The 57,671-nt window shown below is 39.6% G+C and carries 60 protein-coding genes, 2 other RNA genes, 1 pseudogene and 2 riboswitches (2 of these 65 running past the window's edge); of the genes and pseudogenes, 39 read left to right on the plus strand and 24 right to left on the minus strand.

The window, feature by feature from the left end; genetic code table 11:
• Together L1999_RS12105 and L1999_RS12110 are read right to left on the minus strand one after the other, a co-directional pair.
• Positions 1-36: the 5' end (the start) of an AbrB family transcriptional regulator gene (locus L1999_RS12105; RefSeq protein WP_235743767.1), read on the minus strand. The gene continues 1,071 nt to the left of window position 1, outside the view; only the first 36 of its 1,107 coding nucleotides appear in the window; its start codon is at positions 34-36; the stop codon falls past the left edge of the window.
• A 230-nt stretch (positions 37-266) separates the two neighbouring features.
• Positions 267-560, minus strand: coding sequence for a DUF2642 domain-containing protein (locus L1999_RS12110; RefSeq protein ID WP_235743768.1), 294 nt, complete (start codon positions 558-560; stop codon positions 267-269).
• Positions 561-742: 182 nt separating this feature from the next.
• A riboswitch (SAM riboswitch) is annotated at positions 743-843 on the plus strand.
• A 98-nt stretch (positions 844-941) separates the two neighbouring features.
• Between L1999_RS12110 and L1999_RS12115 the strand changes: the two genes are divergently transcribed.
• From L1999_RS12115 to cysI, 9 genes are all read left to right on the plus strand, one after another.
• Positions 942-1,070: a YezD family protein gene (locus L1999_RS12115; RefSeq protein ID WP_275677694.1), complete on the plus strand. Its 129-nt coding sequence runs from the start codon at positions 942-944 to the stop codon at positions 1,068-1,070.
• A 75-nt stretch (positions 1,071-1,145) separates the two neighbouring features.
• Positions 1,146-1,862: a phosphoadenylyl-sulfate reductase gene (locus L1999_RS12120; RefSeq protein ID WP_235743770.1), complete on the plus strand. Its 717-nt coding sequence runs from the start codon at positions 1,146-1,148 to the stop codon at positions 1,860-1,862.
• A 148-nt stretch (positions 1,863-2,010) separates the two neighbouring features.
• Positions 2,011-3,078 carry a sulfate permease gene (locus L1999_RS12125; RefSeq protein WP_235743771.1) on the plus strand — a complete coding sequence of 356 codons (1,068 nt, stop codon included), beginning with the start codon at positions 2,011-2,013 and terminating at the stop codon, positions 3,076-3,078.
• A 64-nt stretch (positions 3,079-3,142) separates the two neighbouring features.
• Positions 3,143-4,294, plus strand: a complete 1,152-nt coding sequence (gene sat, locus L1999_RS12130) for a sulfate adenylyltransferase (protein WP_235743772.1) — start codon at positions 3,143-3,145, stop codon at positions 4,292-4,294.
• A gap of 15 nt (positions 4,295-4,309) precedes the next feature.
• Positions 4,310-4,909: an adenylyl-sulfate kinase gene (gene cysC, locus L1999_RS12135; protein WP_235743773.1), complete on the plus strand. Its 600-nt coding sequence runs from the start codon at positions 4,310-4,312 to the stop codon at positions 4,907-4,909.
• A gap of 23 nt (positions 4,910-4,932) precedes the next feature.
• Positions 4,933-5,712, plus strand: a complete 780-nt coding sequence (cobA, locus tag L1999_RS12140) for a uroporphyrinogen-III C-methyltransferase (protein ID WP_235743774.1) — start codon at positions 4,933-4,935, stop codon at positions 5,710-5,712.
• A gap of 18 nt (positions 5,713-5,730) precedes the next feature.
• Complete coding sequence (locus tag L1999_RS12145) at positions 5,731-6,459, plus strand: sirohydrochlorin chelatase (RefSeq protein WP_235743775.1); 729 nt, start codon at positions 5,731-5,733, stop codon at positions 6,457-6,459.
• A gap of 530 nt (positions 6,460-6,989) precedes the next feature.
• Positions 6,990-8,789: an assimilatory sulfite reductase (NADPH) flavoprotein subunit gene (locus L1999_RS12150; RefSeq protein WP_235743776.1), complete on the plus strand. Its 1,800-nt coding sequence runs from the start codon at positions 6,990-6,992 to the stop codon at positions 8,787-8,789.
• A 28-nt stretch (positions 8,790-8,817) separates the two neighbouring features.
• A complete protein-coding gene (cysI, locus tag L1999_RS12155; protein WP_235743777.1) occupies positions 8,818-10,536 on the plus strand; it encodes an assimilatory sulfite reductase (NADPH) hemoprotein subunit in 1,719 nt (572 codons plus the stop codon).
• A gap of 222 nt (positions 10,537-10,758) precedes the next feature.
• On the opposite strand, the gene L1999_RS12160 is transcribed toward cysI, so the two are convergent.
• Positions 10,759-11,505: a 4Fe-4S binding protein gene (locus L1999_RS12160; RefSeq protein ID WP_235743778.1), complete on the minus strand. Its 747-nt coding sequence runs from the start codon at positions 11,503-11,505 to the stop codon at positions 10,759-10,761.
• A gap of 61 nt (positions 11,506-11,566) precedes the next feature.
• On the minus strand, positions 11,567-12,043 hold the full coding sequence (locus L1999_RS12165; RefSeq protein ID WP_235743779.1) for a hypothetical protein: 477 nt from the start codon (positions 12,041-12,043) through the stop codon (positions 11,567-11,569).
• 318 nt (positions 12,044-12,361) lie between these two features.
• On the opposite strand from L1999_RS12165, the gene L1999_RS12170 reads away from it, so the two are divergent.
• Positions 12,362-13,177 carry a rhamnogalacturonan acetylesterase gene (locus L1999_RS12170; RefSeq protein WP_430540013.1) on the plus strand — a complete coding sequence of 272 codons (816 nt, stop codon included), beginning with the start codon at positions 12,362-12,364 and terminating at the stop codon, positions 13,175-13,177.
• A 262-nt stretch (positions 13,178-13,439) separates the two neighbouring features.
• On the opposite strand, the gene L1999_RS12175 is transcribed toward L1999_RS12170, so the two are convergent.
• Positions 13,440-14,435: an NADPH:quinone oxidoreductase family protein gene (locus L1999_RS12175; protein ID WP_235743780.1), complete on the minus strand. Its 996-nt coding sequence runs from the start codon at positions 14,433-14,435 to the stop codon at positions 13,440-13,442.
• Between the two features lie 353 nt (positions 14,436-14,788).
• On the opposite strand from L1999_RS12175, the gene L1999_RS12180 reads away from it, so the two are divergent.
• Entirely contained in the window at positions 14,789-15,352 is a 564-nt protein-coding gene (locus L1999_RS12180) for a DUF2062 domain-containing protein (protein WP_235743781.1), read from the plus strand.
• A 58-nt stretch (positions 15,353-15,410) separates the two neighbouring features.
• On the opposite strand, the gene L1999_RS12185 is transcribed toward L1999_RS12180, so the two are convergent.
• Together L1999_RS12185 and L1999_RS12190 are read right to left on the minus strand one after the other, a co-directional pair.
• Complete coding sequence (locus tag L1999_RS12185) at positions 15,411-16,229, minus strand: GDSL-type esterase/lipase family protein (protein WP_235743782.1); 819 nt, start codon at positions 16,227-16,229, stop codon at positions 15,411-15,413.
• A 390-nt stretch (positions 16,230-16,619) separates the two neighbouring features.
• Positions 16,620-17,537 carry an MBL fold metallo-hydrolase gene (locus L1999_RS12190; RefSeq protein WP_235743783.1) on the minus strand — a complete coding sequence of 306 codons (918 nt, stop codon included), beginning with the start codon at positions 17,535-17,537 and terminating at the stop codon, positions 16,620-16,622.
• 259 nt (positions 17,538-17,796) lie between these two features.
• Between L1999_RS12190 and L1999_RS12195 the strand changes: the two genes are divergently transcribed.
• The 5 genes from L1999_RS12195 to L1999_RS12215 all read left to right on the plus strand — a co-directional run bounded on the left by L1999_RS12195 (position 17,797) and on the right by L1999_RS12215 (position 21,841).
• Positions 17,797-17,979 carry a Fur-regulated basic protein FbpA gene (locus L1999_RS12195; RefSeq protein WP_235743784.1) on the plus strand — a complete coding sequence of 61 codons (183 nt, stop codon included), beginning with the start codon at positions 17,797-17,799 and terminating at the stop codon, positions 17,977-17,979.
• 195 nt (positions 17,980-18,174) lie between these two features.
• Entirely contained in the window at positions 18,175-19,605 is a 1,431-nt protein-coding gene (locus L1999_RS12200; RefSeq protein WP_235743785.1) for an amino acid permease, read from the plus strand.
• Between the two features lie 174 nt (positions 19,606-19,779).
• Positions 19,780-20,247: an SRPBCC family protein gene (locus tag L1999_RS12205; RefSeq protein WP_235743786.1), complete on the plus strand. Its 468-nt coding sequence runs from the start codon at positions 19,780-19,782 to the stop codon at positions 20,245-20,247.
• A 115-nt stretch (positions 20,248-20,362) separates the two neighbouring features.
• Positions 20,363-20,812, plus strand: coding sequence for a hypothetical protein (locus L1999_RS12210; RefSeq protein ID WP_235743787.1), 450 nt, complete (start codon positions 20,363-20,365; stop codon positions 20,810-20,812).
• A 24-nt stretch (positions 20,813-20,836) separates the two neighbouring features.
• Positions 20,837-21,841 carry a DUF3231 family protein gene (locus tag L1999_RS12215; RefSeq protein ID WP_235743788.1) on the plus strand — a complete coding sequence of 335 codons (1,005 nt, stop codon included), beginning with the start codon at positions 20,837-20,839 and terminating at the stop codon, positions 21,839-21,841.
• 64 nt (positions 21,842-21,905) lie between these two features.
• On the opposite strand, the gene L1999_RS12220 is transcribed toward L1999_RS12215, so the two are convergent.
• The gene (locus tag L1999_RS12220) at positions 21,906-22,787 is read right to left on the minus strand and encodes a YhcN/YlaJ family sporulation lipoprotein (protein WP_235743789.1); all 882 of its coding nucleotides are present in this window, start codon (positions 22,785-22,787) and stop codon (positions 21,906-21,908) included.
• A gap of 194 nt (positions 22,788-22,981) precedes the next feature.
• Between L1999_RS12220 and L1999_RS12225 the strand changes: the two genes are divergently transcribed.
• Positions 22,982-24,007 (plus strand): threonine aldolase family protein, encoded by a 1,026-nt coding sequence (locus L1999_RS12225; protein WP_235743790.1) that lies wholly within the window; start codon positions 22,982-22,984, stop codon positions 24,005-24,007.
• Between the two features lie 305 nt (positions 24,008-24,312).
• Here L1999_RS12225 and L1999_RS12230 read toward each other — a convergent pair whose 3' ends face one another.
• From L1999_RS12230 to L1999_RS12245, 4 genes are all read right to left on the minus strand, one after another.
• Complete coding sequence (locus L1999_RS12230; RefSeq protein ID WP_235743791.1) at positions 24,313-24,471, minus strand: hypothetical protein; 159 nt, start codon at positions 24,469-24,471, stop codon at positions 24,313-24,315.
• 69 nt (positions 24,472-24,540) lie between these two features.
• Positions 24,541-24,762, minus strand: a complete 222-nt coding sequence (locus tag L1999_RS12235) for a hypothetical protein (protein ID WP_235743792.1) — start codon at positions 24,760-24,762, stop codon at positions 24,541-24,543.
• Positions 24,763-24,899: 137 nt separating this feature from the next.
• Positions 24,900-25,154, minus strand: a complete 255-nt coding sequence (locus tag L1999_RS12240; RefSeq protein WP_235743793.1) for a hypothetical protein — start codon at positions 25,152-25,154, stop codon at positions 24,900-24,902.
• Between the two features lie 47 nt (positions 25,155-25,201).
• On the minus strand, positions 25,202-25,477 hold the full coding sequence (locus tag L1999_RS12245) for an ArsR/SmtB family transcription factor (RefSeq protein WP_235743794.1): 276 nt from the start codon (positions 25,475-25,477) through the stop codon (positions 25,202-25,204).
• A gap of 175 nt (positions 25,478-25,652) precedes the next feature.
• On the opposite strand from L1999_RS12245, the gene L1999_RS12250 reads away from it, so the two are divergent.
• The 6 genes from L1999_RS12250 to L1999_RS12275 all read left to right on the plus strand — a co-directional run bounded on the left by L1999_RS12250 (position 25,653) and on the right by L1999_RS12275 (position 30,925).
• Positions 25,653-25,970, plus strand: a complete 318-nt coding sequence (locus L1999_RS12250) for an antibiotic biosynthesis monooxygenase family protein (RefSeq protein WP_235743795.1) — start codon at positions 25,653-25,655, stop codon at positions 25,968-25,970.
• Between the two features lie 316 nt (positions 25,971-26,286).
• Complete coding sequence (locus L1999_RS12255) at positions 26,287-26,520, plus strand: hypothetical protein (RefSeq protein ID WP_235743796.1); 234 nt, start codon at positions 26,287-26,289, stop codon at positions 26,518-26,520.
• A gap of 245 nt (positions 26,521-26,765) precedes the next feature.
• The gene (locus tag L1999_RS12260) at positions 26,766-27,533 is read left to right on the plus strand and encodes a TSUP family transporter (protein ID WP_235743797.1); all 768 of its coding nucleotides are present in this window, start codon (positions 26,766-26,768) and stop codon (positions 27,531-27,533) included.
• A gap of 21 nt (positions 27,534-27,554) precedes the next feature.
• Positions 27,555-28,166 (plus strand): NUDIX hydrolase, encoded by a 612-nt coding sequence (locus L1999_RS12265; protein ID WP_235743798.1) that lies wholly within the window; start codon positions 27,555-27,557, stop codon positions 28,164-28,166.
• Positions 28,167-28,619: 453 nt separating this feature from the next.
• A complete protein-coding gene (locus L1999_RS12270; protein WP_430540033.1) occupies positions 28,620-29,429 on the plus strand; it encodes an LCP family protein in 810 nt (269 codons plus the stop codon).
• Positions 29,430-29,563: 134 nt separating this feature from the next.
• Entirely contained in the window at positions 29,564-30,925 is a 1,362-nt protein-coding gene (locus L1999_RS12275) for an IS1182 family transposase (RefSeq protein ID WP_235739642.1), read from the plus strand.
• A gap of 152 nt (positions 30,926-31,077) precedes the next feature.
• On the opposite strand, the gene L1999_RS12280 is transcribed toward L1999_RS12275, so the two are convergent.
• Positions 31,078-31,896: a cobalamin-binding protein gene (locus L1999_RS12280; RefSeq protein WP_235743800.1), complete on the minus strand. Its 819-nt coding sequence runs from the start codon at positions 31,894-31,896 to the stop codon at positions 31,078-31,080.
• Positions 31,897-32,242: 346 nt separating this feature from the next.
• On the opposite strand from L1999_RS12280, the gene L1999_RS12285 reads away from it, so the two are divergent.
• The 5 genes from L1999_RS12285 (at position 32,243) to L1999_RS12305 (ending at position 36,878) form a co-directional block, all read left to right on the plus strand.
• On the plus strand, positions 32,243-32,515 hold the full coding sequence (locus L1999_RS12285) for a hypothetical protein (RefSeq protein ID WP_235743801.1): 273 nt from the start codon (positions 32,243-32,245) through the stop codon (positions 32,513-32,515).
• A 218-nt stretch (positions 32,516-32,733) separates the two neighbouring features.
• Positions 32,734-34,311, plus strand: a complete 1,578-nt coding sequence (locus L1999_RS12290; RefSeq protein WP_235743802.1) for a phytoene desaturase family protein — start codon at positions 32,734-32,736, stop codon at positions 34,309-34,311.
• A 218-nt stretch (positions 34,312-34,529) separates the two neighbouring features.
• Positions 34,530-35,015, plus strand: coding sequence for a C40 family peptidase (locus L1999_RS12295; RefSeq protein ID WP_235743803.1), 486 nt, complete (start codon positions 34,530-34,532; stop codon positions 35,013-35,015).
• Between the two features lie 126 nt (positions 35,016-35,141).
• Entirely contained in the window at positions 35,142-36,503 is a 1,362-nt protein-coding gene (locus L1999_RS12300; protein ID WP_235739642.1) for an IS1182 family transposase, read from the plus strand.
• A 237-nt stretch (positions 36,504-36,740) separates the two neighbouring features.
• Positions 36,741-36,878: a hypothetical protein gene (locus L1999_RS12305; protein ID WP_235743804.1), complete on the plus strand. Its 138-nt coding sequence runs from the start codon at positions 36,741-36,743 to the stop codon at positions 36,876-36,878.
• A 74-nt stretch (positions 36,879-36,952) separates the two neighbouring features.
• Here the strand turns inward: L1999_RS12305 and L1999_RS12310 are convergent, their stop codons facing one another.
• Positions 36,953-37,105, minus strand: coding sequence for a lmo0937 family membrane protein (locus tag L1999_RS12310; RefSeq protein ID WP_235743805.1), 153 nt, complete (start codon positions 37,103-37,105; stop codon positions 36,953-36,955).
• Positions 37,106-37,269: 164 nt separating this feature from the next.
• On the opposite strand from L1999_RS12310, the gene L1999_RS12315 reads away from it, so the two are divergent.
• On the plus strand, positions 37,270-38,112 hold the full coding sequence (locus L1999_RS12315; protein WP_235743806.1) for an aldo/keto reductase: 843 nt from the start codon (positions 37,270-37,272) through the stop codon (positions 38,110-38,112).
• 72 nt (positions 38,113-38,184) lie between these two features.
• On the opposite strand, the gene thiC is transcribed toward L1999_RS12315, so the two are convergent.
• The 4 genes from thiC to L1999_RS12335 form a co-directional block, all read right to left on the minus strand.
• Entirely contained in the window at positions 38,185-39,969 is a 1,785-nt protein-coding gene (gene thiC / locus L1999_RS12320; RefSeq protein ID WP_235743807.1) for a phosphomethylpyrimidine synthase ThiC, read from the minus strand.
• A gap of 132 nt (positions 39,970-40,101) precedes the next feature.
• Positions 40,102-40,216, minus strand: a riboswitch (TPP riboswitch).
• An 81-nt stretch (positions 40,217-40,297) separates the two neighbouring features.
• Complete coding sequence (locus tag L1999_RS12325; RefSeq protein WP_235743808.1) at positions 40,298-41,416, minus strand: Ger(x)C family spore germination protein; 1,119 nt, start codon at positions 41,414-41,416, stop codon at positions 40,298-40,300.
• A 3-nt stretch (positions 41,417-41,419) separates the two neighbouring features.
• On the minus strand, positions 41,420-42,889 hold the full coding sequence (locus L1999_RS12330; RefSeq protein ID WP_235743809.1) for a spore germination protein: 1,470 nt from the start codon (positions 42,887-42,889) through the stop codon (positions 41,420-41,422).
• Positions 42,879-43,955 (minus strand): endospore germination permease, encoded by a 1,077-nt coding sequence (locus tag L1999_RS12335; RefSeq protein ID WP_235743810.1) that lies wholly within the window; start codon positions 43,953-43,955, stop codon positions 42,879-42,881. Before L1999_RS12335 ends, L1999_RS12330 begins: the two co-directional genes overlap by 11 nt.
• Before the next feature lie 339 nt (positions 43,956-44,294).
• On the opposite strand from L1999_RS12335, the gene L1999_RS12340 reads away from it, so the two are divergent.
• From L1999_RS12340 to L1999_RS29590, 3 genes are all read left to right on the plus strand, one after another.
• Entirely contained in the window at positions 44,295-44,741 is a 447-nt protein-coding gene (locus L1999_RS12340; protein WP_235743811.1) for a MarR family winged helix-turn-helix transcriptional regulator, read from the plus strand.
• Between the two features lie 253 nt (positions 44,742-44,994).
• Positions 44,995-46,026 carry an NADH:flavin oxidoreductase/NADH oxidase gene (locus L1999_RS12345; protein ID WP_235743812.1) on the plus strand — a complete coding sequence of 344 codons (1,032 nt, stop codon included), beginning with the start codon at positions 44,995-44,997 and terminating at the stop codon, positions 46,024-46,026.
• A 205-nt stretch (positions 46,027-46,231) separates the two neighbouring features.
• Positions 46,232-46,360 carry a hypothetical protein gene (locus L1999_RS29590; RefSeq protein ID WP_275677591.1) on the plus strand — a complete coding sequence of 43 codons (129 nt, stop codon included), beginning with the start codon at positions 46,232-46,234 and terminating at the stop codon, positions 46,358-46,360.
• 120 nt (positions 46,361-46,480) lie between these two features.
• Here the strand turns inward: L1999_RS29590 and ffs are convergent.
• An RNA gene (ffs, locus tag L1999_RS12350) (signal recognition particle sRNA large type) lies at positions 46,481-46,746 on the minus strand.
• Between the two features lie 154 nt (positions 46,747-46,900).
• Here ffs and L1999_RS12355 point away from each other — a divergent pair.
• A complete protein-coding gene (locus tag L1999_RS12355; RefSeq protein ID WP_235743813.1) occupies positions 46,901-47,440 on the plus strand; it encodes a hypothetical protein in 540 nt (179 codons plus the stop codon).
• An 83-nt stretch (positions 47,441-47,523) separates the two neighbouring features.
• Positions 47,524-47,814 carry a hypothetical protein gene (locus tag L1999_RS12360; RefSeq protein WP_235743814.1) on the plus strand — a complete coding sequence of 97 codons (291 nt, stop codon included), beginning with the start codon at positions 47,524-47,526 and terminating at the stop codon, positions 47,812-47,814.
• Between the two features lie 174 nt (positions 47,815-47,988).
• Here L1999_RS12360 and rnpB read toward each other — a convergent pair.
• An RNA gene (gene rnpB / locus L1999_RS12365) (RNase P RNA component class B) lies at positions 47,989-48,376 on the minus strand.
• Between the two features lie 399 nt (positions 48,377-48,775).
• On the opposite strand from rnpB, the gene L1999_RS12370 reads away from it, so the two are divergent.
• Entirely contained in the window at positions 48,776-49,084 is a 309-nt protein-coding gene (locus tag L1999_RS12370) for a hypothetical protein (protein ID WP_235743815.1), read from the plus strand.
• 139 nt (positions 49,085-49,223) lie between these two features.
• Here the strand turns inward: L1999_RS12370 and L1999_RS12375 are convergent, their stop codons facing one another.
• A complete protein-coding gene (locus tag L1999_RS12375) occupies positions 49,224-50,585 on the minus strand; it encodes an IS1182 family transposase (RefSeq protein WP_235739642.1) in 1,362 nt (453 codons plus the stop codon).
• 260 nt (positions 50,586-50,845) lie between these two features.
• On the opposite strand from L1999_RS12375, the gene L1999_RS12380 reads away from it, so the two are divergent.
• Positions 50,846-52,447: a glucose PTS transporter subunit IIA gene (locus L1999_RS12380; protein WP_235743816.1), complete on the plus strand. Its 1,602-nt coding sequence runs from the start codon at positions 50,846-50,848 to the stop codon at positions 52,445-52,447.
• Positions 52,448-52,521: 74 nt separating this feature from the next.
• Here the strand turns inward: L1999_RS12380 and acpP are convergent, their stop codons facing one another.
• On the minus strand, positions 52,522-52,749 hold the full coding sequence (gene acpP / locus L1999_RS12385) for an acyl carrier protein (protein WP_235743817.1): 228 nt from the start codon (positions 52,747-52,749) through the stop codon (positions 52,522-52,524).
• Between the two features lie 286 nt (positions 52,750-53,035).
• On the opposite strand from acpP, the gene L1999_RS12390 reads away from it, so the two are divergent.
• Positions 53,036-53,206: a hypothetical protein gene (locus L1999_RS12390; RefSeq protein ID WP_235743818.1), complete on the plus strand. Its 171-nt coding sequence runs from the start codon at positions 53,036-53,038 to the stop codon at positions 53,204-53,206.
• A gap of 200 nt (positions 53,207-53,406) precedes the next feature.
• Here the strand turns inward: L1999_RS12390 and L1999_RS12395 are convergent.
• Together L1999_RS12395 and L1999_RS12400 are read right to left on the minus strand one after the other, a co-directional pair.
• Positions 53,407-54,626 (minus strand): annotated as a pseudogene (locus L1999_RS12395) (IS110 family transposase).
• A gap of 277 nt (positions 54,627-54,903) precedes the next feature.
• Positions 54,904-55,350: a CBO0543 family protein gene (locus L1999_RS12400; protein ID WP_235743819.1), complete on the minus strand. Its 447-nt coding sequence runs from the start codon at positions 55,348-55,350 to the stop codon at positions 54,904-54,906.
• 327 nt (positions 55,351-55,677) lie between these two features.
• Between L1999_RS12400 and L1999_RS12405 the strand changes: the two genes are divergently transcribed.
• Entirely contained in the window at positions 55,678-55,830 is a 153-nt protein-coding gene (locus L1999_RS12405) for a hypothetical protein (protein ID WP_235743820.1), read from the plus strand.
• A 234-nt stretch (positions 55,831-56,064) separates the two neighbouring features.
• Positions 56,065-57,671: the 5' portion of a copper resistance CopC/CopD family protein gene (locus L1999_RS12410; RefSeq protein ID WP_235743821.1), read on the plus strand. Its footprint extends 73 nt past the window's final position; only the first 1,607 of its 1,680 coding nucleotides appear in the window; its start codon is at positions 56,065-56,067; the stop codon falls past the right edge of the window.

A 57,671-nucleotide genomic window follows, 5' to 3' on the forward strand; every position in this document is an offset into this window, starting at 1 on the left:
TATTTTATTGTCTAAATTCTTTAGTGAATGATTCAAACAAAACCCTTCTGTCTATTAGTTTTTAACCGAGTCCTTCTTATGAGGGGTTAGATCCCCATTCATTTCATTATTTTAGCACGATGATGTGTAAAAGGGTAATAAGAGACATTATGGAGGTAAGGGCCCATCCTTATGTATATAGCTTTCAGCAATTCCATCTCAGTAACGGGATGATTTTGTTGCAAAAAAAGAGAAAGCATTGGATTGCTTTCTCTTGGTGAGTAGTCTTAATGACTACTGCTACTACTGCTGCTTTCACGATGTTCTGATGACTCCTCGACTTCCCCAGGTCCAAATCCAAAAGGTCCTCTAGGTATAAAATTTTCCACTCGGAAAATCGCCACGATCGTTTCGATTCTAATCGCCAAAACTCGGTTGCGGCCCCTGCCTCTCGATTCCAATACAATCACATCTCTGCCAACCTCAAGAAGCCTGCCAGTAAAATTCCCTTGCAGAGTTACGACTTCGACTTCCTTTTTTAACAATTCATGGGCAATTTGATGAAAATTCAATTCCGTCACATTCCTCATCCTCCTTCACATTACAGTAAATGCAAACAATCAGAAAAGGGCATTGGTTTAACAAAATTTTTTTGCCAAAAGTTCATCCTAAAAAGATGACAATGAAGAATTTTTTAAATTTTATATTTTCTTATTTACATAAATCCTATTGGTATGGTAGGATTAATCACATCAATCAATTATTCTTATCTAGAGAGGCTTAGGGACTGGCCCGATGAAGCCCGGCAACCTGCCAAGCAAGGTGCCAATTCCAGCAAAATGTTATCATTTTGGTAGATAAGGTGTTTACTGGACTTTCGTGAGCGCCTTTCCTAAAGTGGGGAAGGTGTTTTTTGTAAAAAGGAGGCGAATAAGCTGAACGCTATTGAAAGACAAGAACTTATCACGCATTTAGAGAATATGCTGGTTTCTTTACAATTTGGCTCGATTACTCTAGTTGTTCAGGATGGCAAGATTGTACAAATAGAGAAAAATGAAAAGGTTCGTCTTAATCAAAATAAAAACTGCTGACCAGGCATCTGGAGGCTGTCTCAACGTCAGCCGCCCAGGAAGACGTTTTTTTATGAAAAAAAGGAGGCATGTAGCATGACAGCTGCAATAACCTATCAAAATTGGCAACAAATTTCCGACACCTTTCCTTTTGAGGATGAAACAAAAGGGGCACTTTCCGTATTAAAGTGGGCATACAACACGTACGCCGATCAAGACATCGTCTATGCATCCAGCTTCGGAGCGGAAGCGATTGTGTTAATTGACCTGATTCAGCAAGTAAAACCAGATGCCCATATCGTGTTCTTAGACACCGGGCTGCATTTTCCTGAAACTTACGACGTCATCGACAAAATCGAAGCTCGTTTCCCAACATTAAGAATTGAGCGGAAACAACCGAAAGTAAGTCTAGATGAACAAGCCGCAGAATATGGCTCAGCACTGTGGCTAAGAGATGCCAACCAGTGCTGTAATATTCGCAAGGTGATTCCTTTGAGGGAGACATTAACCGCTAAACAAGCGTGGATCTCCGGACTTCGCCGTGAACAGTCACCAACCAGAGCCAACACAGAATTCCTTAATAAGGATGATAAATTCGAGAATATCAAAATTTGCCCATTGATTCATTGGACTTGGGATGAGGTTTGGGAGTACATCAGAAGTAAGGATCTTCCATACAACACCTTGCATGATCAAAACTATCCAAGCATCGGCTGTTTCCCTTGTACAAAGCCGGTTGGGGATGGCGGCGATTCACGTGCAGGACGCTGGTCGGGCAGCGGTAAGACAGAATGCGGCTTACATACCCGATAAGCTAAAGCCTCCACCACAGTGGAAATCCCCACCGTGGTTGTTGGGCCAATCTGGCATGACGGGCGGTGCTCACCGTTACGGTCTCTTAATCTATCATTAGAGTGACGGTGGATCGTCCGTAATGCGGGATTAAAGGAGGGTAATGTAATTGCTCACAATCATAGCAGTAACGATTGGTTTATTTTTTGCTATTAATATAGGTGCAAGCGGGGCAGCCGCTTCGATGGGGATTGCCTACGGGGCCGGCGTAATCAAAAAGCCGCTCGCTTTGCTGCTCTGCAGTATCACCGTATTCTTTGGCGCATGGCTTGGTGGCGGAGAAGTGGTTAAAACGTTAGGCAGCGGAATTGTACCCAGCAGTACGTTTACAATCCCGATCGCCTTAATTGTGTTAACTTCAGCAGCATTGTCACTGTTTTTAGCTAACCTATTTGGAATTCCTCTTTCGACGAGCGAAGTTGCGGTAGGAGCTGTCATTGGGGCCGGGATTGTCTACCAATCCGTGTTAGTCACTAAAATCATTTGGATTTTGTTATTCTGGCTGCTTACCCCATTTGTTGCCTTTTTTATTGCGATTAGTGTTACGTTTCTATTAAAAAATAAACATCTGAAAAAATGGATGGAAGCACCGAAGGCAGTGCCGTATCTGTCGGTGTTAGTCGTTTTTATGGGCCTGTTTGAAGCCTTTTCAGCAGGAATGAATAATGTAGCCAATGCGGTTGGTCCGTTAGTCGGAGCTAAAATCATTTCGACGGAGAACGGGATTTTCTGGGGCGGGTTGTTTGTAGCCGGGGGTGCATTGCTCCTTGGTTATCGTGTACTTGAAACCAATGGGAAGAAAATCACGGAACTGCGCTTAGAAGAGGGCTGCGTCATCTCTGGAACAGGCGCAACGATTGTGACGATCGCTTCTGTTTTTGGAATTCCAGTTCCGCTGACACAAATTACGACCTCCTCGATTATTGGAATCGGCTTTGCTAAAAACGGCAAATCTGTTTTGAAAAAAGATATAGTTGTACAGCTTCTTACAGTTTGGATTGTATCGCCAGTTTTATCCATGGTACTATCATATACAATGATTCAAATGTTGATTGAACATAACTTTTATCCCATCATCGCAATGGCAGGTGTGTTAATTTCCGTCTTTGGTGTTATGTCTTTAATGAAAAAACAGAAACCAGGTATGGCGGTACACCAGGAGATTGTGAAAGATTAAATTTGTTAGTTTCATATTTTATTTGATAAATTATTTTTTTAAAAAAGAAAGGACTTGATTAACAGTGTCATTTTTACCAGCACCTCACGGAGGAAAACTAATTCAAGCATTTGACCCAACTTATGATTTAACAAACATCGAAAAAGAGATTGAAATTGATGCGATTGCATTAAGTGATCTTGAGTTGATTGGTGTTGGACTATTCAGCCCGCTTACAGGGTTCCTTGGAAAAGCAGACTATGAAAATGTTGTTTCTAACATGCGTTTAGCTGACAATACAATTTGGTCCATTCCAGTAACTTTGCCTGTATCCTATGAAACTGCTGCAACTCTTAAAGCAGGAGAAGAAATCAAGTTGGTACACCAAGGTGAGGTTTATGGGGTTATCACAGTATCTGAATGGTATGAGCCCGATTTAGATAAAGAAGCCATCGAAGTTTACAAAACTGACGAAGTCGCTCACCCAGGCGTGAAACGTCTTTATGAAAGAGGACCTGTTTATGTAGCAGGTGATATTGTTCTGGTTAAAAAATCAGATAAAGGCGTATTCGCTGATGTATGGCATGAACCAAAAGAAACTCGTGCAATGTTTGAAGAAAAAGGATGGAAAACAATCGTTGGTTTCCAAACCAGAAACCCAATCCACCGTGCTCATGAATATATCCAAAAAGCAGCATTAGAAACGGTTGATGGACTATTCGTTAGCCCGCTTGTAGGGGAAACAAAATCAGACGATATTTCTGCAGAAGTTCGTCTAAAAAGCTATCGTGTATTACTAGAAAATTACTATCCAGCTGAACGTGTACAGCTTGGTGTGTACCCTGCAGCAATGCGCTATGCTGGACCAAGAGAAGCCATTTTCCATGCGATTGCCCGCAAAAACTTTGGCTGCACACACTTCATCGTCGGCCGTGACCACGCTGGTGTAGGCAACTACTACGGAACATACGATGCACAGCATATCTTCAGTAATTTTGAAGAAGGCGAGCTTGGCATTAAACCAATGTTCTTTGAACACAGCTTCTATTGCACAAAGTGTGAAGGCATGGCATCTGATAAAACTTGCCCGCATAGCAAAGAAGACCGCGTGATCCTTTCTGGAACAAAGGTTAGAGAAATGCTTCGTGCCGGAGTTCTTCCTCCTGCAACTTTCAGCCGTAAAGAAGTTGTAGAAGTATTAATCGAAGGTATGAAAGAAGAAACCGCAACGGTCTAAGGAGGAGATACAACAATGTCTAAAGCAACGAATATCACATGGCACTCTGCAACAGTCTCGAAAGCAGACCGCCGGACTCAAAATGGTCATGGCAGCTGTGTTCTGTGGTTTACTGGACTTTCCGGTTCTGGTAAATCAACGATTGCTAATGCCGTTTCAAGTGAATTATACCGCCAGGGCATTAATGAATATGTCTTAGACGGTGATAATATCCGCCATGGTTTAAACAAGGATCTGGGCTTTTCAGATTATGATCGTACAGAAAATATCCGCCGAATCGGCGAAGTAGCCAAACTTTTTGTGGATAGTGGAGCAATCGTAACGACTGCGTTTATTTCTCCATTCCGGTCCGACCGCGACCAGGTCCGTGCACTGTTTGAAGAAGGTGAGTTTATTGAAGTATACATTGACTGCCCGCTTGAACAATGTGAAGCACGTGATCCTAAGAAGCTTTATGAAAAAGCACGGCGCGGTGAAATTAAAGATTTTACTGGAATTGATTCTCCATATGAAGCACCGGAGCGTCCAGAAATTACGATTCGGTCTGATAAATTAACAGTGACAGAAGCTGTTGCCCAAATTTTTCAAAACCTGCAAGAAAAGAACATAATCTAGTCTTTCGGAAAGGATGAACAGCCATGGCTGGCAAGGTTTATTTAGTAGGTGCGGGTCCTGGAGATCCAGATTTACTGACGGTCAAAGGATTACGATACCTGCAGGAAGCCGATGTCATCCTTTATGATCGGCTCGTTAATCCTGAACTACTTAAGTTAGCAAAAGAAGGGGCGCAGTTGGTTTACTGCGGTAAACTCCCAAATTATCATACGATGAAGCAGGAAACGATTAACCATTTTTTAGTGAAGTATGCTAAAAAAGGGTATCAGGTGGTTCGCTTAAAAGGCGGAGATCCTTTTGTATTCGGCCGTGGCGGCGAGGAGGCGGAAGAATGTGTGAAACACGATGTTCCGTTTGAAGTGGTTCCCGGGATTACTTCCGGGATTGCCGCTGCTGCTTATGCCGGGATTCCTGTTACCCATCGAAGTTTGAGCAAAAGTTTTGCTTTTATTACCGGTCATCAGGCTGCTGGCAATGTGGCGGCTGAACATCAATGGTACCATCTGGCGAATGGGGTTGATACGCTTTGTATTTATATGGGGGTATCCCATCTGCCAAATATTGTCGAGCAGCTCATCGAGGCCGGCAAATCTCCTGAGACTCCAATTGCCCTTGTGCATTGGGGGACACTGGCTGATCAGCAAACGGTGGCAGGAACGCTTGAAACCATCGAGGAACTTGTGAAAAAAGCGGCAATCTCGAATCCAAGCATGATTGTGATTGGCGAGGTTGTAAAGCTGCATCATCGGTTAAACTGGTATCAAGAAGAAATAGTTCCTAATCTGCCGCTTGTACAGGGGTAGTGTTTGGAGGGGATGAAGATGAAAGCTATACTATACATTGGTCATGGCACACGCTCGAAAAAAGGAGCAGATGAGGCAAGAGCCTTCATTGCGAGAGTGAGCGAGCGGGTGGATGTGACGATTCAAGAGATCAGTTTTTTAGAGTTAACGGAGCCTTCGATTCAAGAAGGGTTTAGGCGCTGTGTGGAGAGAGGGGCAGCAGAAGTAACAGTTGTTCCGCTATTTCTACTTGCGGCCGGGCATATCAAACAGGATATTCCGAATGTTTTAGAGGATTTAAGTGTGGAGTATCCTAATGTTTTAATCGATGTTAAGGATCCTTTCGGTGTTCAAGGTAAAATTCTTGATGCTGTCGCTGAACTCGCTCGAGAGACCGTAGGGACAGTGGAGCTCGAGGATCGGGTGTTGATTGTCGGAAGAGGGAGCAGTGACCCAGCCACACTGGCCGATTTCGGCTTGATTGCGGATGGCGTGAAGGAACGGCTTGGTATCACAGGTGTTTCGGTCTGTTATTTGGCGGCGGCGGAGCCCCGGTTTTTGGAAGGGTTAGCTGCGGTTATGGATGATGCTGAGGGCAAGGTGATTGTGATTCCTTATTTGTTATTCTCCGGGCTTCTGATTGCGGAGGTAACGGCGGAGATTCGTAAGTGGACGAAGCTGGGCCGCGAAATCTATCATACTGGTATCCTTTCCGAGCATCGGGTGATTGAGGATATTGTGGTGGAACGGGCAACCGAGGGTTCATAACTGTCGAAGCTAGGAAAAAAGAACAGCTCCGACAGATAAGAGCCGTTCATAACTGTCGAAGCCAGGAAAAAAGAGCGGATCCGACAGATAAGAGCCGTTCATAACTGTCGAAGCTAGGAAAAAAGAGTAGCCCCGACAGATAAGATGTGTTCATAACTGTCGAAGCCATGAAAAAAGAGCAGCTCCGACAGATAAGACGTGTTCATAACTGTCGAAGCCATGAAAAAAGAGCAGCTCCGACAGATAAGACGTGTTCATAACTGTCGAAGCCATGAAAAAAGAGCAGCTCCGACAGATAAGACGTGTTCATAACTGTCGAAGCCAGGAAAAAAGAACAGCTCCGACAGAAAAGAGCAGTTTATAATGCTGAAACCGGATAAAAGTCCCAACCAAAGTAATTTTGAAAAAAAGAGAAATTTTTAGAATAATAGTTGTCTGAATCATAAAAAAATGGCATGCTAGATTCTAAGAGAATTTTCTCAATAATATTGCAAAATAATTATTTTTTAATTCCATGTGAGGTGGTATTGTTGCAACTTCAGGTATTGAACAGCCCGTTTACAGAGGAGCAGGTGGAGCTTCTTAACAGACTCCTGCCAACTTTGTCCGAAACACAAAAGGTTTGGCTCAGCGGCTATCTTGCCGGCTCCCAATTGGGAACCGCACCAGCCCAATTGGCGCAGCTTCCAACCGAAAATTCAAAAATCTCAAAAGAGGTAACGATTCTTTACGGTTCTCAAACAGGGAACTCTAAAAGTCTAGCAAAAAAATCAGCACAATCGCTTGAAGCAAACGGCTACCAAGTAACCGTCAGCGCGATGAGCGATTTTAAACCAAACAATCTTAAGAAACTGCAAAATCTTTTAATCATTGCGAGTACACATGGAGAAGGGGATCCGCCTGATAACGCGATTAGCTTCCATGAGTTCTTATATAGTAAAAGAGCACCAAAACTAGAAGACTTACATTTCTCAGTTTTAGCTCTTGGCGACAGCTCTTACGAATTTTTCTGCCAAACAGGAAAAGACTTTGATGCTCGTCTAGAAGAACTAGGCGGTACACGTCTATACCCACGCTTTGACTGCGATGTTGATTTCGACGAACCAGCTGCAGAATGGCTTGAAGGGGTTCTTGCCAGCTTAGGCGAGGCCGCAGGCGCAACTCAAGCAACAGCTCAAACGGCAGTAAACCCAGCAATCGAATCGGTTTACTCGAGAACAAATCCGTTTAAAGCAGAAGTTCTTGAAAATATCAACCTTAACGGCAGAGGCTCAAATAAAGAAACCCATCACCTGGAAATCTCACTTGAAGGTTCTGGCCTTACTTTTGAACCGGGAGATGCCCTTGGAATTTATCCAGATAACGATCCAGAGTTAGTGGATCTATTAATCAAGGAATTAAATATGAACCCTGATGAAAAAGTAACAGTGAAACAGGGAGACGTTCGTACTTTACGAGATGCGCTTGTTTCTCATTATGAAATTAGCGTTCTAACAAAGCCATTTCTTCAAAAAGCTGCAGACCTGACTGGAAATGCAGCGTTACAGGAGCTTCTTGCACCAGGTAAAGAAGAAGAAGTAAAAGCCTATATTCATGGACGCGATTTAATCGATTTAGTTCGTGACTACGCTCCTTGGAACGTTACGGCGCAGGAGTTTGTTTCCATATTACGAAAAATTCCAGGCCGTCTTTATTCCATCGCTTCTAGCTTAGCGGCAAACCCTGATGAAGTTCATTTGACAATCGGTGCGGTACGCTACGATGCACATGGACGCAGTCGGAATGGTGTATGTTCAACGTTAGTTGCGGACCGGATTAACCCTGGGGATATTCTCAATGTATATGTCCAGCAAAACGAAAACTTTAAACTGCCACAAAACGCAGAAACACCAATCATTATGATTGGCCCTGGTACGGGTGTAGCGCCATTCCGTTCCTTTATGCAGGAACGTGAAGAAACGGGCGCAGAAGGAAAAGCATGGATGTTCTTCGGTGATCAACATTACGTGACGGACTTCCTTTACCAAGTTGAATGGCAAAAGTGGCTAGCAAACGGAACCTTAACAAAAATGGATGTTGCGTTTTCACGAGACACTGACCAAAAGGTATATGTACAGCACCGTATGCTTGAGCACAGCCAGGAGTTATTCGAATGGCTTCAAGAAGGTGCCGCAGTATACATCTGTGGTGATGAGAAGCACATGGCACATGATGTTCATCAAACACTTATCGATATCATTGAAAAAGAAGGCAACATGAGCCGAGAGCAAGCAGAAGCTTACCTTGCCGACATGCAGCAACAAAAACGCTACCAGCGGGATGTATATTGATTTAAAGGGGAAGGAGTTTTATTTCAACATGGTTAATCAACTATTAAAAGCACCAGATGGACCACCTAGTGATGTTGAGGATATAAAAGTACGAAGCAACTATCTGCGCGGTACACTGAAAGAAGTAATGCTGGACCGAATGAGTGCCGGTATTCCGGACGACGATAACCGTCTTATGAAGCACCACGGCAGCTATTTGCAGGACGACCGCGACCTTCGCAATGAACGCGCTAAGCAAAAGCTTGAACCAGCTTATCAATTCATGCTTCGTGTCCGCCTTCCTGGGGGAGTGGCAGCACCGAACCAGTGGCTTGTTATGGATGAACTTGCTGACAAATATGGTAACGGCACACTGAAGCTGACCACACGTGAGACATGGCAAATGCACGGAATTCTTAAATGGAATATGAAAAGCACCATTCAGGAAATTAATGGTGCCCTTATGGACACGATCGCAGCCTGCGGTGATGTAAACCGTAACGTAATGTGTGCTTCGAATCCTTATCAATCTGAGATTCATGCGGAAGTGTATGAATGGTCTAAAAAATTAAGTGAAGATCTTCTTCCAAAAACAAGAGCCTATTATGAAGTGTGGCTGGATGAAGAAAAAGTGGCCGGCACGCCTGAATTTGAAGAAGTAGAACCAATGTATGGTCCGACTTACCTGCCACGTAAGTTTAAAATTGGTATCGCTGTTCCGCCGTCCAATGACATTGATGTCTTTTCACAAGATCTTGCTTTCATTGCGATTGTCGAAGAGGGCAAACTAATCGGCTTTAACGTGGGGATTGGCGGAGGAATGGGTATGACACACGGTGATACCGCGACCTATCCGCAACTTGCAAAAATAATCGGCTTCGTTAAACCGCACCAACTTTATGAAGTAGCGGAAAAAACGATTACGATCCAACGCGATTACGGAAATCGTTCCGTTCGTAAAAATGCCCGCTTTAAGTATACAGTTGACAGACTTGGTTTGGAAAATGTCAAGGTTGAGCTTGAAAACCGCTTAGGATGGAGCCTCGATGAAGCGAAGCCCTTCCAATTTGACTCGAATGGCGATCGCTATGGATGGGTTAAAGGGGTTCAAGGTAAATGGAATTTTACCTTATTTATCGAAAACGGCCGTGTGGCGGACTACCCAGATTATCAATTAAAGACGGGCTTACGCGAAATTGCTAAAGTCCATACGGGTGATTTCCACTTAACCGGTAATCAGAACGTAATTATTGCCAATGTTTCTAGCCAGAAAAAGAAGAAAATCGATGATTTGATTGAAAAATATGGTTTAACAGACGGCAAGCATTATTCTGCTTTACGCCGCAGTTCAATGGCTTGTGTTGCTCTACCTACATGCGGATTAGCGATGGCAGAAGCAGAGCGCTATTTACCATCTCTAATCACAAAAATTGAGGATATCGTTGATGAATCAGGTTTACGTGATAAGGAAATTACCATCAGGATGACAGGCTGTCCGAATGGTTGTGCCAGACACGCACTTGGGGAAATTGGCTTTATCGGTAAAGCGGTAGGTAAATACAATATGTATCTTGGCGCAGCACATGATGGCAGCCGGTTAAGCAAAATGTACCGTGAAAATATCGGTGAAGAAGAGATTTTGAAAGAGTTGCGCGTGATTCTTCCACGCTATGCGAAAGAAAGATTGGAAGGCGAGCACTTTGGTGATTTCGTCATCCGTGCTGAAATCGTAAAAGCAACCACTGATGGTACCAATTTTCACGAATAAAGTGGATACAGATCGAGAGGCAGCTTATTTAAAATGGCTTAGTTCATATGAACTAAGCCATTTTTTTATGTTCTAGAAAAATTATAGATTTACCACTTGTGGATAACTTTTTACATGTTTGATACGTCCAGCTCCAGCGCCTAGCCCCTCGAGGTCATAAGCCAATCCGTCCAAAAGGTTAAAGAGCAACCTTTCGGCAGGCTTGTCTTATGCTTGTCGGGGCTAACCAATGCGCTTACGCTTTTGTTCCTTTACAATATAAGTAATTGCTTTTTTAGGACAGTGATCAATGCATGACCCGCATAAAATACACTCATTGTCATCCATGGCTTCTTTTTTAACTTTGTCTGATACATTAAGACTCATAGGGCAGGACCTATTGCACAAATGACAGTTTATACATGCAGCCCTATCTGCCTGTAACCTGACTCGTTTAATATGAAGCAGATTCCCGATTTTAGTTCCTATTACCATAAACGGAGCCATCCAGCAAAAATAGTGGCAAAAGATCCTTTTACCAAACACAACAGCTGGAATGAAAATGAGCAAAACTACCCCATAATAAATGATATAATCATATACATTTGCTATCGATATTCCATTAGTAGTTTGATAGAAAAAATTTAGGGATATTTCGTGCTTTCTACCTATAAAACAAAATATAATACTACTTACCCATATCAACCAAAAGACATATTTTATATTATTTTTCCATCCCTGGCTGGGTTTTTTATCATTTATAATCGCAGCACATTCCTGAATTCCTCCTGCAGGACAGAGGTATCCACAAAATAATCTTCCTAAAAAAACTGAACTTACGAGCAATGCGAGAAAAACAATGAAGCTTCCGGTCATAATCCCGTCTCTTGCACCTAAAATAATTAATTGTGGTGAAAGATAATAGATGGTTATCGGGAATAGCAACATAGAGACGAGTAAGAGTAATTTTCTACTTTTTTGCCTTTTCATCCTTGCGCCCCCTTAACATAACTAATGTGTTGTGAAAGGATTCACAAACCTAAAGAAGCCTTTATTTAACCATAGTTGCTTTTAAATGCTGAATGTGGATTCCGATATGTCCAATCCCAATGATGACCGCGGATGCAATTAACCAAATCACTTTTCCATAAATGCCTAAGAGCAAAAAGGCCATCACAGGGAGACTTGCACCAGGCACAGGAATTCCATAAAAACTTCGGTAAAAATTTTCTTCCGTATGCTCACCAATAAAATATCTAATCCAACTAATCTCATATAGAATCATTAAAGCAACTGATGCTAGTAACCAAGAACTCCATGCTGAGAATGGAGCAGGGTTAAAATCGCTAAAAATTAGGATGCTGCACGTACAGCATATTTGTCCAACACGTTCAAAAAATAATAATAGTTTGTTTTCTTCTGTAGGGTTATAATCAATTGGCTTATGCTTACTCCATATAGTGTTGGGAACCCATAACATCAATAAATAGATCAGACCTATATAGGAAAAACCTAAATGACCGACCATATTATCCCCCCTAATAAGATTCAACATATCCCATAGCTTATGTCTCATTTCCTATTATTCCTTATTTTACCATCAATTAAATAAATAGAAGTGACCGAAAAAAGAAAACATTGTGAATTTTTCTGCAGCGAAACTACCGTTATTTAGGTACAGACTAACCATTTGGAAGTTCTGTCCATTTGCCTTTTTGTTTATCCCAAAAAATGATATTGCTGTACAGAAACCACTAAAGGTGTAAAAATAAAATATGATTTGAATCTATGGTTATGGTTATATAAATACTAAGACATCAATGGATTTTACATAGGGGGGTTGAAATTGCGTAAAGGAATTATATGGAAGCTATCGTTATTGTTTTTGTTAATCGTATCAGGTGTCGCTGCCTTCACAATTGTTCAAACATCAGAAGAGCCACCCAAGCGTGCTATGGCCCAGCAAAATGGCAAGCCAGTCACGATCTATCTTGCCGGGGATTCCACTGTTTCCAATTATCCAAAATCACTTTACCCGCGGGCAGGCTGGGGGGAAGTGCTGCCATCCATACTAGATTCAAAAGTGACGATTCGGAATTATGCAAAGCGCGGGAGAAGTACGAAAAGTTTTATTTATGAAGGAAGGTTAAAATTGATTTTGAATCAAATCCAAAAGGGTGACTATCTCTTCATTCAGTTTGGACATAATGATGAGAAATTCAGCTTTAAAAGACTTTATACCGATCCAAACACAACCTATAAGACTTACTTAAAAAAGTATATTGAGGGCGCTAGGAGTAAAGGGGCAATTCCAATACTTGTGACACCCGTGCAAAGATATAGGTTTTCTAGCGATGGCCAGGCAATGGAAACACACGGCCGATATCCAGCGGCGATGAAAGCTCTGGCTAGGGAAGAAAATGTCCCTGTTATTGATTTAGCGGCAAAGAGTAAAAAATTATATCAACAGCTAGGACCCGCTAAAACGAAAAATTTATTTTTATGGTTGAAAGCAGGCGAGTACCCAAACTACCCGGATGGAGTAATGGACAGTACCCATTTTCAAGTCTATGGAGCACGGCAAATGGCCCAATTGCTTGTTGAGGGAATAACTGAGCAAAACCTGCCGCTAAAAATACATGTCTTACCAAAATACCGTTAGTAAATGCAAAAAAGAAGGTGTCCCATAAGAATAACTTTTGGGGCACCTTCTTTTTTTGTACATTTAACTAGTCTGTTGATTTACGCTCCAGACGCTTCGCTTTCCGCGGGCGGAACGGGGAGCCTCCTCGTCGCTTCGCTCCTACGGGGTCTCCCCTGCCCCGTACTCCCGCAGGAGTCTTCGCGTCTTCCGCTCCAATCAACAGAGTGTGCAAAAATTATTCATCAACCACCGTTTGGGTCAGCCTCTTTATTACCGGACATTAGCTTAGTTTAACAATCGTTCTTCCTCTTGCCTGCGCTTTTAATAGTGTAGGAAGGACTTCAGGCAGTTGTTCAAGCGTGACTTCGTCTTGGATGAGTTCTTCCAAATTGGCTGGTTTGAAATCGGAGGCGAGCCGATTCCAGATTTTTAAGCGAGCTTCCATCGGACAATAAACAGAGTCAATCCCCAGTAAATTAACGCCTCTAAGAATGAATGGAAACACGGAGGTGGGCAATTTTGTTCCGGCTGTTAAGCCGCTAGCCGCAACTGAACCGCCGTATTGAATTTGGCTTAATAATGAAGCGAGTGGTTCTCCACCCACCGGATCCACAGCGGCGAACCATTTTTGCTTGCCTAAGGCTCTTATTTTTCCATCATAAACTTCTTCACGGGGTAATACCGCTGCTGCACCGAGCTTTTTCAAGTAGTCATGCTCGGATTCTTTACCCGTACTTGCCTCCACTTGGTAGCCACGCTTAGCAAGAATGGAGACAGCAAAACTTCCGACCCCGCCCGTCGCACCGGTAACGAGAACCTTACCTTTTTCTGGTGTAACGCTATTCTCTTCTAAACGCTGTACCGAAAGGGCAGCAGTAAAACCGGCTGTACCAATGACCATTGCTTCTTTTAAAGTTAGTCCATCAGGGAGCGGAACAATCCATTTAGCGGGAATTCGGGCATACTCACTGTATCCTCCAAAATGGGAGACACCGATTTCATAGCTCGTGGCAATGACTTCATCGCCTTCTTGGAAACGAGCGTCTCTAGACGAAACGACTACACCGGCTAAATCGATACCCGGTATGAATGGATAGCGTGTGACAATATTTCCAGTCGGAATACTCGCCAAACTATCTTTATAATTGACGCTCGAATAGTGGACTTTGATCAGGACTTCTCCTTCCGGAAGATCAGTTAATGTTCGTGTTTGTACTTCAACAGAAAACTGCTCGTCCTGCTTATCAACAATCAAGGCTTTAAACGTTTGCGACATAGGCTTTAACTCCTCACAATAATTAGACGTAAGATTATCATACAATAAATAGTACCATTTTACCTTTATGGTACACGTACTAATTGTGAAAATACAAGGAAATCGTCTGTGAGGATAAAAGTCCTGCAAAAGGAACAAAATGAAGTTCTTAGCATATGATATGGAAAACGGATGAGCCCGCTTTAGAATTTCATGTCACCTTAATTTTTAATAAAAAATCTACTCGTTAAATTAAATTTATATTAATATTCAAAAAACCAGCAATATCCTGTATAGTACTTCTGGTTTATTTAGTTCTTTTGGAATATAATTAACTTATAATCTTTTATTGTATTCGGTAGGGAGGTTAACTTATGAGCATAAAACATAAAAAGTATAATTTCTTTCAACGTCTAGGACGTGCTTTTAAGTTAAACATTTTAAAACTTCTCCGTTCTCCTGGAGGGGCAAAGAAAGTATCATTGGGTTTTGCAATTGGATTCGGACTTGAGATGTTAGTCATTTCGTCTGCCTCCCTCATATATATATTATTCGTACCGATTGTCCGCTTGGCGAAAGGATCGCTTCCAGCTTCGATTATCGGTAATGTAATTGGAAAACTGACCTTGCTGCCCGTCATTCTATTGCCTTTTGCCAGAAAATTAGGGAAAGTAATCCTTCCAATGAAGGTGAAAATTGGACACAATGGCTCCTTTTCATTCCAAAAGCTGTTGCATGGTGATTTCCACAGCCTGGTAAGCCTCATTCATGGTGGATTTCACGCTCTGATTGGAATGACCATTTTTGGTATTATCCTTAGCGTTATTTCATACTTCGTCGTTCATTATTTTTATGAAAAAGAACGAGTCAATCGTTTAAAAAGAAGGCGCTCTAAAAGTGAAATTCGGATTAAAAGAGTGAATAAAAATTTTATTTGACCTGTAAACGTTCGCATGAATGTGCAAAAAAACGAAGGAGTGATGCTCCTTCGTTTTTTTATGCGGCTATTTTTCGATATTGATGTTTAAATTGATAAATCATTTGCTCAGAAATGGCGGTATAACCTGCTAAATTTGGATGGACACCATCGGCAGATAAATTTTGTAAATGCTCGCCGTTAATCACTTTTGTCGTTTCAATTACTATCGAAGAGGGCAGACGGTTTGCCACTTCATAAATATGGACATTCCATTTAGGCAGCAGTTTATCAGCAAGTGCGTACATTTGATTATCCGGAGATAATGGATTATATAATTCTAATAAAACCACCGTAGCATGAGGATTTAGTTTGGTAACTCGAGATGTAATGTCGGTTAAATTCTTGGTAAAGGTGGCTTGCAGCTCGTCATAGGTTTGAAAGACCGATTGGAGATCTAGTCCTTTGGCCGCATGAATGATATCATTTCCGCCCACGTTGATCGTAATAATGTCAGCCTGTTTAATTGCGTCATCAAATTGCCCGGTCTGGACAAGCTGGTTTAATTCACTACTCGTAATCCCGTTAATGCCTTGGTTATTAAACGCTATTTTTTTATTTGCCTGTTCGCCCAGTGAATTCGAAAATTGCGAAACCAGATCTTTACTTTGTTCGGCGCCAACGCCACGGATCACCGAGTCACCGATGGCTAGATGATACAAGGTGGCAGCTTTTTTATTTTTAAAATAAGTAAGATAGGAAACTTGATTGTCAGACTGCCGGGCTTTAACTGTATGTTTTTTCATTTGGTATAGTTGATAGTGTGGATAATAGATCCAGATTGCTGAACCTAGTCCGATAATCAATACGAAACTGATTAGGTACTTTAAAAACTTCATTTTATTCACTCCCTGATATTCCATTATAGCAAGGAAAACAACAGAAATATGTAGGAGTTGATTTCCATTCAAACTGACACTTTCTTATTTTTAGGCAGTGTTAATTGTTGATTTCCGCTCCAGGCGGCTTCGCTTTCCGCGGGCGTGCCGGGGAGCCTCCTCGGCGCAATTGCGCCTGTGGGGTCTCCCCTGACCCGTACTCCCGCAGGACTTTGAATTTACATCCTTGAATCAGCCCACGCACGAAGGAAATGCGATAGCATTTACGAGGAGTCTTCGCCGCCTTCCACTCCAATCAACAATAACCTTTTACCAGCCTATTTTTAGATTATCTTTTACGCGAGCTAATGTTGTCAACTTCATGCTGGCTCTTAGACAAACAGGTCTTCTTTAAAATGATACGATTGTTTCCCCTAGTAAAAGGACCTTTAATTGTTCTTTGGGCCTCTGTTGTTTTTCCCACTCGCGGTATAACCGTGCCAATGCTTCCGGTCCAGTATCGTCCGCTAAGCGATAGGCACCGTAATGCATGGGAACAAAGGTTTTCGCTCGCAACTCAAGGAAGGCCTTGACGCTATCCTCTGGATTAATGTGCGATACAGCCATAAACCATTCCGGTTCGTAAGCACCAATTGGCATAAACACCGTATCAATTTCAAACCGATCAGCAATTTGTTTAAAACCGCTAAAATAGCCGGTATCGCCGACGAAATAAAGGGTTTCTTTCTCATTTTGAAATATCCATCCGCCCCAATGGGAGATATTCATATCATTCAAGGAGCGCCTTGTCCAGTGTTGAGCAGGGACGAAGTGAATGGAAATGCCTTGATGTTCAACACTTTCCCACCAGTTCAGTTCGGTTACTATTTGATAACCTTTTTTTAAAAAGAGTGATTTTAAACCAGCTGGTACATAATAATGAGGGTTGCCTTTTACTTTTTTTAACGTTGGAAAATCTAAGTGATCATAATGGCCATGCGAAATCACCACAACATCAATTTCTGGCATGTCCTCTAAGGCTATGCCGGGTGCCGTTAATCTCTTCTGAAAACCCATCCGCTTGGCCCAAACGGGGTCAGTTAAAATATTCATCCCATTTAGCTGGATTAAAAAGGTGGAATGGCCGATCCAGGTAAAGGTAGTTTTGCTCCTGTTTTCGTTGAGTTCTGTTATCTTTTTTACTGGTGACTGTTCAATTTGACTCGTTAAATCCTTCACCTTGGCTTTTCTTTCTTTTTGCCATTTTCGCATATCTTTAAATGTTTTTTTATTTTCAACATCATCTAAATTTGCGTATCTCATCATCATTCTTCACCTTGGTCTCTCGAGAGTTTGTACTTAAAATGAGTATAGCAATTTTTCATGCAACCATCAAAAATGAACAATGTAACAATCACTTTAAATATTGTAATAAAACATTATGTCCATATTGGAAAATTGTTACGTTCATTAAAATAAGGTTAAAGTTTCCGCTCAGGTGCCGATTCGACAATATTTTAAAATAGGACTATTTATAATTAAGGGCAGAAGGTCAAAAATAACAGTCTATGAATGGAGGTTTTCTCAGGTGAGTGAATTACTTCAGGAAGCTGTCCACGATAAAAGACAAGGTATAATGGAACAATTAATCCAATCAGGGGTGTATAAGATAAAAAATAAGCATTTGTACGAAATGACCCTGAGCGAATTAGAGAAAGAATACGTAAACATTGGCATGGCAAATGAGCCCAGCCAACATACTTATAGGTAATATTCAGCTAATTCAAACATAAGCACGAAAAGAAACCGCTCAAGGAGAGACCTGAGCGGTTTCTTTTCGTTGGCTAAAATGGAATATATACTCTCACCACAATGGTCAAAATTGTTTCCAGAATCAAATGGTTTACCGGAGCAAATAATATCCTTATCTGTTGTTGACAAAATTTAGAGTATGGGAGAGCGTTTAATGGAGACAAAAAGCAAAGGACTGTCCGCGTGGCAGTTAACGATGATGGCTCTTGGAAGTGTCATTGGAGGTTCCTTCTTTTTAGGATCATCCGTTGCCATCCATGCAGCTGGGCCGTCTATTTTATTGTCCTATATTTTAGCAGGCGTCCTTGTTTATTTAATTTTATATGCTTTGTCCGAAATGACGGTTGCTGATCCTACTGTCGGATCGTTTAGTAATTTCGCGGCGCGAGAACTTGGTTCAGGGTTTGGCTTTGTCGTAGGCTGGTTGTACTGGACAGGTACGGTTTTATCGATGTCGAGTGAAGCTACAGCCATAACCATCCTGCTTCGTGAATGGTTTCCCCATTTATCGATTGCTATTTTTGGAAGCATACTCATTGTTGGGGTTACACTCGTCAACTTATTAGGAGCGGACAAGTTTGGGAAGATTGTCAGCGGACTGTCAGGAGTAAAAATCTTTGCCATCGTGTTCTTTATCATTACAGCAATCGTGTTAATCGCAGGTCTGTTTCCTGGAGCAAAAGCGGTCGGTGCTGGGGAATTAGCAAGAGAATCCTTAATGCCCGGCGGGATCAAGGGTATTGCCGGCAGTATGTTACTGGTCGTTTTTGCTTATGCTGGTTTTGAAATCATTGGTTTAGCCGCTTCAGAAGCCCGAGATCCCCGCAATACGATTCCTAAGGCCATTCGGTATACCGTGTTTTCTTTAGTTGGATTGTATATCCTTTATGCAGCCGTCCTCCTTCCTTTGATTCCGACAGCAGCTCTAAATGAAACCGTTAGTCCGATGGTGGCATCACTCGATCGATGGGGAATTGGCTGGGCAGGTTCGGCCCTCAATTTGGTGTTGATTTCGGCGAGTTTGTCGGCGATGCTGGCTGCCATCTTTGGGCTTGGCAGAATGATTCGTTCATTAGTGGATGAGGGACATGCACCGCAATTGCTAAAAGATAATAGAAATGTACCTTATCGCGGCATTCTTTTTTCTGGCCTCGCCATGCTCTTAGGTTTAGGCTTCGGTTTGTTGTTTCCTAGAGTATATTTAGTCTTGATCAGCACCAGTGGATTTACGTTGATTTTTACGTATGCCGTCATTATGGCCAGCCATATCCGGTTTCGCAAAAGGGCAGGCTGTCCACCTGATGGGAACTGTCAAGTTAAGGGCTTTCCTTATACCTCCTATATAGCGTTGATTAGCTTAATCATTGTTCTTTTGAGTATGCCATTAATTCCGGGCCAAGGAACAGGGCTCGTGTCTGGGATTATCATGGTGGTCTTGTTTTCCGCTATTTATTTTGTGATGAGATATCGCTCTAGTGCCCAAACTAAAAAGGAAACCGGGAATCGAATCCCATCCAAACCAGAGTTATTAACAGAATTCTCGGTGGAACTGACTCCAAATCAAGAAGAAAATAAAAATAAATAAGTTCTGTCGAAAAAGGCTGATTCGGGCAAGTCGTTACGTACGATGATGCGAGTCAGTTTTTTTTACGCCCTGTTCCAATCCAGACGATTTCTTTTAACAACATTGCCCATCCGTGAATAAGAATAATGAGTAGCATAGGATTGCAAGAATCTGCTGGTTATGGGAGGAGAAACGGTGGAAATTGAATACCAGTATCGTTTCGGATTACCTAGATCAATGGTTTGGAAGTATATTAAAAATGAAAAGGTTCTAAAGAAATCACTACCGGGATGCAAGTCATTTTCGGAGACATCACCTGGCATTTACGCGGGTGAAATGGAAATCAATATGGGACCAATCCAAGATCTTTTTAAGCTAGAAATTCACCTTGCTGAAGAAAAATCGCCAGCCTTATTACGACTCAAGATCAACGGGGATGGCAGTCTGGGTCAAATGAATGGCATGGCTCTACTCTTATTTAAAGAGAACAAAGGGGTAACCCACTTAACCTGTAAAGCAAAAGGCGAGGTATCAGGGGCACTGGGGTTAGCAGGGAAGAGGCTTTTAGATTCTGGCGCCACCAAGGGAGTAGAAAGCTTTTTCCTGCAGCTTGAAAAAGAAATCAAACGAAAACTGTATGAGGTAAAAAAAAGAAACAGATGACGGAGCGGTTGGGAAATCGCTCTTTTTGTTTTCTGGAATGATTGTACAACCATTCATATTTCTCTCTCTGCTTGGTAAACCTAACATCAGAAGAATGAATTGGAGGCACTTATTAGTGAAACAATCCAAATTATTTTTACTCATTATGTTAATTCTTCCTTGGTTTTCCATCCCGTTATTAGGAAAGAAAACAGTCAAGAGATTCTGGCCGGCATGCCTTTTTATTGCCATCGTTGTACGATTGGAAAGTATGATTGCGAAGAAAAGGCACTGGTGGTATTTTTATGAAAAGATAAGCCCGAACGCAATCGGAGAATTCCCGTTAATTTGGGGCCCTTTCTTTATTGGCTCGATGTGGATCTTAAAATTCACCTATGGGAAATTTTGGATTTACACCATAACCAATCTTGTCATTGATACAGCTTTTACCTTTCCATTCGTAAGCTTCTTAGAAAAATTTAGAATCGCTTCTTTGATCCAATTGAAGAAATATCAGCTTTCAATCCTCTTTTTTATAAAGTCAATGCTGCTTTACGGTTTTCATTTTTTAAAAGAAAAAAGGTAACTCATTCCGTGAGGAGGGTTCTAAATGGTAGGTCAATCTGAAATCCGTCTGACGGCAGCGGAAATGTCGACTTTATGGTCTCAATACATAAATGATACCTCTGCTATTTGTGTGAACAGGCACTTTTTAGAAAAAGCTACTGACCCAGAAGTACGAACCATTATTGAATTTACTTTAACTGAAGCGAAAATTCATGTTGAGTTTCTACAGGATTTTTTTAATAAAGAAGACTTTCCCATTCCATTTGGCTTTACGGACAGGGATGTATTGCCGGAAGCGCCAAAACTGTTTTCCGATACGTTCGTTTTGATGTTTTTAAGACAAATGTCCATTCTAGCCATGACCGCCAGCAGCGCGGCTTTAGGATTAACGACACGAGAAGATGTAGTATCTTTTCATAAACGAGTTTTACAAGCAGCGGTTAAACTGCAAGACCTAACGCGCCACTTGATGTTAAAACAAGGGACATATATTAGACCACCGTTTATTTCAACACCTGATAAAGTAGACTTTGTCGAGAAACAGCAATTTATAAACGGAATTCTTGGTAAAAAAAGAGCGTTGACATCGATTGAGATTACTCATCTGTTTATGAATGTACAAACAAATGCGATTGGAAAAGCTTTAATCACAGGATTTGGTCAGATCGCCAAGAGCGAAGAGGTCAAGCAGTTCCTGAATAGAGGCAAACAAATTGCTCATAAACACATGAATATCTTTAGCGATTTCCTCATGAAAGAAGATCTTCCCGCACCAATGAGCTGGGATGCGGCTGTAATGGATTCCACAGCATCGATATTTTCAGATAAGTTAATGATGTTTATGACATCAGCGATGATTGCTGCTGGAGTTGGTAACTATGGAATGGCTATGGCTGCAAGTCCTAGGAAAGATCTGGCCTTTCGGTATGCCTCTTTGATTCCTGAAATTTCCTTATATGCGGAAGATGGGGCCAATATTTTAATAAAAAATGGCTGGATGGAGGAACCTCCGCAAGCGGATGATAAGGATCAATTGATGAATCGTTAGAATTCGTCAAGAAAAGAAGCATTGCCATTTCCCATTGAGGAAAAGCAATGCTTCCTTTTACCGCTTAACGGAAGATGTTCTTAACGGTATTGTTAAAGTCGTTCCAAAGGTTGTTGTTGTTTTTGTTACGTCCTTTTGTGTTTAAATCAGTTGAATAGTTGGTCATTTGACGAAAGAAGTCCCGATCATATGAAATATAGACGCGGTGGACTCCCTTATCTGCTGTACGGACTTGATCGGCAATTCGCTGATCAAGAGGTGATGACACGCTGCGGTAGTTCGTACCAGTAGTCCCATCATTTGTTCCAGCAGTACCGTCATTTGTGCCGGTAAAAGTAGTATTGTTGTTGTTCATGGTCCCTGTGTTGTTGTTATTATTTGTGCCGCGAATACCAATTGTACCACGGGTGTTCGAAGCACCTCCAGCGCCAGGGTTTAAGCCAGTCCCTGTATTGTCAAGCGCATTTACACCGGTCGTACTAGGGTAGTTTCCGTTCAGACCAGTTCCTGCACCACGTGCTGTAAGGTGGTTGTCACGTCCATTTGTTCCAGTGGTCCCTAAATTATTATTGGTACCAGTGATGCCAGTGGTTCCCCTAGTACCTGTTGTGTTGTTACGATTGTTTGTGGTACCCGTTCCCGTTTGGAAGCGATTGTTTTTTAAGCGGACGGCAACATATGCGTCATTGTTTCGGATGATAACATGTGCTAAATCCACTTCTTGCAGTTTCTCAACCGCTCGTCCTGCACGGTTTGAATAGCGTAAGTTGTGAGTATTTACATTGTTAACATTAAGGCGGTTATTGTTATCGTTCCTGACGTTGCGAACATCAAGCGCATTGTTGTTCATGTCATTTCTTAGGTTGTTTTTAGTTCCATTATCGGCACAACCAGTTAAACCAACGAGGGTAGAAGCTAATACGAAAGTGACTAAACCTTTTTTCAAGAACTTCACTCCCTAAAAATAATGTGGTACATATATATCGTCACCTAGATGAGGGGAACTATTCGAGACCAGACAGAGGTAAATATTGATATGACTATTCTCACTTAGGGGAGTAGGGATTCACTTGAATTGTCGGATTATGGTAGGATAAAGGGTGAAATGAAAATGGTAAATTAAAAACGGGGGAACTGAAAATGTACAGCTTTAAGAATGACTACAGTGAGGGAGCACATCCACAAATCCTAAAGGCAATCATGGAGACCAATTTAGTTCAAGAAGAAGGATATGGGGAAGACCGCTATTCTTTACAGGCAATCGAGCTGATAAAGAAAAAACTGGGACGGGCTGACGTGGATATACATTTCTTAACAGGAGGGACGCAAACAAATCTGACAGCTATTTCGGCATTTTTAAGACCGCATGAGGCGGCTATTTCTGTAAGTAGCGGTCATATTCTTGGCCACGAGACGGGTGCGATCGAGGCAACAGGGCATAAGGTTCTGTCGGTGGAAAGTAAGGACGGGAAACTAACACCAGCAGGTGTGCAAGCTGTCCTAGAAGGTCATCCTGATGAACATATGGTTAAACCAAAACTTGTATACATATCCAATTCGACGGAAATCGGCTCGATTTATAAAAAAGAAGAGCTGCAGGCGTTAAGTGATTTTTGTCGGGAAAAGAATCTTATTTTATATATGGACGGGGCAAGACTCGGGTCTGCACTTTGTTCAAAGGAAAATGATCTTCAAATAAGTGATTTGCCTGACCTTGTTGATGCTTTCTATATCGGTGGAACGAAGAATGGAGCGTTGTTGGGCGAGGCATTGGTGATTTGCCGCGAGTCTCTTAAGGAGGATTTTCGTTATCATATTAAGCAAAAAGGGGCGCTCTTAGCGAAGGGAAGATTAGTCGGGATCCAATTTCTTGAATTGTTCCGGGAACATTTGTTTTTTGATTTGGCGGAGCATGCCAATCGGATGGCTGCTTTGCTTCAAGATGCTTTCAAACAAGCGGATGTGAAGTTTTTAACGAATTCTCCGTCGAATCAAATTTTTCCGATTTTACCTGTTAAGGTGATTGCTGAGTTGGAGAAGAAGTATTCGTTTCATGTTTGGGAGAAGGTTGATGAAGATCAATCGGCGATTCGATTAGTGACTTCTTGGGCAACGAAAGAGGAAGAGGTTGTTGGCTTTATTGAGGAACTGAAAAAATGGGTGTAGGGCGGTAGAACAATCTATAAAATAATTTAAGTATCATATTTCGATTCTCATGTTCTTAAAAATCCCCTTAAATAAGAGTTGTGTATGTAATTTGCCTGTTGATTTCCGCTCCAGGCGGCTTCGCTTTCCGCGGGCGTGCCGGGGAGCCTCCTCGGCGCTTTTAGCGCCTGCGGGGTCTCCCCTGTCCCGTACTCCCGCAGGAGTCTTCGCCGCCTTCCGCTCCAATCAACAGGGTTCTTTTACTTAGTCTAAATTAAAAAGACACCCCTAAAGTTAGAGTGAAATCTGACTTTTGGGGTGTTTATTTATGTCTGTTTATCTTTTTTTGAGTACTTCTCCAGTTTGTTCATTAATTCGTTTAATTTTTGTTCGAGGGTATCCAGTTTTTCCTTCTCTTTCTGGATAATTTTTTCGAGTCGATCTTCCATTGAATCATCATTTAAAGGAGTGTTGGCTGAAGTCATAAGGAATCAGTCCTTTTTTAAATGATATTTTTTGATAAAAAGAGAGGCTGGACTGATACCTGTATCCTATTACCGTTTTTTCTTCTTGGACAGGTCAGCAACGGCATTTTTCCCTTTTGTGACTTTTTCTAATACCACTTGAACATGATACTTATTTTCTTCCACATTGGTAACACTTGAAATGGTTCCTTTTTTTCCTTTTATTTTTAATTCTTCCCCAACGGAAGGGACCCGTTGAAGGAGCTGGCTTAACAAAAGGTTTTTGTTTTCAAAAAAATGAACGGCAAACATTTAGTCTCACCTTTTTTCATATAGAATGGGTTAGAAATAAATCCTCATCTAAATATATGATTATTATAAAATTAGAGACCATGTTCATTAAAAATTGTACAAAAAAGATCTCACATTGGAGATCTCATCATGAGCGACTATTCAACTTCTTTAAGCATGCTTTCAATATTGGTTAAACGTGTGCTCAAATCATTAATCGCTTTTAATTGCTGCTGTTGAAAATGAGTATTTTCTTGTTCTAATTTTAGACGTTCTTCTGCACGGCGTTCCGTCCTTCTAACAACCCGAATGATATAAACGATCAAAACAATCACAAGCAGAATTGGCAAAATGAACGAACCGAGGCCAATTATAGGAAATATAAAATCGCCTGCATTTAAGTTAGAAAACATAATAGGTAACATTCCTTTCCAAAATTTTTAAAAATAATACTCTAAAGTTACTCCTTTCGTTTTTTTAACGTTAGGCTGTCAGCTAAACCAGCGATGACTTGTTCGTTTAATGTGAGGTTAAAAGAGTCTAGCTCATAATATTTCATCGCTTTACCATTCTCTGAAATTTCGTGATGGCTCCGAATTAGTTCAACTTCCTCTAATTTTTGCAGATGAAGGTAGAGTAAGGGACGGCTTATCCCCAGATCTCTCGCTAACTGACTCACATATTGCCGTTCTTGATGAAGAATCGCAATAATCTTTAACCGGTAAGGGTTTGACAAGGCTTCCAGAATCCTAAGGAGATCATCACCATGTTTTAAGTCTTTCATATGTAATAATTTTATTACATGTGAAAAGAAAACGCAATACTAAAAAGGAAATATTTTATATTATTTCCTTTTTATATGAAACTATGTATATAGTGAAATAAGGTAACCAAAAAAAGCGGGAAAAAGGATGAACAAAGCACCACAGCCGCCCTATTATGCTGTTATTTTTACTTCAGGGCGCACAGATGGGGATAAGGGCTATGGAAAAATGTCAAAAACAATGGAGGAACTGGCGTTGATACAGCCAGGTTTCATAGGAATGGAAAGCGCGAGGGATTCACAATTAGGTATTACGGTTTCCTATTGGGAGTCAGTGGAAGCGATAGAGGCATGGAAAAACCATGCAGTGCACCGACTTGCACAGCAAAAAGGCAAAGAGGAATGGTATCAGAACTATACCGTTAGAATTTCTAAAGTGGAGCGGGCTTACTCTTTCGAGAAATAAAGAGCTTAAAAAGGTAACAAGGAATCCCTTGTTACCTTTTCGTATTAGTGTATCGATCTGGGGCGGCTTGTTGGGCATCTAACCATTTATTTATTTTTAGAAAAGATAGTAGGATAATAATACAAACCATCCAAAAAATTTCCCATACATTGTTTTATGCCTCATTTTGTATGAAATCAGGCAGTGCTGAGCGCGGACAAGCTAAGTTACCAGAGTTCAACTAAATGAGTGCTGGCCTTTTTTTATGGGGGGTGTTACGAGATATAGCACTCCTCCATTGGATAGCACAAAAAAAATAGTGGAAGAAGGGATTAGAATGAGTGAACTAAACCAAGAATGGCTGGAACAACTCCAGAAATTAAACCAGCAGCAATTCAAAAATATGCTTGATGAGCAGGCCAAGAAACGTCGAAAAAATAAATTTAGAGAAAATCTAAAGAAAAGCCAGGAAGAATCGTTTCAATCACTAAAAGATAAATATGCGACACCTGCCAATCAGCCAACGTCATCTTTGGCAGATATGCTAAAAAACCTGTTTAATCAGAAATAATGAAATAAACAAGCCCAACAGGATCTACAAAGTACAAGCTATTTAGGAAAAAAGTTGTTCCATAAATGGGAGCAACTTTTTTGGGTAGGAAGAATCATTTTATTAATAAAGTAATCAATCCTCTGTTTGTATAAACAAGCGTATCAGCACAAGTAAAGCACGTAAACTTAATAAGGACTATTTACAATTATGAAAATCTTAGCTACTATTTCTATAGTTATAGTTATATAAGAAAGTGTGAGTAGATGCCATTTGATTTAGATCCATCCTTATTCGTTATTTTAATTGTATTTGGCTTTTTAGCCGCATTTATCGATTCAGTTGTCGGCGGCGGCGGACTGATTGCCTTACCAGTTTTGTTATTTACAGGATTGTCACCCGCGGCAGCGGTGGCCACCAATAAATTAGCGGGAACCATTGGCTCGTTAACCAGTACGATTATGTTCTACCGCTCCGGAAAGCTTGATATCAAGTCCATAGTTAAGCTATTTCCATTAACGTTTATTGGCTCAATGATTGGTGCGTGGACCGTACATTTGATGAACCCTGAAATTTTGAAACCTTTGATGCTGGTCATGCTCGCGGCCGTAGCGATCTATACCATTTTTAAAAAGGACTGGGGAAGTGTAACCACCAATAAGAAATTATCCATTCGTCATTTAACCATTTTTCTGATCCTTATTTTTGCGATTGGTTTCTATGATGGGTTTATTGGCCCGGGAACGGGTTCATTTTTAATATTTGCCTTTTTAATGGTTGGTTTTGACTTTTTAAAAGCAGCAGGGAATGCCAAGTTTTTAAATTTTGGCAGTAATGTTGCGGCACTGTTAATGTTTATGTATTTAGGACATATCCATTATGCTTATGGAATATTGATGGGGATTGCCCAATTCGCTGGGGCCATCTGCGGCTCGCAATTTGCGATCAAACGGGGAAGTGGTTATGTCCGCGCTTTGTTCATCGTCGTGACCTTTTTATTGCTGGCGAAAAATACATATGATTATCTTCATTAACTAGAAGCAGGTGGGATCAAGATGGAGACCGAACAAATAAAAATATTCGATCAAGCGCGAAATGAAATGGGTGTGGCTAGTCGCGAAGAGGTACATAAAAAGGGATATTGGCACGAAGTGTTCCATTGTTGGTTTTTAAGCCATAATGATCTCCTATTACAGGTTCGCAGTGAACAAAAAAAAGAGAATCCGTCCTTGTTGGATATCACTGCTGCCGGTCACCTATTAGCCGATGAAACGGTAGCAGATGGTGTCCGTGAAGTGAAAGAGGAACTTGGTGTCGATGTTCCTTTTGAAGAGCTAGTGCCATTAGGAATCATTGAGTATTGCTCGATTCAGGGAACTTATATCGATAATGAAATAGCGAACGTATTCTTATATAAATGCCATGTGGAAATCAAGGACTTTCACCTTCAAAAAGAAGAAGTGGCAGGGATTGTAAAAGTCTATTTTAACGACTTTCGCCAACTCTGGGATGAATCCAAAGATGTGATTCGAGTGACGGGGTATGAAATAAAGGCAGATGGAAGTAAGCACTCTATTGATCAGCTCGTTGGACGAGATCAATTTGTTCCACACCCAGCTGGATATTATCAAACCATTATTGAAAAAATAGACGAGCAAATAAAATAAATACGAACAATTGGGAGTGTTCATAAGGAAACACTCTTATTTTCTTGAAATGAAATAAAATACCTTTAATTGAATAGGCCAAACCCTTTGGTTTAGGGATGCAAAAAGGAGGAATAGAGGTAATGAATTCAGAGTGGATCAATTTAATGGTAGAAATATAGGCTAATTCGTCTAGGACAAATGAAAAATTGACAAATTAGCCACAAATCAGTATATTTTAAAACTAGGAAATCTAAGTTGTCCTTTTTTTGAAAATAGATCATCACTAGTTTACTAGTTTCCTCAAAATGAAATTTTTCCGGAATAATATACTATAATAATGATAGAAGGTGTACCATGGAGAGAATGCGACGAAGAAGAAGAGTTAAATGGAAAAGAGTTTTTATGTTTTTATTCCTCTTAATGATCATTGGGGTTGGTGCGTATAGTGCTTATGAGTATTCTCAAGGAGTTATGCTCGGTAAGGAAGGCAACAATAATACAAAAAAAGCATACGCTTTTAATGGCGAAGAAGTGAAGTTTGGAAAAATAAATGTCCTTCTGTTAGGAAGTGACTCCCGGGGAGAAGAGCATTCCAGAACGGATTCCATCATGATTGCCCATTACGACCAAAACAGCCATAAAGCAAAATTAATTTCCATCATGAGAGATACGTATGTCGATATCCCTGGTCATGGAAAGCAAAAACTCAATGCGGCGTATGCATTTGGCGGGCCAGAATTACTAAGAAAAACGATTAAGGAAAATTTTAATATTGATGTAAACTATTATGCTGTAGTTGATTTTAAAGGTTTCTCTAAAATTGTAGATATCGTAGCACCTGATGGAATTAAGGTAGATGTACCACATGAAATGTCTTCAGGGATTGGCATGGTCATAGAGCCAGGAAAGCAAGTTTTACATGGTGATAAGTTATTAGGATATGTCCGCTTTAGACATGATAACCTCAGTGACTTTGGCCGTGTGCAGCGACAGCAGGAAGTCATTGGGAAACTAAAGGATGAAGCCTTAAGTGTTGGGACCTTAGTAAAACTTCCAAAAATAATGGGTGTTGTTGGTTCATATGTTGATACCAATTTAAATAAATCAACGATGTTTTCTTTGGGGAAAGATGTGCTAACCAACCAATCCGGTGACATAAAAACCATACGTATTCCAGTGGATGGTTCTTTTAGAAATGAAACATTTGATGGGATTGGAGCAGTCCTCCGCGTCAACCTGGATGAAAACCAGTCCGCTATCGATAAATTTTTAGCTTCGTAAATGAAACAAATATTAAAAAAACACTTACCAAGAGTAAGTGTTTCAGACTGTCGACAAATCCGAAAAAATTAAGGGTTTGTAGGCAGTCTTTTTTGTATAATTGGGATATAGATAATTTTTTTGAGGTGGATAAGATGTTAAGTAAGAATACACAGATAAATCGTGACCAATTAGAAATGATAGCTTTAGAACAACTTGTGCCGGCCAACCATTTAGTACGCAAGTTAGAAGCTTCTATTGATTTTTCATTTATCTATCCCCTGGTTCAAGAAATGTATTCTACTGAAAGAGGACGCCCAAGCATTGATCCTGTGATATTAATTAAGATGGCATTCATCCAATACACCTTCGGAATTCGATCTATGCGAAGAACTATTGAAGAAATCGAAACAAATTTGGCTTATCGTTGGTTCTTAGGCTTTGGATTTTATGATAAAGTGCCTCACTTCTCTACCTTCGGTAAAAATTACGAACGACGTTTTAAAGATACAGATTTATTTGAACAGATCTTCTATCGTATTTTGAAGGAAGCCTCTGATAAGAAATTGATTAGTAGCGAGCATGTATTTATAGATTCAACCCATGTAAAAGCAAGTGCAAATAAACATAAATTCGAGAAGAAATTAGTTAGAAAAGAAACGAAAGCATACGAAGCAAGACTACAAGAAGAGATTAATAAAGACCGTGAAGAACATGATAAAAAGCCATTTCCACCAGATAAGTTTGAGAAAGAGGAATTTAAGGAAATAAAAAAAAGTACTACTGACCCTGAGAGTGGTTATTACGTAAAAGACGAGCGTACGAAACAGTTCGCATACTCATTCCATGCGGCCGCTGATCGAAATGGTTTTGTATTAGGGGCAATTGTAACTCCTGGGAATGTCCATGATAGTGTCATTTTCGAACCACTATTGGAAAAGGTAATCGAGAAACAAGGAAAACCTTCTGCTGTTGCTGCTGATGCTGGATATAAAACACCTGCTATTGCCCAATACATATTTGAAAATGATATGACACCTGCTTTACCTTATACTCGCCCTCGTACGAAAGAGGGGTACATGAAAAAATATGAATATGTTTATGATGAATACTACGATTGTTATATCTGTCCGCAAGGACAAGTATTGAAGTATGCAACTACGACGAAGGAAGGCTACCGTCAATACTTCTCTAATCCGATTGAATGTGAAAAATGTCCCTTACTTTCAAAATGCACGCAGAGTAAGGAACATAAAAAACTCATTCAGCGTCATGTCTGGGAACACCATATAGAAGAAGCCGAATATCTTCGTTCGACACAAGAGAATAAAAGCATTTACGCAAAACGCAAAGAAACCATTGAACGTGTTTTTGCAGATGCCAAGGAAAAGCATGGTATGCGTTGGACAACCTTAAGAGGCCTAAAAAAATTGTCCATGCAAGCGATGCTTACTTTTGCTGCCATGAATTTAAAAAAGATGGCCAATTGGACTTGGATAAGTCCAGAAATGGCGTAGCAATAAGCATAGGATAGGCCTAACTTTTGCTCTTACGAGCAAAAAAACAACAAAAAGACACCCAGATTGGCACATCCGGATGCCTTTTGTCTACAATCTGAAACACTTACCAAGAGTAAGTGTTTTTTTGTGATCCAGCTATTCCGAATCGGTCAAGAATTTATTAACAAGTCGAGATGTTCGTTTACCTGTGGATAAATGTCAGGATGAAGGAAATATCCAATTCTAGCCAACCCGTTTAATAGGCGGGGGGATGGCCTGCAAAAAAGAGGTTCATCGAGAATATAGAGTTGTCTGTTTTTAATAGCGTTCATTTGCCGCCAACCTGGACGTTTGAGGATGACCTTTGGGTTTACTTTCTTTTTCTGAACACCTACCCATACAATGCAGATAACGTCTGGATTTCTGCTTTTTACATCTTCCCAATCTGTTTGGACACTTGCTTCAGAATAATCTTCAAAAATATTTCGTCCACCGGCAAGCCTGCTCATTTCGGTCAACCAGTTCCCAGCACCTGGAGTGAATATGGGCTTTGCCCACCATTCCCAATAAAGTGTTTTTGGTGTTTTTACTTGCAGGCTTAAAGAGTCGTAGGTTTGAAGAATACGCGTAAATCTTTCATAAAGGTGGTGAGCTTTGTCATCGGTATTGGTTGCTCTTCCGACAAACAAAAGACAGTCTGCTACCTCTTGCAAGGTTTGTGGATTCGGAACAATGACATATGGGATCTGACGTTTTTCCATTTCTGAAATATTGCGTTCCATCCCTGGAACGGAAAGGGAGGCTAAAACCAAATCAGGCTGTAACTTTTCTAATTTATCCATATCTATATACAAATCTGGTCCCAGCCTTGGCAAACCATTGATTGCTTCGGGCCAGTCAGAAAAATTATCTATCCCGATTAAGGATGATGTTAACCCTAAATAAGCTACTAATTCGGTATTGCTCGGACAAATCGAAATCAATTTCATATGCGATCCCCCATCTATACGATCTTATTAACTATTATAATAAAACCTTTTTCGCTTTGGACATAATCAAAATTAATTTTCCATAAATCCCATCTAAAGGGTGAGGTGGTAATATAAAATGCTGAGGAATGGGGGATCATCTACGAATCGAAAAGCAGGGGCTTTGAAAAAATAGATGTTAAATCCTAATCCATACGAATAAAGGTTTTAGAAATAAAGTAGAGAGTAATAGGGAAAGAATGGCTGTCTAGAAAAAGAGTCAAGATTTTGCCCTTGCAATCAACCCTATAATATGATTTTATTATGTAGTAAAAAACGTATATAAAATGGAGGAGCCAGTAAAAAAATGAAGTTTCCTAAAAATATTCTACTAGATTCTGTTGCCGAACGAAAAAATCATCAAAGCTATGGACTAGAATTTGTCCAAGAGCTAGGACATGATGATGCAGGTTATTCTGAGATGCTCGTGATTATTTTTAAATATCAAGATAAATATTATAGTGTTGATATCCAACATGTGAATGGAGAGAACAATTACGACCACTGGGAAGAGGAAGTGGAATGTCCAGAGGTAGTTAGGAAAGAAGCAATTCAGTATTATTGGGAAGAAGTTAAATAGACATACGATACCAGTAACTTAAGCTTATAGGGGTCTTTTTTAGAAGAGAGGAACGTCTTAAAGGATGTTCCTCTCTTCTAGTTTTCTAGTAGCCATTTCTGAACGACATAGCACGAAATATCTAATAAATTTAAGCTAGAATTAGTACTTAATATCCAAATGCAAGAATATCTTTTTACGTATAACTTGGCTATAAGCTATATGGAGGAGAGAATCGAGTGGGAAAATATGATGTGATTATAGTTGGAAGCGGCCATAATGCGTTAATAGCAGCGGCCTATTTAACTCGCGCAGGCCGTAGTGTGCTAGTGTTAGAGAAAAATGATCGTCCCGGCGGTTTTCTGCGCACTGATGAGCTGACATTACCCGGATTCAAGCACGATGTTTTTGCAGCAGCACATCCGCTTTTTACCACAGGTCCCGCGTATGCTGAACTTAGAGAGGACCTAGAAAAGAGGGGACTAACCTACTTAAATACGGATTTGCCTACCGGAGTTTCGATGGAAGACGGACGTACAGCGGTTCTGCCGACTTCATTTGCAGCACTCATAGAAGAAGCAGAAAGGCTTGCTCACGATGATGGCTTGGCTTTGGCAGCCATGTTTGAACAGTTAAATCCTTATGTGAACGATGTATTCGGATTATTTAACATGGATCTATCAAGCCCTGAAGCTTCTCCTATTATTAAGCGGTTGTTACATGAAGAGGGTGGAAGTGGTTATTCACCTTTTGCGGCATCTATTGTAACCACAGCCCGTCATACCGTTAGTTCCCTTAAGTCACCGGTAACGAGGGCAATGCTCGCATCGTGGGTCACACATTTGGGACGAACGCCAGATGAAGTAGGGAGCGGGATTTGGGTGCCTCTGACGACGATGGCATTGATGGGCGGGGGAATGCCAATTCCGGAGGGCGGCAGTGAAAAACTGATTCACGCTTTGGTCCAACTAATAAAAGACCAGGGTGGGGAGATTGTAACGCAATCTTTAGTTGAGCAAATTTTAGTGGAAAATGGGAAAGCAGTGGGTGTTCGGACAGCTAAGGGAAGAAAATATTTTGCTAAACAGGCTGTGGCAGCTACGACTACTCCTGATCAACTCTATCTCTCCCTCTTAAAGGATACGGAAATTTCACCACCACTTCGTGCCCAAGCAGAAAAGTTCCGATATGGCCGCGGCTGTGTGCAGATTCATTTAGCCCTTAGCGAACCGCCACAGTGGCCGGATGAACGATTTCATCGTGTGGGGCAGCCTCATTTAACGGACGGTTTGGACGGATTTACACTGGCGATTGCTCAAGGGATGGCTGATTTGCTGCCTGCTAAACCAACATTCACGGTTGACTGTTCGACAAATCTTGACCCAACTCGTGCCCCGGAAGGCAAAGCGATTATGCGGCTTCAGGTATTGGAAGTGCCGATTCGTCCGCGTGGGGATGCGGCTAATCAAATTGCCGTGGGGAATGGAACCTGGACCCATGATTTAACAGAGCGGTTTACCGAACGGGTATTAGATATAGTGAGCAGACATATTCCGAACATTCCTAGTGCAGTTATTGGTAAATATGTGGTTACACCTGATACAATCGCTAGATTTAACCCAAATGCAGGCCCAGGGGATCCATATGGCGGGGCACACGATTTGGCGCAAAGCTATCTGTTTAGACCCCTTCCAGGGCAGCCTGGTCATCAGACCTCCATTCCAAATGTCTATATGCTTGGTGCCGCTACCTGGCCGGGACATGGAGTGAATGGCGGCTCCGGCTATATTGTCGCTCAGAAGCTGCTGGCACAGTAATGCTTCTTGGTAACCGAATTGATCGGGATCAAGAGACCCTATTTCCGATTTTGGAAATAGGGTTTTTCATTTTTTGAATTTTCTTCTAAAGAAATTGTGTCAAAAGATGTAAAATACTTTGTCGAGTGAAACTTTTTAATGTATTGAAACTAAAACATTCCTCCTAAGGTCTAAATAAATGTTGATCAACAAAATGACATTAATTGGAGGTTAGAAAAATGATTCAAAGTTTACGGTTACCAAAATGGGTATTAGCTGGATTCACATCTTTGGCATTAGCAGTGACGTTTTTATTCACTCCTTTTTTACACAAGGCAGAAGCATCAACTTCTTGGGGGCAGGAAGTAACCGCTGTGGCTAATCGATATGTTGGTGTACCCTTTAAATGGGCTGGTGCAACTCCGAAAGGATTCGATGCTTCGGGGTATACACAATATATTTTTTATAAATCTGCTGCTAAAATAAAACTTCCACATTCTTCGAAGGATCAATTCAAACTTGGAAAGTCTGTAGTTAAGAGCAACCTGAAAGAAGGGGACTTGGTCTTTTTTAATACCAATGGAAAAGATATTTCCTTTGTCGGGATTTATCTTGGAAATAATAAATTTATCGCGGCTACCTCAAAGGGTGTATCGATTCAATCGTTAACGTTAAAGTATTGGAAAGACCGTTATGTTGGTGCAAAAAGAGTTTTAACGGAATAGCTGCAACAGAAAAGAGCTGCACTTGTGGCAGCTCTCAGACTGTCGACAAATCCGAAAAAATTAAGGGTTTGTAGGCAGTCTTTTTTGTATAATTGGGATATAGATAATTTTTTTGAGGTGGATAAGATGTTAAGTAAGAATACACAGATAAATCGTGACCAATTAGAAATGATAGCTTTAGAACAACTTGTGCCGGCCAACCATTTAGTACGCAAGTTAGAAGCTTCTATTGATTTTTCATTTATCTATCCCCTGGTTCAAGAAATGTATTCTACTGAAAGAGGACGCCCAAGCATTGATCCTGTGATATTAATTAAGATGGCATTCATCCAATACACCTTCGGTATTCGATCTATGCGAAGAACTATTGAAGAAATCGAAACAAATTTGGCTTATCGTTGGTTCTTAGGCTTTGGATTTTATGATAAAGTGCCTCACTTCTCTACCTTCGGTAAAAATTACGAACGACGTTTTAAAGATACAGATTTATTTGAACAGATCTTCTATCGTATTTTGAAGGAAGCCTCTGATAAGAAATTGATTAGTAGCGAGCATGTATTTATAGATTCAACCCATGTAAAAGCAAGTGCAAATAAACATAAATTCGAGAAGAAATTAGTTAGAAAAGAAACGAAAGCATACGAAGCAAGACTACAAGAAGAGATTAATAAAGACCGTGAAGAACATGATAAAAAGCCATTTCCACCAGATAAGTTTGAGAAAGAGGAATTTAAGGAAATAAAAAAAAGTACTACTGACCCTGAGAGTGGTTATTACGTAAAAGACGAGCGTACGAAACAGTTCGCATACTCATTCCATGCGGCCGCTGATCGAAATGGTTTTGTATTAGGGGCAATTGTAACTCCTGGGAATGTCCATGATAGTGTCATTTTCGAACCACTATTGGAAAAGGTAATCGAGAAACAAGGAAAACCTTCTGCTGTTGCTGCTGATGCTGGATATAAAACACCTGCTATTGCCCAATACATATTTGAAAATGATATGACACCTGCTTTACCTTATACTCGCCCTCGTACGAAAGAGGGGTACATGAAAAAATATGAATATGTTTATGATGAATACTACGATTGTTATATCTGTCCGCAAGGACAAGTATTGAAGTATGCAACTACGACGAAGGAAGGCTACCGTCAATACTTCTCTAATCCGATTGAATGTGAAAAATGTCCCTTACTTTCAAAATGCACGCAGAGTAAGGAACATAAAAAACTCATTCAGCGTCATGTCTGGGAACACCATATAGAAGAAGCCGAATATCTTCGTTCGACACAAGAGAATAAAAGCATTTACGCAAAACGCAAAGAAACCATTGAACGTGTTTTTGCAGATGCCAAGGAAAAGCATGGTATGCGTTGGACAACCTTAAGAGGCCTAAAAAAATTGTCCATGCAAGCGATGCTTACTTTTGCAGCCATGAATTTAAAAAAGATGGCCAATTGGACTTGGATAAGTCCAGAAATGGCGTAGCAATAAGCATAGGATAGGCCTAACTTTTGCTCTTACGAGCAAAAAAACAACAAAAAGACACCCAGATTGGCACATCCGGATGCCTTTTGTCTACAATCTGAGAGCTGCACTTGTGGCAGCTCTTTTGTTATAGTGCAGTGAGTAGTTTTTCCCTATCAGTAAAAAGAGAAGTCACATTTTCGACTATCCATCATATAGTAACTTCTGTGCTAGAAAAGTCAGGAAGGAAGTATGACAATGAATAACAAGCTAGTAATAACACCACAGAAAAACGACAACCAAAATGGAGGGAATGGATATAAAATTATCGAATTTAACGTCTCCGATCCAACCGAGAACTTATTTGCCGTTGTTACTCCCATTAAAAAGCAATAGAGGAAGCACGGGGACGGTTCTCATGCTTCTAAAGAAGCACAAGAACCGTCCCCGTTATTTCACCATTTTGTTCTTTACGCTCGATTCTTCGTCCTGCCGGAAATAAATTTGAAGATAATGACTATGGCAGCCACTACTAATAGAAGGTGTATAAGTCCTCCGGCTATATGGAATACAAGCCCAAGTACCCAGAATAATAGTAATAACCCAACAATTGTCCAAATCATTAATATCCCTTCTTTCTAAAGAAATGGTTTGGTATGTATCATACCCATATTTTTAAAAAGTAAATCACGCGGTAGCCGACTTATCTTTTAACTTCATTCTATTTCGACGAAATCTAATCATCATTATGGTAATTTAGAGATAGACTTGAAAGGAGAGATGAGAGATGGGGAAATCGATTCCAGAGATTACACTGAATGATGGGCTGACATTGCCAGTTATAGGATTAGGCACGTATAAGCTTAAGGGGAATGAAGGTGTCAAATCGATCTTAAGTGCGATTGATACCGGCTATCGATTGATCGATTCAGCTTATAATTATGAAAATGAGGGAACTGTCGGTGAAGCTGTTCGACAAAGTGCTGTTCCAAGAGAAGAGCTAAAGATAACCTCCAAACTGCCAGGCCGCTATCAAACCTATGATAAGGCTGTTACAACCATTCAAGAATCGTTATATCGAGCAAATTTAGATTATTACGATGTCTATTTAATTCATTGGCCAAATCCGAATCAAGATACCTATGTTGAAGCTTGGCAAGCTTTAATTGACGCCAAAAAATGGGGTCTGATTCGTTCAATTGGGGTTTGCAATTTTTTGCCAGAGCATATTGAGCGTTTAGAAAAGGAAACAGGCGTAAAACCGAGCATGAACCAAATAGAATTACATCCATTTTTTAATCAAGCCTCACAAAGAAGCTGGCACGAAGAAAACAAGATTATAACCGAATCTTGGAGTCCATTAGCACGGGCAAATGAAGTGTTACAAAATGATACCCTTGAACAAATTGCCGAACACCATCATAAATCGATACCACAGATTATCTTACGATGGCATTATCAACTCGGGGCCATTTCAATCCCTAAATCTGCATCACCACAACGGCAGCTTGAGAATATTTCCATTTTTGATTTTTCCTTAACTGACACAGAAATGAACTTAATCTCAGGATTAACTCGCCCAGATGGAAGAATCAACAACCAAGACCCAGCTACATACGAAGAATTCTAGAAGCGTGGAAGCATAGGGACGGTTCTCACGCTTCTATGGAAGCACAAGAACCGTCCCCTTGCTTACCCTTGCTTACTGATAGATGTTACCGCCAGATTGTCTAAACTCTTCGGCTTTTTCCTTCATTCCTTTTTCGATCTCTTGCTTCTGATCAAGTTGGTTTTCTTTTGCAGCGTTTCGAATATCATGTGAGATTCTCATGCTGCAAAATTTTGGTCCGCACATGGAGCAGAAATGAGCTGTTTTTGCCCCTTCAGCAGGCAGTGTTTCATCATGGTACTCCAATGCTCTCTCAGGATCCAATGATAAATTAAATTGATCTCTCCAACGGAACTCAAACCGAGCTTTAGATAAAGCATCATCTCTAATTTGTGCACCGGGATGCCCTTTAGCTAAATCAGCCGCGTGTGCAGCAATCTTGTAGGTAATCACTCCTTCGCGGACATCGTCCCTATTAGGTAGTCCAAGGTGTTCTTTTGGAGTCACATAACATAGCATGGCGGTACCAAACCAGCCAATCATCGCAGCTCCAATCGCAGAAGTTATATGATCATATCCGGGAGCAATATCCGTTGTAAGAGGTCCCAGTGTATAGAAGGGCGCTTCCTTACAAATCTCTAGTTGTTTATCCATGTTCTCTTTAATGAGGTGCATCGGTACATGTCCTGGACCTTCGACCATTACCTGTACGTCATGATTCCAAGCAATCTGCGTTAATTCTCCTAGAGTTTCTAATTCAGCAAATTGTGCTTCATCATTTGCGTCTGCAATCGACCCAGGACGCAGCCCGTCTCCTAATGAAAAGGACACATCAAATGACTTCATAATTTCACATATTTCTTCAAAGTGAGTGTATAAAAAGTTTTCTTTATGATGATGTAAACACCATTGGGCCATAATCGAACCGCCACGTGAGACAATTCCGGTTAACCGTTTCGCTGTTAACGGAACATATCGTAAGAGAACACCGGCATGGATCGTAAAGTAATCTACACCTTGTTCAGCCTGCTCAATTAAGGTATCACGGAAAACTTCCCAGGTCAGGTCTTCGGCAATTCCGTTCACTTTTTCAAGTGCCTGATAAATGGGAACCGTACCAACGGGAACGGCTGAGTTTCGAATAATCCACTCACGAGTCGTGTGGATGTTTTTACCGGTAGAAAGATCCATGATTGTGTCGGCACCCCAGCGAGTGGCCCACGTCATTTTTTCCACTTCTTCTTCAATGGAGGAGGAAACCGCCGAATTCCCAATGTTAGCATTTATTTTTACATGAAAATTCCGTCCGATGATCATCGGTTCTGTCTCTGGGTGGTTGATATTAGAAGGAATAATCGCTCGGCCTCTTGCGACTTCATCACGAACGTATTCAGGCTTCATATTTTCCCTGATGGCGATGAATTCCATTTCAGGGGTAATGATTCCTTGTTTTGCATAATGGAGCTGTGTCACGTTTTTCCCTTTTTTTCCTCGTAATGGCTTACGCTTTAATCCAGGAAATACTTTATGATTAGCCCTAGGGTCCTGTAGATCTTGATACCCATTATCTTCTGGTTTGATTTCACGGCCTTCATACTCTTCAACATCAGATCGTTCTTGAATCCAAGTACTTCTTAGCGCAGGAAGACCCTTTGTGATATCTACGGAATAATTTGTATCTGTATAAGGGCCGCTTGTATCGTACACTCGTACTGGGGGATTAGTTTCCTCTCCAAAGGTACTTGTTGTCGGATTTAGCTCAATTTCCCGCATTGGCACCTTAATATCGGGTCTTGAACCCTCTACATAAACTTTTTTACTGCCTGAAAAATTGGACATGATGGAAATGTTTTTTTCATTTAATGAGGTTGTTGCCATTGATAATCTCTCCCTTTATTAAAAATGTAAAGGACGAGTTCTAGAACATAAATGGGGAATAAAAGCACATAAAAAAGCCGGGTCCATAAAAGGATGGACCCGGCTATATGTATGCAGAAGTTAATCTTAATAAAGATGATTGGTCAACTTCCCCACGCTGGTATGATCCAGATCAGGTCCAAAGGGTCAAGAAACTTAAACGTGTCTCTCTCTCAGCCCAATCTATTGGACTCCCCTAGTTATAAATATTTAACTTTGTTTAGTATACAAGAGCCGTTAATGAAATAAAAGGTAAATTAATAAAAAAACGTAATATGAGGATTTCGTACTAGCGTTTATAATGTATGTTTTGTTGTATCTTTATGTCAACATTGATATGTTTTACAGAGGTCTTATTAATATTATTAATAACATTAATGTCCCACTTTTTGTGATGATAACGATAGGGTATTTCAGTAATATTTAAAAGGTCAGCATTTATTTGATCGCTTTTTTCCAAGGTTAGTTGAATTTCATTTCTCACTTTCTGAGCTAATTCTTTTTCAATGGTACTCACACTCAAATTCTCTACATTTTGATTGATATAGGCGTTGGCTTTTACAATTATGTCATAGGCAGGTTGTGGACCACTTATTACTTTAATGGAGCTTTTTGGTTTTATAATTTGTACACTTACTTGCTCTTTAAAGAGTGAAATCGGGATTCGACCTGCCTTTTCGGAAAACCACTTTAACCCAATTAGATCATGTTTTTTGACCCAGCCCTTATACTGATGCTGTGCAACAACAAATCCTCCGGTCAAAGCTGCAATATTTATGGGCTTTTCATCCTGCAAGAAAATCTTTTTCTTGATATCAATGCTCGGGATGATCAAGGTACCTACTGATTGGTTATATTTTGAAATAATACGGTTGTATTTTTCAATTGGCATTGAATAGTTTTCCTTTAATAACGGACTAGGACTATGGAGGACGGTATAGATAGAGGGGTAATTAAAAAAACTTTCTGCTAAAAGAACCTTTTTAATATCACCATTTGTTCCATACAGCCAACAATTGTACCTGAGGTAAGAGTTCTGCCCGATATACTCAACAACAGTAGGTAAATGCTTCTCAATGACATTTTTACTTAAAACAAAAGTATTCACATGACCGTAGTACAGCGGAAGAGTAGCATGCTGCTCTAATTTGCTGATGGCTGCCTGGATACTTTTACCTGTGGCATGACCAATTAAAATCGGTGCAGCCTGTTGCAATCCAGAACTGCCTTCTAGTTTGGCGATATTGGAAAAATTCAATGCTTGAAGATACACGGTATACTGCCCTTTAGAATAATCAAATCCGATGGCCGTTATATAAGTTTCATTTTGAATTTCTTTTGCACCTGTACAACCTGTCGCAATCAAGAGGAGACAACTGAGTATAGAAAGGAATATATATCTCATCATTCATTACTCCTTTTGACTATCGGGATCGATAGGACGATAGGCTTTGTTCCGTTTCTTGAGAAATGGAAATGGCATCTTTAAGAAGTTTTTAAGAATGTCGGCTCTATTTGGATCGGATAAATAAGAGATATAAGGCTGTCCAAAACTTTCCAATGAGACGACATGGGTTAATAACAGAAAGAAAGCAATAAAGAAACCAAATAAACCTAAAAAGGATGAAAATAGTAAGACAACCATACGAAGCAGGGCAATATTACCGCCAATGGTTTGGTTAATCAATGTATAACCAGAGATTACGGTGATAGCAACAATCACTAACATAGAGGGAGAGGTTAACCCGGCACGGATGGCAGCGTCACCGATAAATAACCCTCCAAGAACGGCCACCGTCTGGCCAACCGCTTTCGGAAGACGTACACCAGCTTCTTTAAATAATTCAAATAAAATCAACATAATCATAGCCTCTGCAGGTGCGGATAAAGGCAGCCCCATTCGCGATATGGTAATGGTTGCCAATAGTGAATAGGGTATCTGATCTAATTGAAACGTGATTAAGGCAATGTAGAAGCCTGGTAAAAAAACGGTAGTAAAAACACCAATGATCCGTTGGATTCGAATAAAGCTTATATAATAAAAACTTTGATGTACGTCTTCGGGTGAGTAGAGAACTTGATTGAAATTAGTTGGACCTAAAATAACTGAAGGATTTCCATCTACGACAATGACAAACCTCCCTTGGTTTAAAGATTGAACAACAAAGTCTGGTCTTCCGATATGGTCCATTAATGGAAAAATAGAATAAAGATTATCATAGAGATGCTCTTCTAGTTCGTAACTGCTGACAATAATATCAATCTTGATGGATTCTAAACGTTTTTTTACTTCATCTAGAAGGGAAGGGTTGATAATGTCATCGATATAAAGCAACAATACTTTGGTTTGGCTACGCTCACCTAGTGTATATTCCATACTTTTTAAAGAAGAGGTTTTTAATCTCTGCCGGATTAATGCCATGTTATCCGAGACATTTTCAACAAATCCATCTCTTGGTCCTCGGACGGAAGTCTCTAAAGTGGATTCTTCTGGACTTCTCTTTGGAGCGTTGGAGATAGGGATCGATAAGAAATCATTCACAGCATAGCAAAAAATAAGTAGTTCACCTGAAAACAGTTTCTTTTCCAATTCAGACTTGATATTTTTACCTTCTTTAAGCGGGCTAACCTCCATAATCTTGCTTAAAAGCTCAATGGTGAAAGAACCGTGCTTTTCTATCACCATATTAATTTGAGGAAAAATGACTTCGTTCAACGATCTTATATCCACTAAATTGGGACAAAAGAAGAATTCTAATGAGCAAGTGGAATTCTTCACTTTATAGGTTCTTTGTTTGACTGTTATATCAGAAGAACCTTCGAACCAATTTTTCACTTGGACAATGTCTATGGTTTGTTTAGAAGACTGATTATTTTTCATGGCTCACACCTTTTAACTTGATGAGTAGGAAAACCAGCAGCAGTAGGGAAATTTGAAAGATTAGGTTAATGGGAAAATAAAAGTTTTTCAAAAAATAAATAAAGGAGACGGAATCCCAATGAATGCTAGCTGCAATAATTAATAAAACATAAAGCATTGGAAGGACCCATTTATGTTCCGTATTCAGCGAAAAGCCCTTTGCAGCGATATATAAAGATAAACTGATCCTGATAAAGGCACCTGACAGCCACTGGAAAATAGAAAGAAAATCAAGGCGAGTGACATGCAATCCAATTGTAAGCAATCTCCACTCTTCATAAGCCGGATTCCTCATTTTTTCCGCTTCTACTGAGCCAAATTCGGTAATCGCACCCACTAAGGGTCCAAAGGATAACCCTGCAAGTATGATCCCCGTTAATATGAGCCATTTCATTTTTAATTTACCTTTAACGTTTGAGGTTAAAAATAAGATAAAGGATACTTCAACTAAACCGGAACATGCATATCCTAATCCTTTAAAAAAATCGATATAGCCATTTTCAAAAACAGGGAACAATTGCTCGTAATCCTTATTCGGTATATTTCCCACCCCAACTAATAATCCAAATAAGACAACAATGGGCAGGATCAGCATCGCTATGGTACAAATGGCGCGAAGCCCTTTAGCGGATGAATAATAGCAAATCAAGGCAAACAAGGAAACAACCACATAATTCGGAACATCAAAGGTATAATTGGCATTGGACCAATAAATCGTAAATTTAAGAGTAATTAAGGCAATAATAAAGAAATGAGCACCAAACATGATTGAAAAAATAATCGAGACCCATTTGCTATAAGCATGATTTAGAAATGAGAGAAGGTCCTGCTGGTTTATTTTTTTATAAATATAGAAAATGAACAAGAACCAAAGCGTGATCGGAACAGCACTAGCAAGAGCGCAAAGCCAAGCATCTCTTTTAGCGGTTGATAACAAAATCGGGAGGCTTAGGACATGAACCATAAACCCTGAGAAAAGAATCAGTAAGATATAAATATGTGAGGCATGGATTAGTTTTTGATTCATTCGGGACCACCTGTCGAATACTTTTTATTAGTGTAACCCTTGCATAATTGGGATATGTATGTATTTTCCAATTCTAGTTGACTTCCTAATGGGTATTTTTTTGGTAGTACCTGGAGCAAATAAGATGAACTAACACAAGCTGGCTTACCAAACATTTGCCTTTTCTTTGTTAGAAAATCTCACGTATTTTAAGAAAATTAAAATATTGCTATATTCACAGAATTTATTTGCTTATTTTAAGCATCCTGACCAATTGACTAGTAATTAAATTAATTGATAGTATAAAGGTAAATAATACACAGGCTCTAGGGCCTTTTGGACAAGAATAGGGTGGTACAGATGGAATCGACTCCACAAAAACAACTAATAACCAATTGGTTATCCTTCTCCAATTTTCAGATGAATATTACAAATGAGTTAGAGAGCAGCCTTCAACAAAAACATCAATTATCACTGAACGAGTTTTATGTTCTCTTATTTTTGAATGAAGCACCTGAAAAAAAATTAAAATTACAGCAACTACAGAACTTGGTCGGTTTAAGTCAAAGCGCCATGTCTAGGTTGGTAAGCCGATTTGAAGCAAGGGACTGTGGTGTCTTAAAAAGAAATATCTGCGTAGACGACCGCAGAGCGATTTATACTTCCTTAACACCGGAAGGAGAAGAAAAGCTTAACAAGGCAATGATTACGTTTCATGCAACACTAGAAAGGACCTTTTCGAAAGAAACGGTTATAGAAGAATTACAACAACTAATGGGTCAATTAAAAGGAAATGCGACGAAGTAAAATCGGGATGGTTAAAAAGGCCGGGTTGCTTGGTCCCGTTTTTTAGTGAAAATCATCTTACTTGACGTGTGGTTTTTTTGTGTGTTAATTTGTATGCATGCACATGCATTTTATGGATGTGACTTATAACTTAGTTTTTTAGACGTGAAATAGGTTGGTTAAAATGGCGAAAAAAGTAGACGCTATCCTTTTTGTATTACTTTATAAATCAACCTTTTTCAACTAAATGCTAATCGATTGAAGGAGTGTTCACATGGATCATTTATTTACACCTTACCAGTTAAAGGGACTGCAGTTGAAAAATCGCGTTGTCATGCCACCGATGTGTCAGTACTCGGTTACTAATAAAGATGGACTAGCGACAGATTGGCATTATGTACATTACGTAAGCCGAGCGATTGGCGGTGCCGGCTTAATTATTATCGAAATGACGGATGTGGAACCAGATGGCCGAATTTCTGATTATGATTTAGGTTTATGGTCAGACGATCAGATTGCTCCATTAAAACGGATTGTAGACGCCTGCCATCAATATGGAGCGAGAGTCGGGATTCAGATTGCACATGCGGGAAGAAAAGCGGAAGATGCAGAAGTACCCGTGGCTCCATCTGCGATTCCATTCGACGAAAACTCGAAAACTCCAAGGGCCCTGTCTACAGAAGAAATAAACGAAATAGTAGAAAAATTTCGCTTGGCTGTACAACGAGCTGTAAAAGCAGGATTTGATGTAATTGAACTTCATGGTGCCCACGGATACTTGATTCATCAATTTACATCCGCATACACCAATAAACGAACAGATGAGTATGGACAGGATTTAACAAAGTTTGGCAAAGAAGTCATTCAGGCAGTAAAAAGTGAAATGCCTGAAAATATGCCATTAATCATGCGCATTTCTGGAAGAGAATACGTAGAGGGCGGTTATGGAATCGACAAAGCGATTGAATTTTCCGGGGTTTATCAGCAGGCAGGAGTAGATATGTTCCATATAAGTGCAGGGGGAGAAGGTCCCATCGCTGCGGCAGGAAGACCTGGAACGCACGTTGCGTACCAAGTACCATTAGCAAGAGCCATTAAAGAAGCACTTCATGTCCCTGTAATCGCTGTAGGAAGACTAGATGAGCCAGGATTGGCAAACGCTGTGATTGGCAACGAAGATGCGGACCTTGTGGCAGTCGGAAGAGGAATGTTAAGAAATCCATATTGGACCTTAGAAGCCGCATCAGCTCTTCGGCAAGAAACAGAAGTCCCAAGACAGTATACATCAGGTTTTCCAACCCGCTAGAACGATAACATGAAAAGCGGCGTAACGTCTAATTATAGAAAAGACCTATTCATGACGTGTGCATCAGCACACGTCATTTTCTTATGTCATCAAAGATAATCGAATAGCCTGGTCATTAGAAAGCAAAACTAATATTGTGGGTGCAGATAAAGAAAACAGAAAAAGCATCCTTGTTAAAATAAAACAAACATTATGAGGTGTCAAAATGGCTAAAAACAAAAAAAGCAGATTTTCAAAAAATAAAAAAGGCGCACCAGTAGCTGATGTAGAATTTGACCGAGAAAATGGACTTGAAAAATTAGCGATAAAATCCCAACAAAATCATAACCAGTAAATAAAAATGGGTTAGTAAACCTTTTAGCTTAAGTTGATATTCGAGCTGGAGATCCAAATACTAACCTTAGTTAACCAAAAAAACTCATCCAAATGGATGAGTTTTCAATTATATATGTAACCGTGCACCTTCTGTCGATTAATCTCCATAAGCGTTGCGAAAAAAAGATAACTCAGCCCAGGCAACCCTTCGGCACATGAGAGCTTCCACTTAATGCTGCTTCCTTCCGGACCTGACATAGTTCATGGATTCCCATTGCGAAGGACCAAGACGTCAACATCACTTTTTTAAGACTGACCCTACAGCGAATTAACCTTGAAAAGGAATTCAACCCCGCTGGAGCGGATTGCGAGTACAGGGCACCGCTACCTCCCCGTCTAGCACGATACATTCATTATACATGCGGTTTGAGAAAATAACATTATACTTTCTCTGTAAAAAAGACCTAATTTTCCCAGGGTATCATAACATTGATTGATTCTTATCCATCCTTAAATGATTCTTTAAAATATGGGCAATCTAAAAAAGGAGGGTTTGCTTATGATCGTTTATCATGGTTCCATAGTAAAATTTGACCGCTTTACACAAACAACAACCATCCCACAACTACCAAACGATATCGATACAATTGGATTTTGGTTTGTGTCGGAAATAAAAGCAGCGAAACCTTTTGCTGTTGGAACCGAGACGGTTATCGAAAAATCAAAAACTGAGTTTTGGGACGATGGGGAACCAAAAGTCGTGCAATATGACAAATCTGTCTACGGCTTTATCTACAGAGTCTTTATTGATGAGCCAAACCTAAAGGAATATGAATCCTATGAATCGTTTATGAGGGAGCGGGACCCATATTGTGATTATTTTGCGGCCAAGAAGGGGAACCTTACTTGGAAGGATCAAGCAACTCTATTAAATAAAGAAGAAGCCAATGATAAATTTCGCAAACAACTTTTAAAACAGCGATATGATGGCTTTACAGTCCGAAACACACAACTGCAAAGTGATTCGGCAGACCTGTTTTGCCTTTTTTCGCAAGAGGCTCTGCTCATTGCTGATGTAATAGCTGTGGATGATGTATAGAAAAAATATGGACAATTCTCTTGTATATCCAAAATTCTAAATACGGAGAAATTAACAAAGATAATGGAAGGATGGTGACGATCATGTCTTTTACATATAATCTGTACAGCTCAAAAGAAATAGGATTTACAAAATCCTATCATATTAATTGTGATATTCCGCCTCATAAATTCAGGTCAATTATGATGGAATTCCGCAGAAATGGTGAAGAAAATGTGGAGGCTTTTGTTCAGAATATGAGGGATACCTTTCCAGATACGTTCCAACTTTTTGAATATGACGATGTGTTACAATATGATGCAGATCAAGAAAACTCTGCTATCCTGGCAAATCTCTTAACAAATGGACAGGATGACTTTCATCATCCGTTATAAGTCTTTTTGCGGTCATTCAGAACGGCTATAAATAAAATGGGGAATTAAGCGTTTTCAAATACTTTTAAAAAAATAAATCAGTATGTAGTTGGGGCAGGATATAAAGCGTGAACTAACCAATAGCCCCTCTATAATTTAGTGCTCCAAATAAACGATTAAATTAGCTCATGAAATGGCTGTAAGCCAGGTTCTGTACTTCCGTACTACAAACGGCAGCAAGCCTCGTACAGGAAGTAGTAGTCATGTAACTATCGACCAATGGCCGATTCATCCCTTTGGTTCCAATTCCCGCAGGATGATGCCCCTACCTAAATTTGGGTTGCTCGCTCGTGGGGTTTACCCGTTCCACCTTTTCCGTTTCCAGAAAAGCTACGTCACTGTGGCACTTTCAGGTTACTCTCAGCATATCGCTAAGGACTTAGCCTGATTTCACCGCCGTCAGTCGTATCGTTTAGATCGACTGCCCACCCTTACGAATGGCACGAACACTACAGGCATCTCAGCACTGTGCGAGCCTGGACTTTCCTCAGCTCCCATAAGGGAACCGCGACTACTCACCATTTCATCTTTTTAAATTGTTCTTGAAGCGACATTAGATAATATATCAGGAATAAATCGATAAGTCATTGGTAGGTTAATTCCTTTGTTACCAACTTATAAATATAAAAAAATGGGTTTTGCTGTTGAAGGAACGGAAAAGACATTCACTTTACATTAACAGAGAGTATTTGGATGAATACTAAATGTCTATACTTCATAAAAGAATAGGTAATTTTGTTTGATAGATGTCCGACTATTTGCATGACCAATAACCCTGCAGAAGGGTAGTTTTGGCTGCTAACACTGATGCTAGCTTTACAATCCTCAGTTAGAAATCCAAAAGAGAGAAACATCCCTCTATCAGACTTTTAGCAGATTATGTTAAAATAAATAGAAAAAGAAAAGGTAGGTAGAGGGAAATATGAAATTGATAGTATCCAAGAAAGATATTGCGTATTTTCTAAATAACTTCTTAGACCTCGCAGAATTTGATCAACAGGGGAACAAACATTATTTTATATTCCAAGATCATACCCGAAATGGGGATTGGACATTAATGTTTTATCCAGACGAAGAGAAATGGACCATTCATGGTAAAGGGTTAGATTATTGTGATGAAAGTGAAAAGGAATTAACTGAGACAGAATTAACTTCATTTTTGTATAAGAGCAGAAAGTATGTGAACAACGAGTTGAGAAATAAAAGGGCAGTAGAACCATCTTACCAATAATTCTTATATTTTATTAAAGGAGATACTTCGGTATCTCCTCAGATTGTAGACAAAAGGCATCCGGATGTGCCAATCTGGGTGTCTTTTTGTTGTTTTTTTGCTCGTAAGAGCAAAAGTTAGGCCTATCCTATGCTTATTGCTACGCCATTTCTGGACTTATCCAAGTCCAATTGGCCATCTTTTTTAAATTCATGGCAGCAAAAGTAAGCATCGCTTGCATGGACAATTTTTTTAGGCCTCTTAAGGTTGTCCAACGCATACCATGCTTTTCCTTGGCATCTGCAAAAACACGTTCAATGGTTTCTTTGCGTTTTGCGTAAATGCTTTTATTCTCTTGTGTCGAACGAAGATATTCGGCTTCTTCTATATGGTGTTCCCAGACATGACGCTGAATGAGTTTTTTATGTTCCTTACTCTGCGTGCATTTTGAAAGTAAGGGACATTTTTCACATTCAATCGGATTAGAGAAGTATTGACGGTAGCCTTCCTTCGTCGTAGTTGCATACTTCAATACTTGTCCTTGCGGACAGATATAACAATCGTAGTATTCATCATAAACATATTCATATTTTTTCATGTACCCCTCTTTCGTACGAGGGCGAGTATAAGGTAAAGCAGGTGTCATATCATTTTCAAATATGTATTGGGCAATAGCAGGTGTTTTATATCCAGCATCAGCAGCAACAGCAGAAGGTTTTCCTTGTTTCTCGATTACCTTTTCCAATAGTGGTTCGAAAATGACACTATCATGGACATTCCCAGGAGTTACAATTGCCCCTAATACAAAACCATTTCGATCAGCGGCCGCATGGAATGAGTATGCGAACTGTTTCGTACGCTCGTCTTTTACGTAATAACCACTCTCAGGGTCAGTAGTACTTTTTTTTATTTCCTTAAATTCCTCTTTCTCAAACTTATCTGGTGGAAATGGCTTTTTATCATGTTCTTCACGGTCTTTATTAATCTCTTCTTGTAGTCTTGCTTCGTATGCTTTCGTTTCTTTTCTAACTAATTTCTTCTCGAATTTATGTTTATTTGCACTTGCTTTTACATGGGTTGAATCTATAAATACATGCTCGCTACTAATCAATTTCTTATCAGAGGCTTCCTTCAAAATACGATAGAAGATCTGTTCAAATAAATCTGTATCTTTAAAACGTCGTTCGTAATTTTTACCGAAGGTAGAGAAGTGAGGCACTTTATCATAAAATCCAAAGCCTAAGAACCAACGATAAGCCAAATTTGTTTCGATTTCTTCAATAGTTCTTCGCATAGATCGAATACCGAAGGTGTATTGGATGAATGCCATCTTAATTAATATCACAGGATCAATGCTTGGGCGTCCTCTTTCAGTAGAATACATTTCTTGAACCAGGGGATAGATAAATGAAAAATCAATAGAAGCTTCTAACTTGCGTACTAAATGGTTGGCCGGCACAAGTTGTTCTAAAGCTATCATTTCTAATTGGTCACGATTTATCTGTGTATTCTTACTTAACATCTTATCCACCTCAAAAAAATTATCTATATCCCAATTATACAAAAAAGACTGCCTACAAACCCTTAATTTTTTCGGATTTGTCGACAGTCTGAGGAGATACTTCGGTATCTCCTTTCTTATGTTTAAGGAAGATAAAAATTTATGAATGAGATTTGAGAATGGTTGTGTCCTTTATGGCTAAAAATAATTAGGAGGTTTATTCAAGAAGGTATTATTATCTAAATACTCAACCGTAAAACTACGATCAAGGAGAATACAACATGAATGCGATTAATACAAGTGAGGGTACAGTGGAAAAAAAAGAAACCGTGATGAATAAAATTTTAGGAACAGTCAGTGGAAGTTTTGCACCTATTTTAGGCGTGCTTGCTGGATCTGGACTTATTACGGCTCTATTATCGATTTTGATCTCATTAGGATGGTTATCTCATGAGAGTGGTACCTATGCGATCTTTTCTGCAGCTGGGCATGCTATTTTTTACTTTTTTCCGGTTTTTTTAGGGATTACATTAGCGACAAAGCTAGGAGCGAATGGCTTTGTCGGCGGTGCGATTGGCGCCGCACTTTTAGAGCCGCATTATACAGATTTGGTAGCAGCAAAGGCCCAAAACGTGGAGTTCTTAGGAGTTCCAGTGATATTGGCGAACTACGCCTCCACCGTTTTTCCGATTTTGATTGCTGTTTCTATTTATTCCTTATTAAATCAGCTTCTTAAAAGGGTTATCTATAAAGACTTGCAAATGTTCGTTAATCCACTTGTTTCATTAATTGTAATTGTTCCCTTGACTGTTCTTATTTTTGGTCCATTTGGTACATATGTTGGTGAGGCATTGGCAATTCTAATTCAATTTTTAAGTGCAAGAAGCGGTCTTTTAACAGGTGCGGTGATGGGTGCTGCATGGTCCTTTCTGACGATATTAGGCCTTCACTGGGCGGTTATTCCTATATTTCTTGCCAACCTTGCATCGAAAGGTTTAGATCCACTTAGCCCGATGGTAGCTGCAGCTCCATTCGCTCAAATGGGGATGGCTCTTGGGGTTTTCTTCAAGACTCGAGATAAAGACTTGAAAACACTTGCTGGATCGGGGCTTATTCCAGGTGCCTTAGCAGGTACAACAGAAATCATCACCTACGGTCTATTAGTACGCTACAAACGAACCATGTTGATTGTTGCCATAGCAGGGGCAATTGGCGGAGCGATAAACGGGGCATTTGGGGTAAAAGGGACTGGATTTGCACTGCCAAGTTTCTTGTCCATTCCAGTTTTTACACCGATTGGATTATATTTGATTGGTACGTTAGGAGCTTTAGTGATTGCACTAGTTTTGACACTTGTCTTGGGGTATGAAGGAAAGAACGATACCGTTGCTGCTAAAACGGTTAAAGAATTTGGAATCTCGAATGTACAGCGGGAAATCATTGGAAGTCCATTAAGTGGAGAAATTATTCCATTAAACAAAATTTCAGATCCTCTTTTTTCTACGGAGACGGTTGGAAAAGGGATTGCGATTGAACCAACAAAGGGTGAAGTGGTAGCACCTGTTGATGGAGTCGTTACGACTTTATTTCCAACCGAGCATGCGATTGGGATTACCTCGGAAGGTGGAGCAGAAATCTTAATTATCGTGGGAGTGAATACCATTAACTTAAAGGGTAAATTTTTTACTGCACATGTAAAACAATGGGATGAAGTAAAGCGTGGTGACTTGCTGATTGAATTTGATATAGAAAACATTAAGGCGGCAGGCTATGATGTAAAAACACCTGTTGTCATCACCAATACGAATCAATATTTAGATGTGCTGCCAGCCAATGAAGGAAAAGTTACCGCAAAAGATGATTTAATCAAGTTATTTGTATAAGTTAAGCGATGAGAAAATAAAGGCTATACTTTATAGAATACAAAAAGAGCATCCATTTCGATGCTCTTTTTGTGTTAACGGTTTTGAATATAGTTTACGACATCACCGACGGTTTGAAGCTTTGCGGCGACTTTGTCACTAATTTCAATCGCAAATTCATCTTCAATTTCCATCGTCAGGTTCACCATATCAAGTGAATCAGCTTCGAAGTCATCTTTGAATGATGCTTCTGGTCTGATATTCTCCATTTTGACACCCAGTTGGTCTGCAATTATTGGCTTTAATTTTTCAAATGTAGTCATGGCGGAATCCTCCTAAATAGATCATAAGCACAATTATATCAGTCAAATTAGGAAGGGGAAACATTAAATATTTAACAATAAATCGGAAGGGGAAACCGCTTTTTGACTGTTTTTTATCGATCAAAGAGTTAATTTAAATGATTCATTTAAAAGTATTAGGGTATATACTTTAACAAAATGAACTACCTTTAAGCAATTCTCTAAAAGTCATGGGTAGAACGGAGTAAAAGGCACATTTAAAAAAACTGCAAACAACCTGAAGTTAAAATGAAAAGGAGGAAGTTTAATGGAAATCCTAGATTTCGGTGTTTGGTTTCAGTATTTCTTATTAATTATTAGCGGTTGTTTAGGTATAATGCTTATATTATTGGTATATTCCAATAAATACATTCGTGAAAAAATTAATCAAATAGAGCAAAATGATGAAAGCGTAGATCCTTTTTCGGAATTTCACTAACGTGTTTGTTAAAAAAGAAGGTTTCCCAAAAGTTTAACTTTTAGGGACACCTTCTTTCTTACCTATAGTCAAGCATTTTTAATAATGTTTATTTTAAAAGGGGGGACACCTCCCCCTCAAAATAAAATTGCGTATGCCAAGGAGACCTAACGAAGCTTCTTTTTTTCGCAAGGTCAAGTATGGTATAGTTAAAGTACTATTTACGGACAGATTAACGCTGTTTCGTAATCATAGGTGATATTGTGTGTAATAAGGTGAAATGCGACTTTCAGGAACTTATTCACACAAGCAATCGACGCAACTTTGTGGGGTTTCCCTTGAGGTTGCGTTTTTAATTTATCATAATATTCCACAATATGATTATTCGTTTTTTTACGGAGAGTAATCATAGTTTGAATCATAAAATATAAAATTTTTCGAAGTTTGTTATTCCCACGTTTATTAATTTTATCTTTATAAAATGTATTACCAGATTGATAACGCATAATATCAATACCAACATACGCATTTAATTGTTTATGATTCTGAAAGCGTCTTATATCACCAATTTCTCCAATTAGTCGTACAGCTGTAGATTCACCAATTCCTTGGAAGGACATTAGCACCTGTTATTCGTTTCGTTCTTTTGAAAGGTCAACCATTTGCTTAATAAGCTGTTCTTTTTTCTCTTTTAAATCTGCGATTCGTTTGGCATAATCCCGTACTTGTTCACATCGAACATCTTCTTTTGAAATAGCTGGATAGGAATCCCTAGCAGCTTCAAGTAAAGCCAAACCTTTCGTTTCTGCACGCGCAAGTGATAAATTCTTTCGAGTGTTTGCTTTTAACCGATTCCGTACTACCGTTTTAGAATGAGCTAATACTTCATCTGGATGAGGATAAAGTTGAACGATATTTAAGAAGAGTGCAGAACGCGTAGAAAAAAGACCTTCTAATTCAGGGAAGCTTAGCTGTAAAATGGCGTGCATTCGATTGAAGATGTGTGAGATTTCCCGATCTAATTCATCATAATAACGTGTAAGTGCACGCATTTGTTTATAATAGTGTTCTTCTTGAAATGTCTTTTCCCGTTCTACTCGAAAATGGATTTAGCAAGCTAGTGGGCATCACTTTGATCGGTCTTATGGCGACGCATTGAGGCCGTTTGAAGTTTCGCTTCAATTGGACTAAGACGATGATAGGCATAACCTTCTGTTTGAAAGAAGTGTTCTAACGGTGTAGAATACACTCCTGATGCTTCAAATACAATTTCGGGAGCTTCTCCATCTTGTTTAGTGATTTCAACAATCTTTCCTTTTAATGCTTTAAACGATGATTTGTTGTGTTGAATTTCAACTTCAAGCTCACATTTTTGATAGCCATTATAGACTACCATTGTACTTTTCCCCATACTAACATCAAATGCAAATACATGTTTCAAATTCATTTCTCCTCATTGACCAAAACATAGAAGTCTTCACAGTGCCTTATCGATTCCATTTTCTTTTACACGATCTCGAGGATCCAACATACTAAACTGATTCAAATAAGGGTGTGAAGGCAGTCGGTTTTTTAATACGGATTCTAGGATCCAAGAGGTGTCTCGACCTTCCTTCACTTCTACTATAAAAAAATAGTAGCACAAACCATGGCCTCGGTCTGTGCTACTAATGTTAGTATGTTTTTTATACATTAGTAAATCAAACACAAAAAAGGCATCACTCGGATGCCCGTAATTCACTGAATTTTTTACTCATGGCGGTTTTATAAGCTACAAAATAGATAGATGCATAAAAGGGAACAGAGTACCCAAATTTCCAATTTGCAGGATCATACAAGCCAAGCCATTTAAAAATAGGTTCACCGATAAAAGCAGTAATGCTTCCAAAAATGAAACCAATAATCCATGGATTTTTATTATAAAACCATTGTATTAGAAACATTACAGTTATGGGCATTAAGGAAAAATCAAACGGAATATAGGAAGGAATAATAGGTGTAACAGGTTTCAGGTAATTCCATGCCGATAATTGAACTCCTACATTGTCCAATGTTAAAGAAATAAGAGCAACAAAGGTACCCGCATAAAGTAAACGACTGGTGCTCTTCTTTTCTCTAAAAACAATCCATACAATCCACGGAATGAATGTAAGTATAATACCCAACCACCATTCCCAAGTAAATAGTACTTCATGCTTCCATACAAACATTCTGTGATCATAAGCTTTATGGTATTCCCAAAAAGATTTATGCATCCCTTGAGATGAGTGAATGAGAGGTTCCTCCTGTCATGTATATGCTAATACTATACTATTGCCATTTAAATAGGAAAATAAACAAATCCATGCTGCGCTCGAGGAAAAATGAAAAATGAATCCGTAACGATTCTAAGGATAAATAATGGTAAATTGAATAATTGTCGCTAAAAAGACACAGACCTTTGAGGGGATTTACACTATGATAGATGTAGAAACTCGAAGGATGTGAGCTCTTTGGATAAGATAATAGTTATTTATAAGGGCAAAGAATACATGATCATTCACCAATTTGCCTCTGGTTATTGTGAAATTGCTGAGCTAACAAAAGGTCAACATGAAATAGAACTTGTTCATTTCTCTGAATTAACATTAACATTAAATAAATAATTTTTTAATCTTCTATCAGGATCGCTGCGGCGGTCTTTTTTATTTCTTAAAGGGTGAGCAGTAAAGAGGGGAGGCACCGTTAAGAATAATACATAATTTGAACTTCATTTTTGGGAAACAAAAGCGAATTAATTAAACTTTTACCCAAAATAAACATGTGTAACTTGTTTAAATTGAAAAATTATCCTAATGTATATTTGTTGAACTAATTTTAATAAAGAACAGGAGTTTGATATGCGGTCATTTCAAAAAGCAGGAAGTGATAGGGTGAAACAGCTTAAATACAGCAGCCTGATTATAACAGTATTATACCTTTTTCTCTTTTTTTATCCTTCATTTGCTTCAGCTCATGCGTACATACTTAAATCTACCCCATACGAAAACGAAATCATACAAGAAGCACCAAAAAAGGTATCTATTGAGTTTGATGAGAAAATCCAGACGTCTTTTCATTCTATAGAAGTGTTTGATTCATCAGGTAAGCGAGTGGACCAGAAAAATGGAGGGGTTAATGCTGAAAATCCATCCATTATTGAATGTAATTTAGATAAAAATCTCCCCAATGGAACCTACAGCATCCAATGGCGAGTTGTATCTAGTGATGGTCATCCCGTACAGGGGGTTATTCCATTCCAAATAGGAAATGGAGGTGCCCAAGATAGTTCAAATGATCATGAATCAAAAGGTTATAGCCCAAAATTTGATCTCATCATTATTCGTTGGCTCCAATATATGAGTAATGCGTGTTTCCTTGGAATACTATTCTTTAGCCTTTTTGTTCTTCGTAAAGAATTATTAAATGATACATGGGTGTTCACTATTTTAAGTAAAATGGCAAAACTTTCAATCATGATTTTAGCTCTCAGTATAATTTTGAGTTTACCTTTGCAGGCGACGATTGAATCGGGTTTGAGCTGGGGGAAGGTTCTAAGCGTCGAAGTATTTAGTGATATACTCGAGAACACGCTTTTTGGAGAAATGTGGATTCTTCAAATCTGTTGCTTATTTTTCGTTTTTGTTGCTACATACTTCGTACATAAAACAAACTTCAAACCGTTATGGATATGGATTTCCTTTGTTCTTGGCATAGGCTTGATACTATCAAAAACATTTACGAGTCATGCTACTTCATCTACAAATGTTTATCTAACCATTCCTTTAGATTTTATCCATTTACTTTCTGCTTCGATTTGGATAGGGAGTATAGTTACTCTAGTAGCTTTGATTCCTTTAAGTAGAAAGACGGATACAAAGACACTGTATTTTGACACAATCCATAGATTTTCTAAATGGGGAATCTTATTCGTCCTCTTGTTAACCATTACGGGGTTTTGTAGCAGTATTTCCTTTGTTCCTAATCTTAGGAGTCTTTTATTTACTGATTACGGACGTGTGTTGTTAGGTAAGATTTTTCTTTTGATGATCATGATGGTTTTTGCTGCAGTTAATTTTGTTAAAGGGAAACGAAACAGAGAAACAGGATTGACCTCATCTTTATGGGGAGAATTATTATTAGGAATATCTATTTTAATCCTTTCAGTTTTATTAACCAATTTGCCCACTGCTATGGCATCTCCAGGTCCGTTTAAGGAAACAAATAAAGATAAGCAGGGAAGTAGCATTACTTTTGAGGCGACTCCTAATGTTATAGGGGAAAATGATTTCGTCTTATCATTGAAAAACAAAAAAGGTCAGCCTATGAAGGGGATTGAGCAAGTTACCCTTACGTTTACATCGCTAGAAATGGATATGGGTGACGATACTAAGACCTTAACAAAAGTCAAAGATGGCAAATATAAAGGACAGGGAATGAATTTCAATATGGCTGGTCGTTGGAACGT

Source organism: Neobacillus drentensis (assembly GCF_021560175.1).
Lineage (GTDB): Bacteria > Bacillota > Bacilli > Bacillales > Cytobacillaceae > Neobacillus > Neobacillus drentensis_A.

What these genes read in the sequence shown, in the direction of transcription:
- cysC (WP_235743773.1), top strand. Translation starts at nt 4,310, where the DNA reads ATGTCTAAAGCAACGAATATCACATGGCACTCTGCAACAGTCTCGAAA.
- L1999_RS12280 (WP_235743800.1), bottom strand. Translation starts at nt 31,896, where the DNA reads ATGAAATTGATTTCGATTTGTCCGAGCAATACCGAATTAGTAGCTTAT.
- L1999_RS12215 (WP_235743788.1), top strand. Translation starts at nt 20,837, where the DNA reads ATGGTAGGTCAATCTGAAATCCGTCTGACGGCAGCGGAAATGTCGACT.
- cysI (WP_235743777.1), top strand. Translation starts at nt 8,818, where the DNA reads ATGGTTAATCAACTATTAAAAGCACCAGATGGACCACCTAGTGATGTT.
- L1999_RS12240 (WP_235743793.1), bottom strand. Translation starts at nt 25,154, where the DNA reads ATGTTTTCTAACTTAAATGCAGGCGATTTTATATTTCCTATAATTGGC.
- thiC (WP_235743807.1), bottom strand. Translation starts at nt 39,969, where the DNA reads ATGGCAACAACCTCATTAAATGAAAAAAACATTTCCATCATGTCCAAT.
- L1999_RS12250 (WP_235743795.1), top strand. Translation starts at nt 25,653, where the DNA reads ATGAACAAAGCACCACAGCCGCCCTATTATGCTGTTATTTTTACTTCA.
- L1999_RS12120 (WP_235743770.1), top strand. Translation starts at nt 1,146, where the DNA reads ATGACAGCTGCAATAACCTATCAAAATTGGCAACAAATTTCCGACACC.
- L1999_RS12230 (WP_235743791.1), bottom strand. Translation starts at nt 24,471, where the DNA reads ATGACTTCAGCCAACACTCCTTTAAATGATGATTCAATGGAAGATCGA.
- L1999_RS12180 (WP_235743781.1), top strand. Translation starts at nt 14,789, where the DNA reads ATGAGCATAAAACATAAAAAGTATAATTTCTTTCAACGTCTAGGACGT.
- L1999_RS12305 (WP_235743804.1), top strand. Translation starts at nt 36,741, where the DNA reads ATGAATAACAAGCTAGTAATAACACCACAGAAAAACGACAACCAAAAT.
- L1999_RS12235 (WP_235743792.1), bottom strand. Translation starts at nt 24,762, where the DNA reads ATGTTTGCCGTTCATTTTTTTGAAAACAAAAACCTTTTGTTAAGCCAG.
- L1999_RS12175 (WP_235743780.1), bottom strand. Translation starts at nt 14,435, where the DNA reads ATGTCGCAAACGTTTAAAGCCTTGATTGTTGATAAGCAGGACGAGCAG.
- L1999_RS12345 (WP_235743812.1), top strand. Translation starts at nt 44,995, where the DNA reads ATGGATCATTTATTTACACCTTACCAGTTAAAGGGACTGCAGTTGAAA.
- acpP (WP_235743817.1), bottom strand. Translation starts at nt 52,749, where the DNA reads ATGACTACATTTGAAAAATTAAAGCCAATAATTGCAGACCAACTGGGT.
- L1999_RS12325 (WP_235743808.1), bottom strand. Translation starts at nt 41,416, where the DNA reads ATGATGAGATATATATTCCTTTCTATACTCAGTTGTCTCCTCTTGATT.
- cobA (WP_235743774.1), top strand. Translation starts at nt 4,933, where the DNA reads ATGGCTGGCAAGGTTTATTTAGTAGGTGCGGGTCCTGGAGATCCAGAT.
- L1999_RS12190 (WP_235743783.1), bottom strand. Translation starts at nt 17,537, where the DNA reads ATGATGATGAGATACGCAAATTTAGATGATGTTGAAAATAAAAAAACA.
- L1999_RS12200 (WP_235743785.1), top strand. Translation starts at nt 18,175, where the DNA reads ATGGAGACAAAAAGCAAAGGACTGTCCGCGTGGCAGTTAACGATGATG.
- L1999_RS12285 (WP_235743801.1), top strand. Translation starts at nt 32,243, where the DNA reads ATGAAGTTTCCTAAAAATATTCTACTAGATTCTGTTGCCGAACGAAAA.
- L1999_RS12185 (WP_235743782.1), bottom strand. Translation starts at nt 16,229, where the DNA reads ATGAAGTTTTTAAAGTACCTAATCAGTTTCGTATTGATTATCGGACTA.
- L1999_RS12310 (WP_235743805.1), bottom strand. Translation starts at nt 37,105, where the DNA reads ATGATTTGGACAATTGTTGGGTTATTACTATTATTCTGGGTACTTGGG.
- L1999_RS12355 (WP_235743813.1), top strand. Translation starts at nt 46,901, where the DNA reads ATGATCGTTTATCATGGTTCCATAGTAAAATTTGACCGCTTTACACAA.
- L1999_RS12295 (WP_235743803.1), top strand. Translation starts at nt 34,530, where the DNA reads ATGATTCAAAGTTTACGGTTACCAAAATGGGTATTAGCTGGATTCACA.
- L1999_RS29590 (WP_275677591.1), top strand. Translation starts at nt 46,232, where the DNA reads ATGGCTAAAAACAAAAAAAGCAGATTTTCAAAAAATAAAAAAGGCGCA.
- L1999_RS12160 (WP_235743778.1), bottom strand. Translation starts at nt 11,505, where the DNA reads ATGAAAAGGCAAAAAAGTAGAAAATTACTCTTACTCGTCTCTATGTTG.
- L1999_RS12335 (WP_235743810.1), bottom strand. Translation starts at nt 43,955, where the DNA reads ATGAATCAAAAACTAATCCATGCCTCACATATTTATATCTTACTGATT.
- L1999_RS12360 (WP_235743814.1), top strand. Translation starts at nt 47,524, where the DNA reads ATGTCTTTTACATATAATCTGTACAGCTCAAAAGAAATAGGATTTACA.
- L1999_RS12265 (WP_235743798.1), top strand. Translation starts at nt 27,555, where the DNA reads ATGGAGACCGAACAAATAAAAATATTCGATCAAGCGCGAAATGAAATG.
- L1999_RS12275 (WP_235739642.1), top strand. Translation starts at nt 29,564, where the DNA reads ATGTTAAGTAAGAATACACAGATAAATCGTGACCAATTAGAAATGATA.
- L1999_RS12260 (WP_235743797.1), top strand. Translation starts at nt 26,766, where the DNA reads ATGCCATTTGATTTAGATCCATCCTTATTCGTTATTTTAATTGTATTT.
- L1999_RS12145 (WP_235743775.1), top strand. Translation starts at nt 5,731, where the DNA reads ATGAAAGCTATACTATACATTGGTCATGGCACACGCTCGAAAAAAGGA.
- L1999_RS12380 (WP_235743816.1), top strand. Translation starts at nt 50,846, where the DNA reads ATGAATGCGATTAATACAAGTGAGGGTACAGTGGAAAAAAAAGAAACC.
- L1999_RS12270 (WP_430540033.1), top strand. Translation starts at nt 28,620, where the DNA reads ATGCTCGGTAAGGAAGGCAACAATAATACAAAAAAAGCATACGCTTTT.
- L1999_RS12255 (WP_235743796.1), top strand. Translation starts at nt 26,287, where the DNA reads ATGAGTGAACTAAACCAAGAATGGCTGGAACAACTCCAGAAATTAAAC.
- L1999_RS12340 (WP_235743811.1), top strand. Translation starts at nt 44,295, where the DNA reads ATGGAATCGACTCCACAAAAACAACTAATAACCAATTGGTTATCCTTC.
- L1999_RS12370 (WP_235743815.1), top strand. Translation starts at nt 48,776, where the DNA reads ATGAAATTGATAGTATCCAAGAAAGATATTGCGTATTTTCTAAATAAC.
- L1999_RS12375 (WP_235739642.1), bottom strand. Translation starts at nt 50,585, where the DNA reads ATGTTAAGTAAGAATACACAGATAAATCGTGACCAATTAGAAATGATA.
- L1999_RS12315 (WP_235743806.1), top strand. Translation starts at nt 37,270, where the DNA reads ATGGGGAAATCGATTCCAGAGATTACACTGAATGATGGGCTGACATTG.
- L1999_RS12330 (WP_235743809.1), bottom strand. Translation starts at nt 42,889, where the DNA reads ATGAAAAATAATCAGTCTTCTAAACAAACCATAGACATTGTCCAAGTG.
- L1999_RS12300 (WP_235739642.1), top strand. Translation starts at nt 35,142, where the DNA reads ATGTTAAGTAAGAATACACAGATAAATCGTGACCAATTAGAAATGATA.
- L1999_RS12390 (WP_235743818.1), top strand. Translation starts at nt 53,036, where the DNA reads ATGGAAATCCTAGATTTCGGTGTTTGGTTTCAGTATTTCTTATTAATT.
- L1999_RS12165 (WP_235743779.1), bottom strand. Translation starts at nt 12,043, where the DNA reads ATGGTCGGTCATTTAGGTTTTTCCTATATAGGTCTGATCTATTTATTG.
- L1999_RS12225 (WP_235743790.1), top strand. Translation starts at nt 22,982, where the DNA reads ATGTACAGCTTTAAGAATGACTACAGTGAGGGAGCACATCCACAAATC.